Source organism: Jannaschia formosa, from assembly GCF_003340555.1.
GTDB lineage: Bacteria > Pseudomonadota > Alphaproteobacteria > Rhodobacterales > Rhodobacteraceae > Jannaschia > Jannaschia formosa.
This window is the reverse complement of the sequence record NZ_QPLJ01000018.1, coordinates 1-57,671: the sequence shown is the minus strand read 5'-3', so window position 1 is coordinate 57,671 and position 57,671 is coordinate 1. Positions and strand designations below refer to the sequence as shown.

The window sequence follows — 57,671 nt, the reverse complement described above, 5'->3', positions numbered from 1 at the left end:
AATAGCCCTCGGCATCGGCGAATTTCGCGTGGCTCAGCACCATGCCCAGCACGTTGGTATGCTCGCTGATCTCGCGCTCGCAGGCATCGATCTGGGCCATCGAGCTCTGCTCGGCGCGCACCACCATCAGCGCGCAGTCGACCTTGCCGAGGAAGGCCCGGGCGTCGTCGCTGACCAGGAGCGGCGGCAGGTCGAAGACCACGAGGTCGGGCTGGTAGGCGGCCTCCAGCGCGTCCAGCGTCTGCGCCGTCTCGGCGCTGAGCATGTAGCGGGCCGGGTCCCGGTGGGGCCGGGCCGACATCGAGATGGCGAGGTTGTCGCGCACCCGCAGCGCCTGCTCGGCGAAGGGCAGGGCGCCGGTCAGCATGTCGCCGATATCGGCCTCGGGGCGGTGGCCCAGGATCTTCGACATCGCCGGCCGGCGCAGGTCCATCTCGAGCAGCATCGAGCGCAGCTCGCTCTGGCGGGCCAGCGACAGGCTGAGGTTTAGAGAGGTCGTGGTCTTGCCGCAGGCCGGCCCGGGCGAGGTGATCGCCAGCCGGCGCCAGCCGTTGCGCCGCATCTGCAGCAGCGCCTTGGTGCGCAGGATGTCGAAGGGCGTGGCCTCGTGCCCGGGGTCGAGCGTGACGACCCGGTTGCGGATCAGGACGGCGGGGTCGGGCACGATCTCGCGCAGCGCGGCCCAGGCCGCGTCGACGGCCGCGCCGCCGCGCCGCGGGGCGCCGGCGCGGGGCGGGACGCGGTCGGGCGCGCGCCCGGGGGACTGGCCCTCGCGGATGGCCCGCGCCTTCTCGAGGGCCTGGCTGAGCTTCTCCATGGCGGATCGGTTCCTTTGGGCGCGGACGGGCTCAGGCGAGGCCGAGCCGGTCGAGGACGCGTTGCGTCAGAAGGTCGAGCGGCAGGTAGTAGCTGTCCACCGCCCAGAGCCCGGCCGGCACCCCGATCAGCACCGCCAGCATCAGCGCGATCCGCCCGGCCCGGCGCCACAGCCGGCGGCGGCGCGTCTCGAGATAGGGGATCGTCGCCAGCGGCACGATCCCGAGCTTCGCGGTGATGTCGGCAGGCCGGCGCGGGGTCGAGTTGAGCAGCTCCAGCAGCACGAACAGCCCCGCTGCCAGCGCCAGCCCGATCCCCGCCCCGGCGGCGGCCACCAGCGGGCGGTTCGGGCTGGTCGGGCTGGCCGGGATGGAGGCGGCCTCGACGAGGCTGATGCGGCGGCCGCGGGCGCTCAGCTCGATGCGCTCGCCCATCGAGGCGGCGTTGCGGCGGGCGATCGCGGCGTCGAGCTGGCTGCGGTAGTTCTCGTAGTCGCGCTGCATCCCCGACAGGGTGATGCCGTTGAGCGGCGTCTGCTCGATGCGCATCCGCAGCTCCTCCAGCTCCTCCTCGACGGGGGGGATCTGGGCCCGGAGCTGCTCGATCCTCGTGTCGAGCTCGGTCATCTGGAACTCGTAGATCATGGCCTGCGGGTTCTCGGCGGCCGCGGCGGTGCCGGGGGGCGCGGCCTCTCCGGCGAGCGCCTCGCGGGCGAGGTCGAGCCGGGCGCGCAGCTGCACCACCCGGGGGTTGTTCTCGGAATAGACGAGCAGCGCCTCCTGGATCGCGGCCTCGATCTCGGCCACCCGCGCCTCGGCGGGGCTCCGGGGGGTGCCTTCCTCGCGCAGCGGCGCGACCTGGCCGGTGCTCTCGAAGAGGTCGGTCAGGCGGCGCTGCTGCTCCTCGAGGTTGGAGATGTCGCGGGCGATCCCGGCCAGCCGCTCCTGCAGCAGCGACTGCCGCCCCTGGCGATAGGCCTGGCCGTCGGGCAGGGCGCCGACATTCTCGCGCTGGAAGGCGCTGATCGCCTCCTGGCGGGCGCGCAGCTCGCGGTCGAGCCGCTCGACCTCCTGCTCGAAGAAGTTGAGCGTGTCGCCGGCCACGTCGGCGCGGTTCTGGACGTTGGCGGCGGTGATGCGGGTGACGTATTCGTTGACCACGTCGGCGGCGATGGCGCCGCTGCGCGCCTCGAACGAGACGTCGACGATGGTCGGGCCGCCGCGGCCGCCGCCGCGGTCCGAGATCCGGGTCGCGGTGCGCATCTCCTCGACGATGTCGTCGGGCCGCATCATCCCGATCTCGGCGAAGACGCCGCGGTCGCGGGCGATGTCGATCAGGTTGGCCCGGGTCAGCAGCTGCTGGCGGATGATCTCGATCTCCTCGGTGGCCGAGATCTGCACCGTCGACTGCGCCAGCTCCTCGGAGATGCGGGGCGCCTCGACCAGCAGCCGGGCCTGCGCCGAATAGACCGCCGGCAGCCGCACCGCCAGCGCCAGCCCGATCGCGCTGGCCACCAGGAACAGCAGCGCCATCGCCGGCAGACGCCGCAGCAGCAGCCGCCAGTAGAAGGCGATCTCGCCCTTCATTCCATGAACTTCCGGTCGAGCCGGAGCGGCGTCGGCTGGGCCGGGGGCCGGGTGGCGATGAACATGTCCTCGGCGAGCACGTCCTCGACGGTGTCGAGGTCGACGGTCCTGCGGTCGGCGGACATCGCGTAGGCCATCGAGAAGTCGCACAGCTTGTTGACGAGCCGGGGCACCCCGCCCGAGGCCTCGTGGATGGCGGCGACCGCCGCCTCCGAGAACTCGTCGCCGGTGCCGCCGGCATGGGCGAGGCGGTGGCGGACATAGGCCCGCGTCGTCGGAAGGTCCATGGCCGGGATGTGGTAGCTCGCCGTGACGCGCTGCGCGAACTGCCGAAGCTCGGGGCGCGAGATCATGTCGCGCAGCTCGGGCTGGCCGACGAGGACCAGCTGCAGCAGCTCGTCCTTGCCCGAGTTGATGTTGGTCAGCATCCGCAGCTCTTCCAGCCCCTCGACCGAGAGGTTCTGCGCCTCGTCGATGATCAGCAGCACGCGCCGCTCGGCGGCGTACTGGTCGATGATGAAGTCCTGCAGCACCTGGAACTTTGCGACGTAGCCCGCCTCCTGCCCGGCATCGAGGCCGAGCGCGTTGAGCACCCAGTGCAGCAGGTCGCCGCGCCCGCCCTGCGCGTTCGACACGAGCCCGACCACGACCTCCTCGCCCACCTGCAACAGCAGCTTCTGCACCAGCGTCGTCTTGCCCGCCCCGACCTCGCCGGTGACGACGGTGATCGGGGCGCAGGTGAAGATCCCGTATTCGAGCACGGTGAAGGCGCGCTTGTGGGCCGCCGTCCAGTAGATGAAGTCGGGATCCGGCAAAAGCGTGAAGGGCCGCTCGCGAAGGCCGAAATGGCTGGCGAAGAAGGTCGAGCCTGACATGGGGGCCATAAGCCTTTCTGGACGGAGCGAGGCGGTCTCGGGCTTTCTTATAGGACGGGCGGGCGGGAAGGTCAGTCCCCCGCGCCGGCCGGAGCGCCCGGCGCGTCCGCGGCGCCACGGGGGCGGGACCGGGTCCGGAAGCGAAGGATCCATTCCCGAAGCCGGATCAATGTGGGGAGGAAATGGTCAATTCGTGTTCGGCGCGCCGAATTCTCCCTAAGGTAGAAAGGAAGTCATGCAAAACCGTGTCAAAACGCAAGGAAATGCAAGGGGGCCGGGGAAAACGGTTGTATCCTGCCATTCCGGGAGCCAGACCCTTTTTCAAGTCCAATTCTGGTCGCCTTTTAACTTTAGGACGTGTCCACCCGTGTGTTGGCTGACGAGACTGTTTGATGACCGCCTATCCTGACGATGTTCACGACCGGTTCGGTCTCTATGTCGCCTCCTTCCCAAAGCGGTCCCCGGTCTTCTACTCCCGCACGGGCAAGCGGATCCTCGACCTGATTCTGGTGCTCGTCTCGCTGCCGGTCTGGCTGCCGGCGATCCTGCTCGCCGCCCTGGCCGTGGCCTGCGACGGCCATTCCCCGTTCTACTGCCAGCCCCGGGTCGGCCGCGGCGGCCGGGTGTTCCGGATGTGGAAGCTGCGCTCGATGGTGCCCGGCGCCGACGCCCTGCTGGAGCGGCACCTGACCCGGAACCCGGCCGCGCGCGCCGAATGGAACGCCAACCAGAAGCTGCGCGACGACCCCCGCATCACCTGGATCGGGCGCTTCCTGCGCAAGACCTCCCTCGACGAGCTGCCGCAGGTGATCAACGTGCTGACCGGCGAGATGAGCCTCGTCGGCCCGCGCCCGATGCTGCCCGCCCAGCAGGTGCTCTATCCCGGCAGCCGCTATTACGCGCTGCGCCCGGGGCTGACCGGCTTCTGGCAGATCTCGGACCGCAACCAGTGCCGCTTCCGCGAACGGGCGCGCTTCGACGACGCCTACTGGATGGCGCAGTCGCTGCGCACCGACGCCTCGGTGATGATGCGCACCGTCGCCGTGGTGCTGCGCGGCACCGGGTACTGACGGCCCCCGGCGCGGGGGCGCGACCGCGGCTCCCCTTGCGCTCCGGGCCGGCATGGCGATGCTGAAGGCCAATTCCCTCCTGCCGCGCGCGCCCGACAGGACACAGATGTCAGCGGAACGGTTTTCGATCATGGTCCAGTCTCGCCCCTCCTTCCGTCCGCGCCTGCGCCCCGCCCTGCTGGCGGGGCTGACGGTGCTGGCCCTGGCGGCCTGCCAGTCCGCCGAGGAGCGCGCCGAGGAACGCTACCGGAGCGCGCTGGCCCTCCTCGAGGAGGGCGATCCCGAGCGCGCCCTGGTCGAGCTGCGCAACGTCTTCGACCTCGACGGCCAGCACCGCGAGGCGCGCGCGCTCTATGCCGCCACCGTGCTGGAGATGGGCCGCACCCGCGAGGCCTATGGCCAGTACCTGCGCCTGGTCGAGCAGTATCCCGACGACCTGACCGGCAACGTCACCCTGGCCCAGCTCGCGCTGGAGCGCGGCGACTGGGAGGCGGTGCGCCGCTATGGCGGCCGCGCCCGCGACGCCGCCCCCGAAAACCCGGACGTCCAGGCCCTGGCCGTCTCGATCGACTATGCCGATGCGCTGGAAGCCGAGGACCCCGAGGCCCGCGCCGCCGCCGGTGCCCGCGCGCTGGAGCTGCTGGAGACCCAGCCCGGGACGCTGGCGCTGCACCGCATCGCCATCGACGGCGCGCTGCGCGCCGAGGACCTGCCCGGTGCGCTGGAGCGGTTCGGCACCGTGCTCGCCATCGCGCCGGACGACCGCAGCCTGCACGACGCCCGGCTGCGGGTGCTGGTCGGGATGCAGGACATGGAGGGGCTGGAGTCGGCGCTCTATGAACGCCGCGACCGGTTTCCCGACGATGATGCGGTGACCGGCGACCTGGTGCGCTTCCTTGCGGGGAACGGGCGGGTGGAGGACGCGCTCGAGGTGCTGGCCGGCTATGTCGCCGCCACCGACGACCCCGCGGTCCGGGCCGAGCGCGAGGTGCTGCGCGTGGGCTTCCTGCTCGAGCAGCGCGGGACCGAGGCCGCGCTCGCCGCGCTGGACGAGGCCCTGGCCGGGGAGGACGCCCCCGCCGCGCTGCGCGCGCAGCGGGCGCGCATCCGCTTCGCCGCGGGCGAGACCGGCCCCGCCATCGCCGAACTCGAGGCGCTGCTCGCGGGCGCCGGCACCGGCATCGAGGAGAACGAGCTGCGCGTGCTGCTGGCGCAGATGCTGGAGCAGACCGGCAACCGCGTCGGCGCCCAGCGTCTGGTCGCCGAGGTGCTGGAGGCCGACGCCACCCAGGTCGACGCGCTCAAGCTGCAGGCCGCGTGGGACATCGAGGCCGACCGGGTCGACCGCGCCATCGCCGGCCTGCGCACCGCGCTCGACGCCGCGCCCGAGGACACCGCCGCGATGACGCTGATGGCGCAGGCGCATCTGAGGAACGGCGCCCGCGCGCTGGCCGCCGACATGCTGTCGCTGGCCGTCGACGTGTCGGGCCGCGCCCCGGCCGAGACCCTGCGCTATGCCGACTACCTGATCCGCGAGGGCCGCTTCCTGCCCGCCGAGGAGGCGCTGATCGCCGCGCTCCGGCAGGACCGGGGCAATCTGCAGCTGCTGCTCGCCCTGGCCCGGACCTATCGCGGGATGGAGGACTGGCGCCGCGCCGCCGATGTCGAGGCCAGCCTGCGCAACCTCGGGACCGAGCAGGCCGTGCAGGCCGCCGACGGGCTGCAGGCCGTGCGCCTGGCCGCCGAGGGCCGCGCCGAGGAGGCGGTGGCCTTCCTCGACCAGCTGGCCGCGGGCGAGGACGCGGCCCGCGACGTCTCGCTGCGCGTCGCCGCGCTGCGCGCCCGGCTGCAGGCCGGCGACCTCGAGGGCGCGCGCGCCTATGCCGAGGCGCTGCTGGCCGAGGACCCCGGGGACATCGTCCGCCGCCTCGCCCTTGCGGCCACGCTGCAGGCCGTGGGCGACCTGGCGGGGGCCGAGACCGCCTTCCGCGCCCTGGTGGAAGACCGGCCCGACCTCGAGACGGTCTGGATGAGCCTGATCCGCCTGCGCGCCGCGCAGGGCGATCCCGAGGGCGCCGATGCCGTGCTGGAAGAGGCGCTGGCGGCGCTGCCCGAGGGGCCGAACCTGCTCTGGTCGCAGGCGAGCCTGCTGGAGCAGCGCGGCGACCCCGAGGGCGCGCTGGCCGTCTACGAGCGGCTCTACGAGCTGGCGCCGAACAACGCGATCGTCGCCAACAACCTCGCCAGCCTGCTCTCGACCATGACCGAGGATCCCGAGAACCTGGAGCGCGCCTGGGCCGTCGCCCGCCGCCTGCGCGACGCCGAGGTCCCCGCCTTCCAGGACACCTATGGCTGGATCGCCCATCGCCGCGGCGACGCCGAGACCGCGATCGCCTATCTCGAGCCCGCCGCGCAGGGCCTGCCGGGCGACCCGGCGGTGCAGTACCATCTCGGCATGGCCTATCTGGCGCAGGACCGCCGCGAGGAGGCCGCGCAGCAGTTCCGCCGCGCGCTGGCCATCGAGCTGCCGGGACCCCCGCCGCCGCAGGTGGCCCGCGCCCGGGCCGAGCTCGACGTGCTGGAGGCCGCGGGCGTCGTCCCCGACGCCGCCACCGACGCCGTGACCGACGGGCAATAGGGCCGGGCGGCGGGCGCCGCCTCGCCTTCTTGTCACCGCCCCGATGGTCTATAGGGGCGCGGGCATCCCCTTTCCCCTCCTTTCGCCCGAATCCCCGACGCCGCGCCCGAAGGACACGACGCCATGGCCCAGATCGACGACAGCCATTCCTCGGGGTTCGGCCTGCGGACGGGCGGGCCGCTGCTCGCGCTGCTGGTGCTGGTCTCGCTGCCGGTCTTCTGGATCGGCTTCGTCTCGCTGGCCGAGGCCTGGTCGACGCCGGAATACAGCCACGGGCCGCTGATCCCGCTGATCTCGCTCTATCTGTTCCTGCGCGAGCTGCGCGACCGGCCGGAGCGGGCGCAGACCGGTCCCGTCCGGCGCTGGCCGGGCCTTCTGGTGATCGCCGCCGCGCTGGCCATCGCCGGGCTGGGCAATGCGGTGCGCATCCCCGACATCGTCACCTACGCCTTCATCCTCTGGACCGGGGGCGTCGTGCTGACCGTCTTCGGCTGGGAGCGGGGGATCCGCCACCAGCTTCCCGTCCTGCACCTGATCTTCATGCTGCCGCTGCCGCAGTTCCTCTACTGGCAGATGACGACCTTCCTGCAGGGCGTCTCCTCCGAGCTCGGCGTCTGGTTCGTGAAGCTGGCCGGCGTGCCGGTCCATCTCGACGGCAACATCATCGATCTCGGCGTCTACAAGCTGCAGGTGGCCGAGGCCTGCTCGGGCCTGCGCTACCTGTTCCCGATCCTGTCCTTCAGCTATCTCTTCGCGATCCTCTATCGCGGCCCGTTCTGGCACAAGGTCGTCATCTTCGCGCTGGCCGCGCCGCTGACCGTCTTCATGAACTCCTTCCGGATCGGGGTGATCGGGGTGCTGGTGAACGCCTACGGGATAAGCCATGCCGAGGGCTTCCTGCATTTCTTCGAGGGCTGGATCATCTTCATGTCCTGCATCGCGCTGCTGTTCCTGGCGGCGGTGGCCCTGCAGCGCCTGACCCCGAACCCGCTGCCGCTGTCGGAGGCCGTCGATCTCGACACGACCGGTCTTGCGGGCGTGGCGGGGCGGATCGCGGGGCTGCCGGCGACGGCGATGCTGGTCGCGGCCACCGCGGTCACGGCGGCCGTCGCCGCGCTCCACCTGACGGTGCAGGCCCCGACCCCGATGCCGGTGGCGCGGGACGGCTTCGCGCTCTTCCCGCGGACGTTGGGCGACTGGAACGGCTTCACCACCCCGCTGGAGCCCGATATCGAGGGCGTGCTGGGCGCCGACGACTACATCAACGCGACCTATGTCGTCCCGGGCGAGGGGATGCCGGTCAACTTCTTCTCGGCCTTCTACCACAAGCAGACCGAGGGCTCGGGCATCCACTCGCCCGAGGTCTGCCTGCCCGCCGGCGGCTGGGAGATCTTCTCGCTGGAGCGCCACGCGGTGTCCTTCCCCGACACCGCCTTCGGCAGCTTCGAGCTCAACCGCGCGATCATCCAGAAGGGGCTGCAGCAGCAGCTCGTCTACTACTGGTTCGAACAGCGCGGCCAGCGCTTCACCAACGACTTCGCGGCCAAGCTGGCGGTGGTCCGCGACAGCCTGCTGACCGACCGGACCGATGGCGCGCTGGTGCGCTTCGTTACACCGATCGGGCCGGACGGGGACGTCGCGGCGGCCGATGCCCGCCTCCTCGACCTGATGGCCGAGACCCTGCCGCGCCTGCCGCGCTTCATCCCCGGCGGGTCCGAGGAAGAAGACCGCGCGTCCCGATGACCTCCGCGCGACCGCCCGGGCCGGCGACCGCCCCGCCCCGCCCCGACCGCTACGGGCCGGGCGCCCGCACGGTCCTGTGGACGACGCTGCTGGCCTGCACCGCGGTCGAGCTGACGCTGCAACTGGCGGACCGGGGCCTGATCGGCAGCCCGCGCTGGCGCGCGCTGGCCTATGACTACGGCGCCTTCTGGCCGTCGCTCCTCGGGGGCGGGTGGCAGCCGAACTACGCTCTGCAGCCCTGGACGATGTTCCTGAGCTACGCGCTGCTGCATGGCGGGCTCTGGCACCTGGCGATGAACATGGTGACGCTGTGGTCGCTGGGCCGCGCCGTGGGCGAGCGGGCGGGCGCCCGCGGGCTGGTCGCGCTGATGGCGGCGGGGGTGCTGGGCGGGGCGGTGGCGCAGGGGCTGCTGGCCGCCGGCCCGGCGCCGATGGTCGGCGCCTCGGGCGGGCTCTTCGGGCTGGCCGGTGGCCTGCTCCGCTGGAGCTGGGCCGAGGGCCGCGCGCAGGGCCTGAGCCAGCGCCCGGTGCTGATCGCGGCGGCGGTCCTGCTGGGGCTGAACCTCGCCATGTGGTGGGCGCTCGCCGGGCAGCTGGCCTGGCAGGCGCATCTCGGCGGCTTCGTGCTGGGCGCGCTGCTCGCGCCCGACCCCCCGAGCCCGGAGCCATGAGCCGTCCCCGCCGCCGCGTCCTGGCCGTGGCCTCCGCCGGAGGTCACTGGATGCAGCTTCTGATGCTGCGCCCGTCCTTCGCGCATCACGAGACGACCTGGCTGACGACCCTGCGGGGCCTGACGCCCGGCTCCGGCGACGCCCCGGTCCGCATCGTGCCGGATTGCAACCGGGACACGCCGCTGCGGGTGCTGGCCTGCCTGGCCGCCGTGACCTGGCACGTCCTGCGCTGCCGCCCGCATGTGGTGATCACGACCGGCGCGCTGCCGGGCGTGCTGGCCCTGGCCGCGGGCCGGCTGTTGGGCGCGCGCACGATCTGGGTCGACAGCATCGCCAACGCCGAGGAGATGTCCGCCTCGGGCCGCCTCGCCGCGCGCTTCGCCAGCCACCGGCTGTCGCAATGGCCGGACGTGGCGGAGGCGGAGGGGGCGACCTTCGCCGGCTCGATCCTCAACGGGTCGGCGGACCCCCTGCAGGGCCCTGACCACGGGCCGGTCCGGCCGGACGCGGGCGGCCTGCCGGAAGACCTTCGTCCGGTCCCCGGCACGCTCGCCCGGCCGAACCCGCCGCGGGCCGCCGGCGAACCGGATGCGGCCGGGCCCCAGGTCCCCGTCCCGCAGGACGCCCTCCCGGATCCGGGATCGCCGCGATGATCTTCGCCACCACCGGCACCCAGCTTCCCTTCCCGAGGCTCGTCCGCGCCCTCGACGCCTGGGCAGCGCGCATGCCGGAGGAGCGGGTCGTGGCCCAGATCGGCCCCGATCCCGGCCGCTATCCCCATCTGGAGCTGCACGCGACCCTGCCGCCCGACCGCTTCGACGCGCTCTTCTCGGCGGCGCGGGTCGTCGTCGCCCATGCCGGGATCGGCTCGATCCTGGCGGCGCGCCAGTACGACCGGCCGCTGATCCTGGTGCCCCGCCGCGCCGATCTGGGCGAGCATCGCAACGACCACCAGGCCGCCACCGCCCGCCGCCTCGGCGCCCGCGCGGGGCTGCACGTGGTCTGGGACGAGGCCGATCTCGGCGCCGCCCTGGCCTCTCCGCCACCGCCGCCCACCACCGGGGACGGCGCCTCCCTCGCCGCACTGCACGCCCATCTCGCGGGGCTGATCGACGGCGCCTGAGGCGGCGGCGACCGCGCTCCCGGGAGGCGCAGGATACGCTCCTCACAGGGAGGACGCGCCGTTTCCTCCGGCATGTCGTTCCCCCGGACGGGCGGCAGGAAGGCGTCGCGGCACGGGACGCGGAGCGTGCCAGACGCCCCCCGGGCCCCCGCGCCGCGCGCGACGCCCGGGGCAGGGCCCTTGGACAGAACCCCGCGCCAGCATCCCGACGCCCCGAGGGACCGGAGCGGCGGTCGATCCCCGACGGGACAGAAAGCCGGGGCGGGTCCGGCCGCGCCCGGACGCCCACCCGGATCAGGCGGCTGGACGCCCCGATGGACCGGTGCGGACCCTACGCCCGCAAGGCGCCGTCCGAGGCCGCGACGACCTCTTCGACCGGGCCGGCCGGCAAGCCTTCGACGCGGCAGGTCGGGACAGCCCTGCTGCCGGTGCCGGAGCATATCGCCGCCCAGCCGACCGGGCAGGGCAGGGACCCGGCGCGCCACGCGGCGGAGGCAATGGGCCAGCCCTCCGGCGGCGCAGCTCCGGACATTCGAAACCGGAGCCGTCTTCCTGGCCGACTGGAGACGGGGACCTGCTCCGGCATCGCTCCCCTCCTCCGGGGAGGAGACCGAGCCGACCGAGGCCGACCGGAGGCCCCTCGTCCTGGTCCTCATTCCCGGCATCCGGCCGAGCAAGGCCCGGACGCAGGACTTCACGCCTCGTTCCCGCTCCGTCCCCGACCGGCCGATCCACACCCCACCTGTATCCGGCATCGCCGCCCCCGGCTCTCTCGACCTGCCGCTGCCCCCCCGTCCGGGCCGGTTCCGCCGGGATCTTCCGGACCGGACCGCCCATGCGCCCGACAGCCGGCGCGACGCCGGCATCTCCCTCGTCCGCCACAGGGCCTGGGGTCCGACGATGCCGGGCCACGTCGCCGCGCCCCGACCGTCCGGCCCCGACGCGCATCGGCATGACATAATCCTCATTCCGACAAACGAGGGCGCCGTAGGGCGTAGCCCCTCCCGGCCCGCGAAATGCCCCCTCCCTCCGACGGCCCGGAGCAAGGGGTGTGGCCGATGCTGAGATCGGGAAACGCCCTTGAGGCGTCGCCCTTCCGCGGGAAGAGGCCGCGTGGCGGGCCCGTCCCCGTCCGGGCGGGCGCCTTTCGACGTCTCCCGGACATGCCCGCCGGACGGATCCCCCATCCGGGCGGCGTCCGGGGCCCCGGACCGGGCGATGCCGGGGCCGCCGGAGGTCCGGGGGCGTCCCCCTTGGACCCGCCCCGCCCCCGGGCTTTTCCGATTCCATGTCCGTGCCCGGCGCTCTATCACCCCCCCGGGGACGCGGAGGCGGAGGGGACGATGCCGATCATCAGGGCCGGAGGTGCGCTGCTCTACTTCGCCCATATCCCCAAATGCGGGGGCACCGCGCTCGGCGCCTACCTGGCCGAGCGCTTCGGCCCGCCCGCCTTCCTCGAACGCAAGTTCAGCGCCCGCCCCGAGGCGGCGCGCTGGACCCGCTCCTCGCCGCAGCATGTCGCGGGCGAGGACCTCGCCCGGCTGTTCCCGCCGGGCTTCTTCGACGCGGCCTTCGCCGTCGTGCGCCACCCGCTCGACTGGCTGGTCTCGGCCTGTCTCTTCAAGCTGGAGGTCGAGGATGCCGTGCCCCCGGGCACCTCCTTCGGCACCTGGCTCGAAGGCGCCTGGGAGGCGCGGGCACGCGACCCCTTTGCGTTCGACAATCACATCCGCCCGACGGCCGATTTCCTGCCCGCGCCCGTCCCGGCGGACCATCCCGCGCCCGTCCCGGGCGACCCGGAACCCGCGATCTTCCGCATCGAGGACGGGCTCGAGGCGGTGATCCCCTGGCTCGACGCGCAAAGCGGCGACACGACGGGCCCGCGCGAGATCGGGCGCGCGCAATGGCGCGGCCACTGGCGGATCAGGAAGGGCCGCGCCGCCCCCGACTTCCGCGCCGACCCCGCCGAGCGGGCGCTGGTGGCCCGGCTCTACGCCGTCGATTTCGCGCGCTTCGGCTACGACCCCGATGGGGCGACCCGCTATTGACCGATCCCGTCGCCCCCGTCCCGCGCCCCGACCGCCTGCCCGCCGAGGGCAACGCGATCCGGCTGTCGCCGACAGCCCGGCTCGACTGGTACGCCTCCGAGACAGCCCGGAACCTGCCCGCAACGGTCCGGCGGCTCGACCTGCCCGGCGGGCCGGGGCTGCACCTGGCCCTCGGGTCCGGCAGCGAATCCCACCACCCGCCGCGGCTGGTGTTCGATCTCGAGGCCGGGGCTGAGCCCGAGGCGGCGGGGCTGCGGCTGCTCCTGCGGCTCGACGCGCCCGAGCCGCAGCGGGTCCTGCGCTGCCTCATCCGGCCGTACCACGGCGGGGAGCCGGCCGCGACGCCCCCCCCGGACCGCTGGCTGACCCTGCGCACCGGCCTCTGGCAGGAGGTTGTCACCCCGGCCTTCCCGCTGAGCCCCGGGGACCTGGACCGGCTGCGGATCGTCTTCCTGCTGGGGCGCGATCTGGACGTCGTGCTGGCCGAGGCCACGGCGCTCCGGCGCCCCGCGCCCGACGGGATGCGCCCGCCCGAGGCGCCTGCCCCCATGGTCCGGCCGGTCGCCGACCTGGCGGCGCGGCGCGCGGGTCCTCCCGTGGGCGCGGCCGAGCTGACGGCGACGCAGGCGGGCCCCGAGGGCCATGTCCTGACCGCCGCGCCCGACCTCGCCTGGCGCGCCGAAGGGACGGGCCGGACCGGCCGCGTCGCGGTCGCGGCGGACGGGCGGGTCGCGGGCGGGATCGCCCCGCCCCTGCCGCCGGGCGAGGTGCTGGCGCTGCTCGGCCCCGATGGCGCGCCGCTCTGGACCGGGCGCGTCCCTGCCCCCGGGGACGCGCCCGGTCCCGCCCTGTCGGTCGACCTGACCCGGCGGGCGGAGTTCCGGCTGACGGTCGCGGGCCATGCCGCCGCCGCCCATGCGCCGGTGGCGCTGCTGGTCGGCGACCGGGTCGCGGCCAGCGGGACGGCGGCGGCGAAGGCCGGGAGAACCGACCTCCCCGACCCCGGAGGCGGCTTCCGGCTGGAGGCCGTGCTGCCCCCCGCCGAGGCGCGGGCGCCGGTGGCGCTGCAGGCGGGCGACGGGCCTCCGGTGCCGATCCTGGTGCAGGGGCCGGGCACGCCGCCCCCCGCGCTGCCGCCCGCCCCGCCCCCGCCCGAGGGCGCGACGGCGCGGGGCGAGGTGAGCCGGGCCACGGCCTCCGGGATCGCGGGGCGCGCGATCTGCCCCGAGGCGCCGGACGCGCCGGTGACGCTGCGCCTGACCCGGGACGGCGCCGTCCTGGCCGAGACCCGCACGAAGGGCCGCGCCCGGGGCGGGCTCGACAAGGCGGCGCGCGCCGCCGCCCTCGCCTTCCGCTTCGACCTGCCCCCGGGAATCGCGGCGCAAGGGGCGCGACTGACGCTCGTCACCGACCCGCCCGGCGCGCTGGAGGGGGCGGAGATCGTCCTCCCCCCGCCCCCCGGCCTGACCGGCGCGGCCCCGCCGCCGCTTTCGTCCCTGCCCGAGCCGCAGGGCCCCGGCCCCGCCGACACGATCCTGCTGGAGCCGCCGGGCCGCCACCTCTCCGAGGGGCTGCGCCGCAGGCTCGCCTCCCATCTCGCCGACCCGGGCCTCGGCGCGGTCGGGACCGGGGGGATCTGGCTCGCACCGGATCCGGTGCCGGTCTGGCACGAGGGCGACGCCGCCCTGCCCTGCGCCGCGCTGACCGGCGCGGTCCTCATGCGCCGCGCCGACTGGGAGGCTTTGGGCGGGCTCGACCCTGCCCTGCCCGGGGCGCTGGCGCGCGCCGAGCTCTGCCTGTGGCTACGCGAGGCGGGGCGGGGCCTGGCCTGCCTGCCCGAGGGCCCCGCCCCCGGCGAGGCCGCGATCGGCGCGGAGGAGTTCAGAAGACATCTCGGCGCCCGCGCCCGCCGCCTGCTGCGCGCCGACGCGGAGGGCGCACTGACCGGGACGCGGCCCCGGGTCGCGCTGCTCGCGTCGCCGGAGGCGGCCGGGATGCTCGCCCCCGCCCTGGCCGAAGCGCTGCCCTGCCACCTGCGCCTGCCCCCCGATGCCGACCTCGCCGCCACCGACATCGCGCTGGTCGCCGACCCCGCGCTCGACCCGCGGCGGATCGCCGGGGCGGAGCCGGGGCTGACCCTGCTCGGCTGGGGCGCCGATGCGCCCGACACGCCGCTCGCCCTTGCCTGCGACCGGCTGGTCGACAGCGTCCCGGCCGTCGCCCGCCGCCCGCCGCCGCCGCTGCGCATCGCGATCGCGAACTCGGCCCGCCGGGCCAACCGCGCCGAATGGGGGGACGCGCATTTCGCCGACAGCCTCGCCGCGGCGGTCCGGCGGCTGGGCCATGTCGCGCGGGTCGACGACCGCGACGACTGGCAAGGCGCGGCGCACGGGCTGGCGCAGGCCGACGACGCCGTCATCGCGCTGCGCGGCCTGCACCCCTACACCCCCCGGCGCGGGCAGGTGAGCGTGATGTGGCTGATCTCGCACCCGGACGCGGTCAGCCCGGCCGAGATCGCCGCCTTCGACCATGCCTGCATCGCCTCCGCCCCCCATGCCGCGATCCTGGAGCAGCTGCTGCCCGGCAGGCTGTCGGTGCTGCCGCAATGCACCGACACGACCCGCTTCGCCTTCGACCCGGGGCGCGCCGCCGATGGCCCGCCGCTCTATGTCGCGAACTCGCGCAAGGTGTTCCGCGACCCGGTCCGCTGGGCGCTGGCCCATGACCTGCCGCTGGAGATCCACGGCCGCGGCTGGGAGGCGCTGGCCGAGGACCCGCGCCTGCAGGACCGGCTGATCCCGAACGAGGTGCTGGGCCAGCTCTACGGCGCGGCGCGGTGGGTGGTCTGCGACCACTGGGCCGACATGGCGCGGCTGGGCTATGTCTCGAACCGGGTCTTCGACGTGCTGGCTGCGGGCGGGCGGCTGCTGGTCGACGAGGTGGCGGGGCTGGAGGATCTCGTTCCCGCCCGCTTCTTCACCCGCTACACCTCCGAGGCGGAATTCGTCGCCGCGCTCTCGGCGCCGCCGCCCCCCGCGCACGGCTTGCGCGGAAACCCTGGCGCGCATGGCTCGCGCGAAAACCCTGCCGCGCCCGACCTGCGCGCCGAGGCCGCCGCCTGGGCCGCCACCCATCACTCCTTCGACGCCCGCGCCGCCACGCTCGTCGCGCGGATCGAGGCGCTGCTGCGCCCCGGCAGAGGCGATTTGCCATCCCCGCCGGATTCCCGGAAAGGGGACACGATCCTTCCGGCCGACCAGACCCCATGACCCGCCTTCCCGCCAGCTTCCTCGCCCGCACCGCCGGCTATCCGGCGCGGATCCGGGCCGCGCTCGGCCGCGGGCTGGCGCCCGAGGACGTGAACCGCCACCTGACCGCGCTGCACGGTGCGCCCGACATCTCCGAGCCGCGGCTGCGCGCCCTGCTCGACGACCCGCCGCTGGTCGACGCCTTCCTCGGGCGGCTGCTGCAGTCGCAGCTCTTCGCCCATCGCGCCGCCTGGCTGGAGGCGGAGCTGGACCGCACCGCCCCCCGCAGCGGCGCCGAAGCCGCGCTGGCCTTGGCCGAGGCGGAGGCCGTGCTGGCCCCGCTGGGCGACCCGGAGCGGCCCTATCTGTGGAAGCTGCGCGAGGTTGCAGCCCAAGACAGCCCGAAGCAGGGCCGCCTGACCGCCGCCCGCGCCGCCGAGCTTCTGGCCCTTGCCGAGACCGCGCGCCTGGCCGAGGGCGCCGTGACCGCCGCCGAGGTGCTGGCGAACGCGCTCCTCGAGGCGCACCAGGCGCCCGCCCCCCTCGCCGCCTGGAGCGCCGCGCTCCTGGGCGAGACCGCCGCCGTCTCGGGCGACCCGGAGGAGCCCGCGCCCCGCGCCGTCTCCCTCGCCCGGCTGATCGCCGCCGGGCGCGGGCTGCTGGCGCTGCGCCCCGCCGACCGGGCCGCCTGGATGCAGCTGCCCCGCGACGCCCAGGGCGCGCTGGAGCTTTCGCGCCCCGCCGGGATCGCGCTCGACATGCGCCCGGGCATCGCCCTCTCGCCGATCCTGACCGCCGCGCTGCGCTGCACCGCGCTCGGCGCCGGCCCCCGCGCGCTGACGGGCCCCGACCCGGAGGAGGGCCCCTCCTGGGCCGCCGAGCTGGAAGGCCATCCCGACCCCCGCGCGCGGGGGGAGGTGGCCCGGCTCGACGCCCCCGGCCCGGCGCTGCCGCCGCTGCCCGTCGCCACCCGCCGCGCCCGCCCCGTGCCCCCCGGCGCCGCCGATCCCGCCAGTGCCTATGCCCTCGTCCTGCGGCTGGAGCCCGAGACGCCCGAGGGCGCCTGGCTCAATCTCGACCTCTCCCACGTGATCCCCGGCCACGGGGAGGCCGCGCTGGCCGTCGCCCGCGCGCTCGACGCGCCCGCGACGCGGCCCGTCGTGCTGGTCACCCGCGACAGCCCCGCCGATCCCGACCACCTGACCCGCGCCGTGGCCCGCCACTGGGCCCATGCCGGGCGCTACCCCGCCTCCGGCGCCATGCTGGACTACGACCCCGCCACCGGGCGCTTCGAGATCGACGCGCGGCGCGGGGCGCAGCCGACCCGGCTGCTGCCCGCCGCGCTCACCGTCCTGCCGCTGGGCCTGCTGGACAGGGTCGGCCTGCACGGGCCGCTGGTGACGGTGCCGGACGGCATCGGCCTGGCCGATCCGGGCGCGCCCCTGCCCGCCGCGACCCGCGCCGGGCTCGCCCGCGCGCTCGCGCCCGAACGGCTCGACGCCGCGGCCCGTGCCGCGATCCTCGCCGCGGGGCCGATCACCCGCGCGCTGGTCACGGCGCTCGACGGCGCCCGACACTGGCCGGTGGAGCATCTGCTCGCCCGCCGCGCCGCCCATCATTCCGCGCTGGAGGCCCGGCTCGACGCCTTCGCCGCCCGCCCCGAGGCCGGCGAGGTCCTCGCGATCCTCGCCGATCTCGCCGCGCCCGAGACCGACCCCGCGGGGCTGGAAGACGCGACGGGCCGCTTCCTCGCCGCGCTCGCCGCCACCCCCGCGATCCTGGCCGACCTGCCGCCCGAGGCGCTGGAGGCCGCGCTGGAACACGCCCGCCACCATCCTGCCGCCGACGCGGTGGCCCGCGCCCTGGCCGTCACCGGGCCCGAGATGGTGGGCGACCGCCCGCAGCTCATCGCGCCCCTGACCGACCTCTGGGCCATCGGCCTGCCCGAGCCCGCGCTGCAGGCCGCCTGGGCCGCGCTGGCCGAGGCGCAGCTCGCCCGCGACCCCGCCACGCCGGGGCGGCTTCCGCTGCTCGCCGCCTCCGCCCGGCGCCATGCCGGGGCGGGGGCGCTGGCGCGGCTGGCCGCGCGCATTGCGCGCGTTGCGCCCGAAGCGCTGGACGACCCCCGCCTCGCCCGCCATTTCCGCGCCCTGCCGGGCCATCCGGACTGGCCGCTCCTGTCCCGCGCCCTGGGTCCCGCGGCCCAAGCCATCGAAGCCGCCCGCGACCCCCGCGACCGCTTCGAGGCGGCGCTGGCCGCGGGCGACCGGGAAGCCGCGCAGACCGCGCTCGCGGGCCTCGGGGAGCTGAACGAAGGCGACCTCGCCGCCTGGCTCGACGGGCTCCGCGGCCTCTCGAACGAGCTGGCGGCGATGGCGCTCTCGGTCGCGGGCCATGTCCCGCCCGGCGGCGGCGTGCAGCGGCGCAAGCTGATGGCGGCGCTGCTGCGCGACCGGAAGGACCTGGCCGCGCTGGAGGCCGACGGCCTGCTCGCCGACGGCACCGAGCTCTCGGCGCTCTGCCTTCAGCTCCTGGGCCGGCCGGAGGCGCTGGAGGCGCGGCTGGCCCGGACCGGCTTCCCCCTGCCGCTGCGCGGCGCCTCGGCCGCGGAGGTCTTCGCCCAAGCCGCTGCCACGAGCCGCGCCACCCTGCCCGGCCATCCCGGCACCCGCGTCTCGGTCGTCGTCGGCGCCTGGGAGCCGGACCCCCAAATGCTGGCCCTGTCGCTGGCGAGCTTGCGCGCGCAGGGCCACGCCGACATGGAGATCTTCCTCGTCGACGACGCCTCCGGCCCGGAAGGCCGCGCCGCCATCGACGCCGCCTGCGATGCCGATCCCGGCCTGATCCTGATCCGCATGGCCCGCAACGCAGGCCCCTATGCGGGCCGCAACGCCGCGCTGGAACGCGCGACCGGCGCCTTCCTCGCCATCCAGGACGCGGACGACTGGTCCCACCCCGACCGTTTCGCGGCCCAGCTCGACGCCTTCGCCGCCGATCCCGGCCTCGACCTCGTCACCACGCCGCATCTTCGGATCGACGCCCGGGGCGAGGTGCAGATGGAGGCGCGCTTCGCCACGCTGGGCGACGGGCCGATGAGCTCGATGTTCCGCCGCGCGGTCTTCGACCGGATCGGCCCCTTCGCGCCCACCCGGTCGCGCGGGGACGTCGAGATGCGCGAGCGCCTGCGCGGCGCCCGCGGCGCCCAGGCCCTCCGCGAACTCCCCGGCCCCCCGATGCTCTGCTTTGCGGCCGCCACCACCCTGTCGCAGCGGGTGCGGGCCGAGCGGCGCGAGGCGCTGCAGCTCTGGCGCGGCCATATCGACCGCCGCCCCCCCGCCTGGGGCGCGGTGCGCGACGGCGACGCCCGCCCCCGCGCCGTCGTCCCCCAGGCCCTGCGGTCGGAGACGCCATGACCCCCCGCGTCGACATCTCGCTCACCTCGATCTCCCCCCGGCTCGACGGGCTGCCGCGCACGCTGGAATCGCTGCTCGCCCAGGACCACGCGCCCGATAGCGTGAACCTCTATCTCAGCCACGAGCCGCACCTCCTCGACCGCGGCGTCCCCGAGACGCCCGGCCCCATCGCCGCGCTTCAGGCCGCGGACCCGCGCCTCAAGGTCCATTTCGTCCCGAACTGGGGGCCCTACCGCAAGCTGCTGCCCTATCTGCGCGCCCATTGGGGGCAGTCGCGGCTGGTCGCGACGGCCGACGACGACACGCTCTACCCGCGCGACTGGCTGGGCGGGCTGGTCGCGGCCCATGGCGTATACGGCTGCGCCATCGCCTACCGGGGCCACCAGATCCGCCTCAAGGGCGGCGCCCCCGCCCCCTACCGCACCTGGATGCGCGGGCGGCTGGAACAGAACCCGGGCCGGCTGATCCTGCCCACGGGCAAGGACGGGGTGCTCTACGACACCGCCTTCTTCCCGGCCGCTGTCCTGGACATCGAGACGGCGCTGCGGGTCGCGCCCACCGTCGACGACCTGTGGTTCCGCTGGCATCTGGGCCTCGCGCGCGTGCCCTGCTACGTGCTCAACCCGGATTATTCCTCGGGCACTCTGGAGGCAGACGAGGCCGGCGACAGCCTCTACCGGATCTACAATCAGGCGGGCGGCAACGATGCCGCCGTCGCCCGGCTCGACGCCCATATGGACGCGCGCCACGGCTTCCGCCTGGCCGATCTCGACCCCGGCGCGCCGCCCCGCCCGCTCCGCCCCGCCGACCCGCCGCCCGAGGCCGGGGCCGCCTTCGCCCCCGAGGACGCGGAGCTGCCGCACGAGCTGACCGGCGACATGGACCCGCCGCCCCGGCCCGCGCCCTGATCCACCCGCAACGACCTGTTAAGGTTAACGCCCCGGACGATGATATCGACCCGGAAAGACCCTGCCGGGCTGCGCCCTCCCGAAACCTTTCCGGGACTTCCCGACTCGCTGAAATCCTCCGACGCTTCAACGCGCCCCCGCCTCCTTCCTGTGGCCGGAAATACTCCGGGGGGAGCGCCGCAGGCGCGGGGGCAGAGCCCCCCTCCCCGCCCGCGGTCAGGCGCCGTCTCCCGCCTTTCGCGCCCCGGGCCTGCGGTCCGCGCGAGACCAGAGCGACACCGTCGAGCGGGACCGGAATCGAGGATTTCGTTCGATCCCGGACATAGCTATCCTCGACGCGAAAAATGTCACGGCCGAAGCGCGTCGGACAGAGACGGATGACAGCTTCTTGCGACTCATCCCGAAGAAAGTGACAGGACATGCACGAAGAGACCGGCGCCCGGGACGGACCAAACGCCTTCTGCCGCCGCGGACCTTATTTTCAACAGCAGCGTTTTCTGACCAGAACACGCCCCTGCTTCGAGCATGGCTCGACCGGAAAGACATGAAGACACTCAATCTCCACGTTGGTCACGGCAAGACTGGCAGCAGCTACATACAGTCGGTTCTGGCCCTGTCGCAGGATGTGCTCGCTCGCAACGGAATATCGTATCCCGACCTCCTCGAAAGCTTCACTGCCGCACGGCAAGGCCGGATCACATCGGGCAACGTGAATGTCGATCACGGGTCCCTGGTGGAACACGTCACAGAGGCAGCGCCGTTGATGGACGGTGCGGATACGCTGCTGCTTTCGAATGAAGGCATGTTCCGCTATTTCCGGAAAAGGGAAGGACTGGCAGATCTCGCCGCTCTTCGGAAGCAGGGCTTCGAGGTACGCATCCTGTGCTTCATACGAGATCCGCTCGACCACGTGGTCTCGGTATATCAGCAGAAGATCAAGAGATCGGGCTATACAGGCGATCTGAAGGACTATCTTCCGAAATATTCCAGCCCCACCTCGGTGATGCGCCTCATCAAGATCTGCGACCGGCTGGACCTGCAGTTGACCCTGTCCAATTACAGCCGTCATCGCGAGCAGCTCCTGCCCATCTTCGAGGCCTGGCTCGGGCTGCCCACAGGAACCCTGGAGACCGCGCCCTATTCCGTGGTGAACCGGTCCATGACCACCGGCGAGATGATCCTGCAGCGCGCGTTCAACAAACATCTAGGAAAGCGTTCTGCGGCACTGATCAGCAACCCGCTGTGCAACCAGCTCCCGGAGATCCAGTCGGAGAACCCGGCGATCCGCCGCGCGGAACTGGATCCGTTCCTCGACCGGATGCGCAAGATCGTGTCCCCTGTGAACAAAAGACTGGACGCTGGCGAAGCCTACGAAATTCCCGAGCTCGACGAGGCGATCGCCCGGTTTCGCGACCCCGACGATCCGTCGCTCGTAAGCTTCAGCGAAGAACAGATCGAGATCCTGGCGCGAAAGCTCAGCCGCGCGATCGACGGCAAGACGCCCTGAAGCGCTGGGTCCGGCGGGAAGAAGCGCCGCCGGGCAAGGGGGGACGTGCGACGCGACGGGACTGGCTCCGGGATGCTGTGCCAGGGTCGCGCGACGCGCCCTGACGCTTCTTCGGGCCGAGCCCCCGTCGACTGGTCCGGATCGAGAGCTGGCTCGACCTGAAAGGCGCTCGCAATCAGCCGCGACAGCGGTCACGACCGCGCCTGGCCCCCACAGGATGCCGACCTCGCCTTCGCCTCGGATCCCGGGCACCGGATGATATCGTCGACTCATGTCGCCCCGCGAAGGTCCCGCGAGGGCGAGGCCCGGCAGGGCCTTCCCCCGGTGTACGGTTTCTTGGGGCACTGATTTGGCCCTGTGCGGCTCCCGGGAGGAGGGGCCATGACGGACGAACGGAGCACGGGGGCGGGCCCGTCGGCGCGCAGCGCCCAAGCGCCGATCCCCGCGGCACCGGGACGGGCGCCGGGATGGACCCGCAGGGGGGGCCGCGGGGTTGACCCTCCGAAATGGGACCCGGCGGGAGAACCGACATGAATGGCTGGCTGCTCTGGATGGCGCTCGGGGTGCTCTCGCTGATCGCGGGGGGGCTGGCGCTGATGAACCCGTTCGTGGCCTCGATCACCGCCGAGCTGATCGCCGCCTGGGCCTTCGTGGCGATCGGCGCGATCTCCTGCGTGGCGGCGTTCCGCAACAGGGGCGACCGCACCGCCCTCTTCGTGGGGCTGGCGCTCGGGCTGGTCTTCGTCGTCATGGGCGTGGTGCTGCTGCTCGATCCGCTGCGGGGGCTGCTGTCGCTGACGCTGCTCTTCAGCCTGCTGCTGATCCTCGGCGGCGGCTTCCGGCTGGTCTATGCCTTCGGCGCGGAACGCGGGCGGACGCGGGTCGCGATGATCGCCTCGGGCGTGGTCTCGATCCTGCTCGCGGCGGTGATCCTCGCGGGCTTCCCGGCCTCGGCGGTGATCGTGCCGGGCGTGGTCCTCGCGGTGGAGCTGATCTCGAACGGGGTCTCGCTGATCCTGCTGGCGCTCGACGACCGGCGCATCGCGGACAGGGCTGCCTGACCGGGGCCGCTCGATCGGAGCTGCCCAGCCGGGGCGGGATGGCGCGGTTGGACAGCACGGCCCCTTCACATAAGAGGAGTCCCGCGAGGCGCGAGGCGCGCCCGCCCCGCCGCGGGGCCCGCGATCACGTTCCGCCGGCACATCCGGCCACGCCCGACCACGAAGATCCCGCATGAGAACCATTGTCCATTTCGGCATGTCCAAATCCGGCTCCACCGCCCTGCAGAAGGGTCTGAGCCGGGCGCGTGAATCCCTGCTGGAGCAGGGCATCCTCTATCCGCGCGCGCCGATCATCCCGCACAGCCACAATCTGCTGATGGCGGGGCTGGTCCCGCCGGGCGACCTGCCCCGCTTCGTGCGCCACAGCCTGAAGCGGGCGGGCGAGACGCCCGACCTCTGCGACAGCTGGCTCGGCACCGTGGGCGAGGCCTGCGCGCGGGACGGGGTGCGGACACTGGTGTTCTCGGCCGAGAACCTCTGGGGGCTGAGCGGCCCTGCTCCCGCCGCTCTCCTGCGCAAGAAGCTGCAGGGCATCGGCGCGACCCGGATCGAGGCGGTGGCCTATCTGCGCCGCCCCTCGGACTGGTACCTGTCGATGGCGGGCCAGGTGCTGGTCGCCTCGCATGCGATCAAGCCCGCCGCCACGATCCCCTACCGCCCGGCGATCGAGGCCGTGGTCGGGCACTTGGCCGATCCGGGAGCTGTGCGGCTGCATGTCTACGACCGCGCCCGCTTTCCCGAGGGCGATATCCTCGCACATTTCGCAACCGACATGCTGGAGGGCGCGACCCTGCCGGACGCGGCCCCACGCGACGCCAACGTGACGCTCAGCGCCGAGGGGATGGACCTGCTGCGCAACTACCGCCTCCATGCCCACCCCCGCGAGAACGCCAAATTCACTCGCGACACCAGGCATTTCCTCGATGCGCTGAAGCAGGCCGAGCAGGCGACCCCGGGCCATGCCCGCCCCCGCCTGTACGACGATATCGCCCGCAAGATCGACCACGGCGCGCCGGACCTTCTGTGGCTGCGCGAGGTTCACGGGCTGGCCTTCGAGGGGATCGACTACGAGGCCATCGAGACCGGGCCCTGGCGCAAGAACTTCAACCGGATCGACCGGCTCTGCCCGGTGGATCCGGCGCGGCTCGACCGCCTGCGGGACCGCGTCATCGAGGAACTGGCCACCGCGCTGGAGAGCGCGACGCGCCGGCGCAAGAAGGGCTGAGCGGGCGCCCCCCGCGCGCTCCGGCAGCTTCGCCGTCGCCGCGCCGGCAACCGCACAGGCGGCCCGGCGAGGCCGGGCGCATGGCTCGAAGGCCGCTCTGATCCGGCTGCGACGGGCCGCATCGCTCGCAGTTCTTTACGTTCGGACGCCGGACGGCACGCCCCCCTCCGGACGGCCCGCGCAGGTGCCCGGAGGGCACGGCGCGGCAGGCCCTTTTCGGGTTCCGCTTCCCGGTCCGGCGCGATAAGCCGCGCCGACGGCCCGTGGCGGCCGCGCCAGACCTTCCGGACCCGCCGCCCATGCGCCGCCCTTCCCCGTCCTCCGCCCCGACCCTCGTCCTGCATGTCGGCACGCACAAGACGGCGACGACCTCGGTGCAGACCTTCCTGCGCCGCAACGCCCCGGCGCTGTCGAAGCGGGGCCTCTGGTATCCCGACTACCGGCTGATCGACCGGCCCTCGCATTACGCCCATATCGGCGCGGTCAACGGGCTGGCGGGGCGCGACCGCAACATCGACCCGGCTACCGCCCGCCGCTTCTTCGAGGCCGTCCGTGACCGCGCCGCCAAGCGCCCCCTGACGGTCATCAGCGCCGAATCCTTCTGGCGCCATCTCGACATCCCCGCCGAGGCGCAGCCCCCCACGGACCCCGAAGCCTACTGGGCCGCGCGCCGGTCCTGGATCGCGGGGCTGCGCGACCTGGTGGGCCCCGCCCGCATCCTCGTCACCCTGCGCCGGCAGGACGGCTATGCCGCCTCGCTCTACCAGGAACATGTGAAGGCCACCCGCTACCGGGGCGATTTCGCCGCCTTCCGGGCCGAGCACTGGTGGCATTTCGACTATCTGGGCCAGCTGCGCGCCTGGGCCGAGGTCTTTCCCGACCCGCTGGTGCTGGGCTTCGACGCGCTCAGGGCCTCCGGCGACGTGGCCGGGGCCTTCTGCGCCGCGCTCGGGGTCGAGGCGGGGGACCTGCCCCGCCCGCCGCGGCGCAACGAGGGGCTGCTGCCCGATCTCGTCGTGCTGAAGCGCGCGCTCAACGGCACGGAGCACGGGCGCGGCGCCCTGCGCGAGCGCGTCGAGGCGCTGGAGGCCGCAGTCCCGCCCGAGACGCGCGCGACCCTCGCCCGCCGCAGCCTCTGGACCTCGGCGGCGGAGGCCGAGGCGTTCCGGCAAGGCTTCGCCGCCGACAACGCCGCGCTGGAGGCCGCCTTCACCGGCGGCGTCGCGCTCTTCTCCGACGCGCCCGCCGACGATCCGGCCGCGCCCGCGCTGGCCTATGGCGACGCGCTCTCTCCCACGGCGCTGGACTGGCTCAGCCGCGCCGCGCTGGAGAGCGGGGCGGCACAGGAACCGGGCCAGGGACCGGATCAGGGATCGGGCCCCGCCGCATGCTGACCTGGCTGCGCCGCCTCGAAGGGCTGTTCCAGCGCTTCGACCGCGCCCGCCCGGGCGTCGCCGCGCTGAACGCCCGCGCCACCCTGCGCGACGGGCAGGGCAAGCCGGCCGGCCGGCTGGAGCGGGTCCTGCGGGAGCGCCGCCGCCTCGCCGTCGCAGGGCGGACGCGCGCGCCCTGGGTCGAGCTGCGCATCGGCGAGCGCGTCGCCCGGGTCGACCGGCCCGAGGGCGGCGAGGGCGCCTTCTCGCTGGCCCTGCCGCTGAAGGACGGAGAGGCGCCCGCCGCCACGCTGACCGCCGGGGACGGGCCGCCGCTGGCCCTGCGCTTCCCGCCGCCGGCGCTGGTCCGGGCGGGGCGGATGGCGGATTTCGGCTGGCGGATGGTGCGGCTGGTCCCGGCCGTGGCGGGCTGGGCCGTGACGCGCGACCCGCGCCACCGCGGCACGGTCAAGCGGATGCTCGACCTCGAGGGCGGCGACCGTTTCGGCCCGCTGCCCCCCGGCCTGCCCTCGCTCGCCGGGCCTCCGCCACCCGAGGCCCCGCCCGCCACCATCGTCCTGCCCGTCCATGACGGCCACGACCTGCTGATCGACTGCCTCGACCGGCTGGAGAAGCACACCACCGGCCGCTGGCGCCTGATCGCCGTCGAGGACTGCTCGAAGGACCCGCGCATCCGCCCGCTGCTGCGCGCGCGCCTCGCCGCGCTGCCGCAGGAGAGCCGCCTGCTGGAGCCCGAACGGAACCTCGGCTTCGTCGGCGGCGTCAACGCGGCGCTCGCCGCGCGCGAGGAGGCGGGCTGGGAGGACGGGCCGGTCGTCCTGCTCAACTCGGACGCGCTGGTGCCCGAGGGCTGGCTGCCGCGGCTGCTGGCGCCGCTGGCCGACCCCTCGGTGGCCTCGGTCACGCCGCTCTCGAACGATGCGGAGATCACCACCGTCCCAACCATCTGCGTGCGCGCCGACCTGCCGCCCGGCGCCGCCGACCGGATCGACGCGGCCCTGCGCAGCGCGGCCGTCACCACCGCGCCGATGCCCACCGGCGTCGGCTTCTGCATGGCCCTGTCGGGGGAGTTCCTGGCCCGCGTCCCCCGGCTCGACGAGGCCTTCGGCCCCGGCTACGGCGAAGAGGTCGACTGGTGCCAGAAGACCCGCGCCCTGGGCGGCGTGCATCTGGGCCTCGGCACCCTCTTCGTGGAGCATCGCGGCGGGTCGAGCTTCGGCTCCGAGACGAAGCTGCGGCTGATCGCGCGGAACCACCGCACCATCATGGCGCGCTACCCGGCCTACGATGCCGAGGTGCAGGAGTTTCTCTCCGACGACCCGCTGCGCGGCGCGCGCCTCATGGCCGGGCTGGCCTGGGCGGGGGCGGTGGCGCAGGTGGTGCCGGTCTACCTCGCCCACTGGCTGGGCGGCGGGGCGGAGATGTGGCTGAAGCGCCGCATCGGCCGCGACCTCGCCCGCGGGCGCCCGGCGGTCGTGCTGCGCGTCGGCGGCACCGCCCGCTGGCAGCTGGAGCTGCACGCTCCCACCGGCATCACCGGCGGCACCACCGAGGACGCGGACCAGGTCGCGGCCCTGCTGGCGCTGCTGCCGCGGCGCCACCTCGTCTATTCCTGCGGCGTGGGCGACCCGGACCCGATGGCGCTGCCGGGCCTTCTGCTGCGGCTGCGCCGGCACGGCGACGGGCTGGAGGTGCTGCTGCACGACTGGTTCCCCGTCTCTCCGTCCTATACGCTGCTCGGGGCCGACGGGGCCTATCGCGGCCCCGTCGGCCCCGAGGCGGAGGATCCCGCCCACCGGGCGGGCCGCGCCTCGGTGGCCGAGTGGCAGGCGGAATGGGGGCGGCTGATGGCGGCGGCGGACAAGGTGGTGCTGTTCTCGGAGGCGGGGCGCCCGATCCTCGCCCATGCCTTCCCCGGGCTCGATCCCGCCCGCATCACCGTCCGGCCCCACGCGCTGCCCGATCCCGAACGGCTTGCCGTGGCCGACCCGCCCCGCGCCACAGGGCCTGAGGACGCGGTGCTGGGCGTGCTGGGCAACATCAACCACCACAAGGGCGCCGACGTGATCGACGCGCTGGCCCGGGCGGGGACGCGGGTCGTCGTGCTGGGCCAGGCCGACCCGGCGCGCCCGCTGGTCCGCGCGGTGCAGGTGCATGGCGGCTACGCCGCGCCCGAGATCCCCGAGCTGGTCCGCCGCTACGGCATCACCCACTGGCTGGTGCCCTCGATCTGGCCCGAGACGTTCTCCTTCGTGACCCATGAGGCGCTGGCCACCGGCCTGCCGGTGCTGGGCTTCGACATCGGCGCGCAGGGCGCCGCGCTCCGCGCCGCGCCGAACGGCCACCCGATCCCCTTCGACGCGGAGGCGGACCAGGCCGCCCCGATCCGCGCCGCCCTCATGCCCCAGCCAGGAGCCGTGCCATGCGCCGACTGATCCCCGACCGCCTCGCCCGCCGCCTGCGCCCCGCCGCCCCGGCGCCCGCCGCACCGGGGACGGGCGGCTTCCCCGCCGCGCCCGCGCCCGACACCGAGGCGCTGGCCGAGGACCTCGCCCGCGCGCCGGCGCCGCTGGGCTGGGTGCTGCATTTCACGCCGCGCTCGGGGGCGAGCTGGCTTTGCGACATCGCGACGGGCTCGGGCCAGCTCGGCCGCCCGGTCCAGAGCTTCGAGCCCCGGCTGATGCGCCGCACGGCCGAGGCCTACAACGCCCGCAGCCTCGACGAATATTGCGAGCTGCTGCCGCGCAAGCGCGCCCGCGGCGGGGTCTGGGGCCTGGCCGTGAGCTATCCGCAGATCCGCGCGGCCTTCCCCTCCGAGGAGGACTTCCTCGACCGCTTCGGCGCGCTGCCGGCGGTCTGGCTGATCCGGCGGGACATCGTCGCCCAGGCCGTGTCGCTGGCCAAGATGCGCGCGACCGGCCTCGCCCACGCGCCCCAGGCCGATGCGGTGCGGATCGCGGCGGCCGATGACGACTTCCGCTACGATCCCGGGCTGATCGGCCAGGCGATGGACCGGATCCGCGCCGCCGAGACCGCGACGGAGGTGATCTTCGAGGCCGCCGGAATCCAGCCCCTGCGGATGAGCTACGAGGAGAACTGCGCCCATCCCCCGGCCCACCTGCTCAAGCTGATCGGCCATCATGCCGGACGCGCGGAGATGACGGTCCGCGCCCGGTCCGTGTCGAGCAAGCACGTCAGGATCGCCACCGCGCAGAACGCCAACTACGCAGAGCGCTTCCGCGAGGAGGAGGCCGCGCGCGTGGCCGAGCTGGAGGAGGCGCGCGCCCCGCTGCTCCGGGCGATCGCGCCCTACGGGCCGAAGCGGGCGCCGAAGGTGGTGTAGGGCGGGCGGCGGAGGCGGCCGCGACCACTGCGCCGAGGCTGGTATAGGGCGCGCGCATCGACGGGCCGCGGCACGGCGATCCGACGCTGGAGCAATGCGATTTATGGCTGCCAGGTCCGAAAGACCTTCGGTCTAGGCACCCAGCCTTGCCAGATCGCCGGGCCGGGGGGCGGCCCGGCGTCGAACCGAAGGTTCGCCTCCGGCGAAACGCGCGGCATCGGCTTCGCCGATGCTGTTCCGCGCAAGGCGCATGGCCGAACCGAAGAAACGCCGCCCCCGCTTGCCGCCCCGCATCCCCGCCCCTATCCCTGCCCGCGACCCACGCCGCCGGAGACCCGCATGACCCCGCTCACCTGCTTCAAGGCCTACGACATCCGCGGCCGCCTGGGCGACAACCTGGATGCGGGGATCGCCGCCCGCATCGGCGCCGCCACCGCCCGGGCGATGGGCGCGCGGACGGTCGTGCTGGGCCGCGACATCCGCGCCTCCTCGGAGGAGCTGGCCGAGGCCGTCGCGCGGGGCCTGATGGCCGAGGGGGCGGAGGTGCTGGACCTCGGGCTCTGCGGCACCGAGGAGGTCTATTTCGCCACCGCCCATCTGGGCGCCGACGCGGGAATCTGCGTCACCGCCTCGCACAACCCGATGGACTACAACGGGATGAAGCTGGTGAAGACGGGCTCCGCGCCGCTGACGCCCGACGAGCTGGCCGCGATCAGGGCGGAGGCCGAGGCGATGGCCGATGTTTCGCATGCGAAACGGGGCACGATGCGCGACGTCTCGGACACGCGCGCGGCCTATGTCGCGCGCGTGCTCTCCTTCATCGACATCGGCGCGCTGCGGCCCCTGAAGCTTCTGGTCAACGCCGGGAACGGGGCCGCGGGCCCGACCTTCGACGCCATCGCCGAGGCACTTCTGGCCAAGGGCGCCCCGCTCGAGATCGTGCGGATCCACCACCAGCCCGACGGCAGCTTCCCGAACGGCATCCCGAACCCCCTGCTGGTCGAGAACCGCCCGGCCACGGCCGAGGCGGTGCGCGCGCACGGCGCCGACCTGGGCGTGGCCTGGGACGGCGATTTCGACCGCTGCTTCCTCTTCGACCGGGAGGGCGGTTTCGTCGACGGCGAATATGTCGTGGGCCTGCTGGCCGAGGCCTTCCTCACGCGCGAGCCCGGAGCCGGCATCGTCCACGACCCGCGCGTCGTCTGGAACACGCAGGACATCGTCGCCAGCCAGGGCGGCCGCGCGATCCAGTCGAGGACCGGCCATGCCTTCGTCAAGGCGGTGATGCGCGAGACCGGCGCCGTCTATGGCGGCGAGATGTCGGCGCATCACTACTTCCGCGACTTCATGGCCTGCGACAGCGGCATGATCCCGATTGTTCTGGTGCTCGACCTGATGAGCCGGCGCGGCCTGCCCCTGTCGGAGCTGGTCGGCGCCCGCCGCGCGGCCTTCCCCTCCTCGGGGGAGATCAACAACCGCGTGGCCGACGTCCCCGCCGCGATCGCCGCCGTCGAGGCCGCGCTGGCCGGGGAGGCCGTGTCGCGCGACGACACCGACGGGCTGAGCCTCGCCTTCGAGGACTGGCGGCTGAACCTGCGGGCCTCCAACACCGAGCCGCTGCTGCGGCTCAACGTGGAATCGCGGGGCCGCCCGGACCTCGTGGCGCAGGGGGTCGAGAGGGTCGAGCGGCTGATCGGGCTGCGCTGAGAGCCATCCGCGCGGCCTGGCCGCACGGTCCGGAGGGGGGCTCTGCCCCCCGTCGCGCTGCGCGCGACTCCCCCCGAGGTATTTCCGGCGAGATGAGGGGAGAACCGGGCGCGCTCCCCTTTGGGTGTCCCGGGCCCGGGGTCCCGTTCGCCCCGCCGGAGGCGCAGGCCTGTCCGGGGCGATCCCGCTTCAGGCCCGCAGCCGCCCCGTCGCCGCCATCGCCCAGAGCACCGCGTCGCCCGCGCGGGTCTGCCGCCGCACCCCCGCGCGGTAGAGATCGGCGAAGCGTCCCTCGCCCGCCCGCCAGGCGCGGAAGCGGTCGGCCAGCGCCCGGGCCTCGGGGGTGAGCCGGCCGGCCACCGCCTCCAGCGCCTCGAGATTGCCGCCGATCCAGTCCGACCAGCGCCCGTCGGTCAGCATCCCGAGCCGCGCCCCCGCCCGGCGCAGCCCGTCCGAGGCGCCCATCTCGTTCGCCCCGTGCTGGCGGTAGTCGAGCCCCGGCCGGTCGTCATGGATCAGCCGCGCGCCGATGCCGGAGGCGAGCAGGTAGATCCACCAGTCGTGATGCGCCACGCCCGCCCCGTTCCGCGCCGCCAGCGCCGCCCCCGCCGTGCGGCCCAGCACGCGGGCCATCACCGGCTCGATCACCATCGTGTTGCCCGCCATCACGTTCTGCACCAGCGCGTTGCCGAAGCCGAGCCCCCGCGGATGCCGGCGGCTCTCGCGCAGGGGCCGGCCGGCCTCGTCGACCAGGACGGTGCGGCTGCAATAGACCCCGGCCCCCGCCCCGCGCCCCAGCATCGACAGCGCGCGGGTCAGCCGGTCCGGGTGCCAGACGTCGTCCTGGTCGCTGAGGGCGAGCCAGGCGCCCCCGTCCCCGGCCTCGCGGATCAGCGACAGGAAGTTGGCGGCGGCGCCGCGCCCGGGCCCCTCCGAGACCCGGACCTCGCGCCCCGGATGGGCGGCGGCCCAGTCCGCCAGCCTCTGGCGCGTGCCGTCCTGCGAGCCGTCGTCCGAAACCCGGAGCGACCAGTCCCCGTGATCCTGCGCCAGGATCGAGGCCAGCTGCGCGTCCAGATGACGCACGCCGTTGCGGGTGGCCATGAGGATACGAACATGCGCCATGGACACCCCCGCTGGTCTTCGCGGCGTCCCCTATGATATCTGCGCCCGAAGAACGCAATCGCGCGCCCCCTGCACGGATCCCCATGACAGATGTGACACCGGACAAGGCCCCGACCCTTTCGCCCTCGATCGAGGCGGGGATGCGCGGACGGCATGTCGGCGTCCTGCTCAGCTTCGTGATGATGGTGGTCCTGCCCACGGCGCTGGCCGGCTGGTACATGTACGAGCGCGCCGCCGACCGCTACGTCTCGACGGTGGGCTTCTCGGTCCATACCGAGCAGACGGCGACCGCCATCGACATCAGCACCCTGCTGGGCGGCGGCGGCACCTCGTCGTCGTCGGACACCGACATCCTCTACAGCTTCATCCAGAGCCAGGAGCTGGTCCGCCAGGTCGAGCGGGACCTGAACCTGCGCGAGATCTGGACCCGCGTCCCGCCCGAGCAGGACCCGATCTTCGCCTATCACCCGCCCGGCACGATCGAGGACCTGACCGAGTACTGGAACCGCATGGTCAAGGTCTACAACGACGGCACCACGGGCCTTCTGGAACTGCGGGTCCAGGCCTTCACCCCCGAGGACGCGCAGATCATCGCCCGGGCGGTCTACGACCGCTCCTCGGAGATGATCAACGCGCTCTCGGCCATCGCCGAGGCCGACGGGACCCGCAACGCCCGGGCCGATCTGGACGAGGCGGTCGAGGCGCTGAAATCGGCCCGCGAGGCGATCACCCGCTTCCGCAACGAGACCCAGATCGTCGACCCCGCCGCCTCGATCCAGAGCCAGATGGGCATCCTCGGCGCGCTCCAGACCCAGCAGGCCGAGGCGCTGATCGAGCTGGACCTGCTGGCCCAGTCGGCGGGCGACAATGACCCCCGCGTCGTCCAGGCGCGCCAGCGCCTCGCCGTGATCGAGCAGCGCATCGAGGAGGAGCTGGAGAAGTTCGGCGGCGGCACGACCCCCACCACCAATGGCAACGGGGAACGCTTCGCCGACCTGGTGGGCCAGTACGAGAGCCTGATCGTCGACCTCGAATTCGCGCAGGAGACCTATACCAACGCGCTGGCCGCCTTCAACGGCGCCGTCGCCGAGGCCCGCCGCCAGAGCCGCTACCTCGCCGCCCATGTCAGCCCGACCCTGGCCGAGCGGTCGACCCAGCCCAAGCGGTTCCAGATCGTCGCGCTGACGGCGCTGTTCAGCTTCCTGGCCTGGGGCATCCTGGTGCTGGCCGCCTATGCCGTGCGCGACCGGCGCTGAGGCCCGGGGCCGATGATCGTCCTCGACGGCCTCACCAAGATCTTCTCGATGCACGGGCATCGCAAGGTCGTGGCCGACAACCTGAACGTCACCTTCCCGACCGGCGTCTCGGTCGGGCTGGTCGGGGCGAACGGGGCGGGGAAGTCGACCCTGCTGAAGCTGATCGCCGGGACCTCGTCGCCGACCTCGGGACGGGTGCTGTCGACCGGGTCGGTCAGCTTCCCCGTGGGCCTCGCCTCGTCGCTGCACAACGACCTGACCGGGGCGCAGAACACCCGCTTCGTGGCCCGCATCTACGGCGCCGACACCGGGGCGCTGATGGCCTGGGTCGAGGAATTCGCCGAGCTGGGGGAGCATTTCCACCTGCCGGTGCGATCCTATTCCTCGGGGATGAAGGGACGGCTCAGCTTCGGGATCAACATGGGGCTGGCCTTCGACACCTACCTCATCGACGAGATCACCGCCGTCGGCGACGCCGCCTTCAAGCGCAAGTCGTCGCAGGTCTTCCACGCCCGGATGGAGAGCGCGGGCGCGATCTATGTCAGCCACTCCATGGGCGCCATCCGCGAGCTCTGCCAGGCGGGCGCGATGCTCGAGAACGGCAAGCTGCACTATTACGACGACGTCGAGGAGGCGATCGAGCGCTACATCGTCAGCCTCGACCCCGACCGCGCCCATCCCGTGCGCGCCGTGGCCGGGGACCGGCCGGTGACGCGGTTTCCCGACGACGCGCGAATGCTCTACGTCATGGGGCTGCCCTCGACGCTGTCGAACTATGTCGTCGCCTGTCTGCGCCATTTCAGGCCCTGCCAATTCGCTCCAACGCAGATGACGCATTATTTCGACGTGCGCGCCGGGCGCTCGGATCTGGTCTTCAGGCACCGCACCCGCAGCTTGGAAGAATTGGGTGAGCGCTTTGCCAAGGAAACGCCCGCCGTTCGCAGCAAGACGCTGCGCCTGATGAACAAGCTCAGCGATCTCCTGCAGATCCATGCCGCGCCGCGCAGCGGCCCCGACCGCCACGACGCCTACCTGGACTACCTGCTGACCCGGTTTTCCGGGCAGTCGATCATCTGCGATCCCACCCCCGATTATGCCCTTCTGGGCGAAGCGGATTTCACCGAAATGGCGCAGATCGGTGATGCCAGCTTCTGCGTGACGCTGCGCGATCCCGTCGATCGCCTGTGGGAATCGATCTGCACGAATATACCCCTCAACGAGCGTACCTCGGAGGCCTGTCTGACAGCAGCCTCGGAGCTGCTGGAGGCCGGTCCCCAAAAAACCTTGGCGCGCCAGCCTTATGCCAACTACACGCGGTTGATGAAGGTTCTCGACGCCTCGGTCGCCAAGGCCCGGAAGATCGTCCTGTTCCACGAACGGCTGGCCGACCCGGCAACGCGGGAGGCCGAACTGGCGCGCATTACCGACGCCTTCGAACTGCCCGAGATCCCGGCCGGGCGCCGCGCAGAGATCGGCCCACCTCCAAAAATTCCCGACTTGCCGGAGGACATGGCCCGCGCCCTCGTCGATCTGCTGGCCCCGCAATACGCGGCGATGCGCGCCCGCTTCGGCGACACCCTGCCCCGCGAGTGGCGCAGTCCCGGCCCAGCCGAGCGCGCTCTGGCCCCGCCCGAGACGGCGCCAGAGCTGCAAAAGACGGGGTGAGCGCCGTCTTCCGAGACGCTCAGACCTCGACCAGGATCCCGGACGCGTCGCAATAGGCCTGGAACGACAGCGAGGACAGCATCAGCCCCCGAAGATCGTGGCCATATCGTCGGGTTCCGTCAGGGGCTGAGAGCGGCCATCACGTAACCGGGCCGGTCGCCGGATACACGAAGTTCCTGACCCTCGCTGGCCGGCTCGTGTTCGGCTTTCTGTAGATCGGCATGAGGCCCATCAGGCGCCGGATCCGCCTAGGGTTCACCGCATGATCCTCGTTCCTCAGATGCCAGGTCATCTGCCAGCCCCCCGAAGAACGGCGTCTCCATGAACTGCCGATCGATGATCTGCATCAGCGCAAGGTTCCCGGCGCTCTCGCCCGCCGGTCGGCGGTAGAACGCGGACCGCGGGATCGACAGCAGTCGGCACTGTACGGCGACCGACAGGCGCGGATGATCCTTGTCGAGGACCGCCCGCCTGGAAGGCTGAGATGTCAGGCCAGAAGGACAGATAAACCTTTTGAATGGAAAAAAAACCCTTCTTTCAGGCGAGACCCTGAGGCGCAGAGCCGTGCCATCGCGCGACCTTGGGCGCGCACGATCAGATCAGGAAGATATCCGAGGCGTCGAGATTCGGGTTGCCCGACAGGATCGCGATCAGGAGCGGGTTGCCGGAGCCATTGCCATCGACATCGATGGACAGGTGGCCATTGCCCGGGTCGTAGAGCACCCGGTCGCCCCGATCCTGCGCCTCCCCCGTCCCTGAGAATGCCCCCGCAGGCATGGCGCCCGAGGGGAAGAGCCCGTTCGGGATGTCGAGCACGATCCGGTCCTGGCCCACCGTGAAGTCGGTGATTTGGTCCACGCCCTGGAAGGCATCGCCCGGCACGTTGAAGACGAACTGGTCGCGCCCCGCACCGCCGGTCAGCCGGTCCAAGCCCGCCCCGCCCGACAGCACGTCGCCGCCGCCGCCGCCGCGGAGTACATCGTTCGCGGCCCCGCCCGTGATCTCGTCGGCGCGTGCCCCGCCGGTGACGTTGCCGCCCGTCCGATCGGTGAGCGTGACCGCGTTCTCGGCGCCGTCCGACAGCCGGATCGCCCGCCCCCCGTCGAGGAACAGGGTCTGGGTCTCGCCCAGCCCCTCGGCCCGCAGGGTCACGGTCTCGCCAGCATCGCCCACCATCAGCGTCAGCTCGTTTGCGTCGGACTGCGCCACCAGCGAGGAAATGACGGTCAGATCGGCCCGGTCCAGGCCCGAGACGTCGAAGGCGTCGACGCCGGTGTAGCGGCCCGTGGTGTGGAACGGGTCAAGCAGGCTGGAGACACGCAGCGTCACCTCGTCGAAGCCCGTCCCGGCGGCCAGCGAGAAATCCGCCGCCTCCAGATGGTGGCGTGAGATGCCGATCCGGTCGTCCGCGCTGCTGCCCATCAGGGCCTTGTCCGCGGCCTTGGCATCCTCGTCCAGGCCACGCACCTCCGCCGCCTCGAGGACCACGTTCGCCCGGGTCAGGTCCGACGGCTCCAGACCGTTCAGGCGGATCTCGCCCTGGCCGCCGAGGAACAGGGCCGTCCCGGCCTCGCCCCGGCCGACGCGCAGCTGGTCGAAATCGGTGAAGCCCGTGCCGCGCAGCACCAAGACGTCGCCTCCCCGCCCGGCCTCGAAGTCGAGGATCGTGTCGGTGCCGTCATACAGTGTCCAGACGAAGCGGTCCGAGCCCCCGCGCCCCTCCAGGGTGTCGCCTTCGGTGCCCCCGACGAGGGTGTCGTTACCGGCTCCGCCGGTCAGCTTGTCGTTCCCGACGCCGGTGGACAGATAGCCGCCCGCGTCGTTGGCCGTGATCTCGTCCTGACGCTCCCCCGTCTCGGCATGGAGGAAGGTGACGTCGTTCTCCTCGATGGTGGGATAGGGATGCTTGGGGAAGATGCCCGAGCTGACAGCCATCCACTGCGGCAGGACTCCGGCGGGATAGTCCATGACCATGCGGTTCACGAGGATGGTGTTGTCGGCGTCGGGACTGCCGTGGAAGTTGATGTCGCGGTCGATGAAATCCGCCTGGATGTAGTTGTAGTGCTCGGCATTGGAGGCCGAGAACTCGATCGCGTGGCGCGCGCCGTAGGATTCGAGCCCCGTCAGCCGGTTTGAGAACGACTCGTTGAACTCGAAGTGGATCCCGTTCGACCCCCCCTTGTTGAACGAACCGTCGACGGTCAGGTTCTCGCCCACCACCTCGTGGCTGCGCTGCAGCCGGAAGCCGCTGGAGGGCATGTCGAGGATGGTGATGTCGCGCAGGCTGGACCGGGTGACGCTGTCGAACGCCAGGGCGCTGGCATTGGCCCAGGCATCCCTGGTGTTAGTGAAGTCGTAGGTGTCGGCCCGGCCCCACCGTCCCTGGATGGTGAAGTCCGAAAGATGCACCTCGGACAGCATCAGCGATTTCCGCGTCTCCGCGATCCCGGCGGCGAAATCGTAGGTCACCGGATCGGCCAGGGTGACGGTGTTGCCGTCGACCGCTTCGATGCGGGACCGGAACTCCCGCAGCCAGGTGCGATCCTCCTGGCCGCCGAGCTGGGGATCCCAGCCGGTATTGCCGGTCTCGGCCAGCCATGCGTCGTCATTGGGCTGGGTGACGAAGAGGATGTCGCCCACCTTCAGGCCGTGGCCGGCCTGCAGTGCGACGCTGCGATCGCCCTCGGCCGCGTCTCGGGCCAGCACGCCCAGCTTCTCGTCGACATTCTCGGGCGTGACCAGAAAAGCATTGTTCTGGCCGTTGCTGGCATCGCTGTCGGAGATGCGGTTGACGAAGACGGTCTCGCCCTCTCCGGCGCCCTGCACGGTGATGTTCGAGCGGTTGATGACGAACGGGGCGGTGAAGTCGAAGGTCCCCGCCGCGAAGGTGATGACGGTGCCGTCCGGGGCCTCGTCCAGCAGCGGCTGCACCGCCGAGAGCGGCGCGTCGGCCTCGATCCGGAAGCGGTCGTCGCGCTGGCCCGCGACGAGGAAGTCGTCGATGCCGAAGGTCCGGCCCGCCGCGCCCTTCAGCACCAGCTCGAAATCGTCGGCGATGAGGGTGACGTCCCCGTTCGAGAAGGAGAGGTCGACATCCTTGCGGCCGCGCACCGAGGTCGCCGAGAGGTCGATCCGCTCCAGGTAGTTCGTGGTATCGAAATCGGTGATCGTGATCCGGCCCGCGCCGGGCGAGACGACATAGGTGTCGAAGCCGCCGCCGCCGGTGACGGTCACGTCGCCGTCGCCGCCCAGCAGGAAGGTGTCGCGGTCCTCGCCGCCGATCAGCGTGTCCTCGCCGCCCCCGCCCGAGATCGTGTCGTGGCCCAGGCCGCCCTCGATCCGGTCGGCGCGGGCGCCGCCGGCGATGATGTCGGCATAGTCGCTGCCGACCACATGGCCGCCGATCGCGTCCGAGATGGTGACAGCCTGCCCCTCCTCGGAGCCGAGATCGACCCGGCCCGTCCCCTCGACGAAGACGGTGTCCGGGGGGGCGACGGCGTCCAGCGACAGCGGGGCCGTGCCGTGGCGGAGGGTCAGGGTGCCGTCGCTCGACCGCTCCAGCATGACGGGGTCGACGATGAAGCGGTGGTTGCCCGTGGCGCCCGACAGGTCGACGATCTCGATGCCGGACATTCCCTCCAGCCGGCCGATCGACATCGAGCGGTCCTCGCCGTCGAAGCGCAGCGTGTCGATGCCGGGGCCGCCATCGAACCGATCCTCGGCCGTGAGCTTGCCGAGCCTGCCCGACAGCTCGAAAATCTGGGAGCCCTCGCCGCCCTGGAAGGTGTCGGCCGCGTCCGTGAACGAGAAGTCCGCCTCGGCGATCAGGGCCTCGGCCAGCGAGACCGTGGGCTGGCCCGCGAAGGCGAAGGACCGGCCTGTCAACTCGTCCGGGTCGACCCCTTCGAGCAGCAGGGTCGTGTCGTCGATGGTGAGGCGGGCGCCGCTGGCGAACGGGGAAATTGTCATGTCACCGAACCTCAACCCGTCGAAGGCGGCGAGGTCAATCTGCTCGTAGGGATCTGCAACGTCGAAATCCGTGATCGTGATGCTGGAGCCGATCCCGACGATGAAGACATCGGCATCCGCGCCGCCGCTGAGAATGTCGGCGCCACCGCCCCCCTCGATCAGGTCGAAGCCCGCCCCGCCCGAGATCGTGTCGTCGCCGGCTCCGCCATGGAGATCGTCGTGGCCGTCGCCGCCCTCGATCAGGTCGTCGCCTTCATTTCCGCGCAGCAGGTCGTTGCCCAAGAATCCCCGCAGCCGATCGCCGCCGCTGCCGCCCAGGATCGTGTCGGTCCGCTCCCCGCCCAGGATGTCGCCCGCCACTCCGTCGGCCACGGCGACGATCTGGTGAGTGTCTTCCAGTTCGACCGGGCCGGTGCCGTCGAGCACATAGCCCGCGCGCGGCGCGCTCATCCCGCGCAGGTCCAGCACCATCGGCGCGTCGCCGAAGACCAGACGGAGGGTCCCGTCGTCGGACTGCGCGAGCAGGGCGTCACCGCCCGTCACGCGCACCTCGTCGGCGGCGGTCATGTCGATCACGTCGAGCCCGGTCGTGCCTGCGAAACGCGGGGCAGCGAGGCTGAGGAAGCCGGTCCGCTCCATGATCAGGGTGTCGATGCCCGCGCCGAGGTCGAGCACGTCGTCGCCCTGGAAGTTGGCGTTGTTCGGGGGCGCCGAGACGACATCCGCGTCCTCCGTTCCCCGGACCGTGTCGGCTTCGGAGGTCAGGCGGGCGGTCAGGTCTGTCGGGTCCATGCAATGCTCCGGGCTACGGGGGGTGGGGGCCAGTCCGGCCCCATTCCAGGAAACCGAATAGTCGCCGCAGGTTAACGGATTCTCTGCAACGTGGTGAAAACTGCGCTCCGGATGGCAGGAAAACGTGGCGAAGTTGTGCCGGATTCTTCCTGTAACAGGCTGCTGAAGAAAGAAGATACGAGGGATGGGTTCCCGCGTTTGCTGCCGTGGAGGTGGTGCGCCCAGCCTCCTTTTCCTGGTGGCGGGCGCTTGGGATTCTTTCTTCCGCCGTCACCCGGGAAGCAGGCGGGGCAACCGGGCGAGGTTGTTGGCGGCCATGGTCAGGATGAAGCGGGAGCGGACCCGTTCGAGGCCGCGGTAGACGGTCTGGGCCATGCCGCCTGTGGTCTTGGCCCATCCGAAGGGCTCCTCGATGCGCTTTCGGTGCTTCTGGGACAGGGCGTAGGCTGCCCGCGTCGCCGCGGACAGGGGGGCGGGTGGCGGCGCGGAAAGCCTCCGGGTCGGCGGCGACCAGGTCGCCCAACCCGGAGGCGACCAGGTCGGCCAGGATGCTTGCGGGCACGGTGCCGCCCTCCGCCATCCTCCGCCGAAGTTTCCGCTTGCGCGCCCGGGCCGGGATCGGTTTGACCCGGGACCGGAAGACGGATTTCCAGGAAAGGGATTGTCATGAAGATCGCTGTCGCCGGGATCGGCTATGTCGGACTGTCGAACGCCGTCCTGCTGGCGCAGAACCATGCCGTCACGGCGCTCGATCTCGACGAGGCCCGCGTGGCCGGGCTCAACGACGGGCAGAGCCCGATCGTCGACCCCGACATCGAGCGCTTCCTCGCCAACGGGACGCTCGACCTGCGCGCCACGACCTCGCCCGAGGAGGCCTATACCGACGCCGACTTCGTGATCGTCGCGACGCCCACCAACTACGACACCGCGACCAACCATTTCGACACCTCCTCGGTCGAGACGGTGATCCGCCAGGCCGCCGCCGTGGCGCCGGGCTCCACGATCGTGGTGAAGTCGACGATCCCGGTGGGCTTCATCCGGGACGTGCGCGCGCGGCTGGGCGTGACGAACGTGATCTTCAGCCCCGAATTCCTGCGCGAGGGCCGGGCGCTGCACGACAACCTCCACCCGTCGCGCATCGTCGTGGGCGAGCGTTCGGACCGCGGCCGCGCCTTCGCCGACCTGCTGCTCGAGGGGGCGGTGACGAAGGACGTCCCCGTCCTGCTGACCGACCCCTCCGAGGCCGAGGCGATCAAGCTCTTCGCCAATACCTACCTCGCCATGCGGGTGGCCTATTTCAACGAGCTCGACAGCTACGCCATGTCCCACAACATGGACGCGCGGCAGATCATCGACGGGGTCGGCCTCGATCCGCGGATCGGCAAGCACTACAACAACCCCTCCTTCGGCTATGGCGGCTACTGCCTGCCCAAGGACACCAAGCAGCTTCTGGCCAACTACGCCGCCGTGCCGCAGAACCTGATGGCCGCCATCGTCGAGGCCAACCGCACCCGCAAGGACTTCATCGCCGACCGCATCATCGCGCGGGCGCCGAAGACGGTGGGCGTGTTCCGGCTGGTGATGAAGGCGGGGTCGGACAATTTCCGGCAATCGTCGATCCAGGGGATCATGAAGCGGCTCAAGGCCAAGGGGATCGAGGTCATCGTCTTCGAGCCGGCGCTGGAGGAGGACGACTTCTTCAACTCGGAGGTCCTGCGCGACCTCGAGGCGTTCAAGGCCCGCGCCGACGTGATCGTCGCCAACCGGATGTCGGCGGAGCTCTCGGATGTCGAGGACAAGGTCTTCACCCGGGACCTGTTCGGGTCGGACTGAACCGGTGGTGGCGGCCCCCGAGACCCCCCGGAAGGCGGACGCGCCGGGCAGGCTGCGCGCCACCTCGCGGCAGCTGCCCTTCTCGGGGCCGCGCACGGTGCTGGCGCTGATCCTGCGCGAGATGTCGTCGAGCTACGGGCGCTCGCCCGGGGGCTATGCCTGGATCGTGCTGGAGCCGATCCTGGGCATCCTGTTCCTGTCGGCCTTCTTCGCGATGGTCGGCTTCCGGACGCCGCGGCTGGGCACGAACTTCGCGATGTTCTTCGCCACCGGCATCCTGCCCTTCACGATGTATCTCGACATCAGCGGCAAGACCGCCCAGGCGATCAACTATTCCAGGTCGCTGCTGGCCTATCCCAGGGTCACCTATATCGACGCGATCGTGGCGCGGGTGCTGCTGGCGCTGCTGACGCAGCTTCTGGTCGGCGCGGTGCTGCTGACGGCGATCCGGATGATGTTCGAGACCCGGACGATCGTGGTCATCGACCGGATCCTGCTGTCCTACGCGATGGCGGCGTCGCTGGCGGTGGGGGTGGGGCTTCTGAACTGCTTTCTGATGACCCAGTTCCAAATCTGGCAGCGGGTCTGGGGCATCCTCAACCGGCCGCTCTTCTTCGTGTCGGGGATCATCCTCATCCCCGAGCAGATCCCCCCGCCCTGGAACGAGCGCTTCCTGTGGAACCCGCTGGTCCATGTCACCTCCGAGATGCGGGCGGGCTTCTACGTGGGCTACGACGCGGCCTATGTCGATCCGGGCTACGTCTTCGGGCTCTCGCTGGTGCTGGGGCTGACGGGGCTCGTGTTCCTCAAGCGCTACCACCGCGACATGCTGGAGCTGTAGGGGACTGACCGGCCGGAAAGGGCTCGACCCATCTTCGCGGCATGGCTTTCGCTACGGCAGATGTCGTGCGCTCCGTAAGCCTCCGGCCTGACTGCCCTGCCTGAGCCGCTAGCGTGGCCATAGCGTCCATCAGGTATTTGGTCCCGGCATGTGGTGGCGTGGATCGATTTTGAACCGGGTCGGTTCCTCGATCCAGCATTTGACGATGTGTTCATATGGCGTGAGGTGCTGTGACCTCCGACGTTCATTCAGCTGAAACCGGAGCCGGTGGTTGGCCATCGCGCGTATGCGCGGACGGAGCAATGGGCGATCGGCGCAGCGTTTCAGCTGCGCGGAGCCGATCGGCCATTGAGGTGAGTTGGGCGGCAAACGCCATCGGGGTCAGGGAGCCGAGGGCCGAGTGGGGCCGCTCGGTGTTGTAGGTCCGGACCCAGTCGCCGATAGCCTGGCGGGCGTGATCGATGCCGAGGAACAGGGGCTCGTTGAGGAGTTCGTCGCGCCTCATCGAGGGCTTCTACGACACGTCGCGCCGCCACTCGTCCATCGGCTAGGTGCGCAGGAACGTTTCACCCTGAAGTGCAACGCCGGTTTCTCTCTGGTGTTGCTATGTCTTGTGCATAGCCAGTTGAAAACACGGTCTTTCGAAACAGCCGTCTCCGTCCGTCCTGCCCCCCACCGTCTTCGGAACGACAGACCGGACGCTCCCCGAGCAAAGTTTGGCGTCACCGCAATCCGCTACTCCCGCGCGAGCGCGGCCAGATACTCCCCGTAGGCGTTCTTGCCGAACTTTCCCGCCCGCGCGACGAGCGCCTCGCGGTCGATCCAGCCCTGGCGGTAGGCGATCTCGTCCGGCGATCCGGTCTGCAGCCCCTGCCGCGCCTCGAGCGTGCGCACGAAGTTGCCCGCGTCCAGAAGCGAGCCGTGGGTGCCGGTGTCGAGCCAGGCATAGCCCCGGCCCATCCGCTCCACCGAGAGCAGCCCCTCGCCGAGATACATCTCGAGCAGCGTCGTGATCTCCAGCTCGCCGCGGGCCGATTTCTCGACCCGCGCCGCGCGTCTCGGCGCCTCCCCGTCGAGGAAGTAGAGCCCGGTGACGGCGAAGTTCGACGGCGGCACCTCAGGCTTCTCGACGATCGCCTTCGCGCGGCCCTCGGCGTCGAAATCGACCACGCCATAGCGCTCGGGATCGGCGACGCGGTAGCCGAAGACGGTGCCGCCCTCGGTCTTGGCGTCGGCGCGGGCCAGCATCTCGGGCAACCCGTGGCCGAAGAAGATGTTGTCGCCCAGAACCAGCGCGGAAGGATGCCCGGCGAGGAAGTCCTCGGCCAGCAGATAGGCCTGCGCCAGCCCCTCGGGCGCGGGCTGTTCGACATAGGTGAAGGCCATCCCCCATTGGCTGCCGTCGCCCAGGGTGCGCTTGAACTGCTCGGCATCCTGCGGCGTGGTGATGATGCAGACCTCGCGGATGCCGCCCAGCATCAGCACCGAAATGGGGTAGTAGATCATCGGCTTGTCGTAGACCGGCAGAAGCTGCTTCGACACGCCCAGCGTGATCGGGTAGAGCCGCGTGCCCGAGCCCCCGGCCAGAATGATGCCCTTGCGGTTGGTCATGAAGGAAGATCCTCGAAACGGTGTGTTGAAAGCTCTGTCAGGCGGCGCCCAGTTCGGCCAGAACCGCGTCGAGCCCCGCGCGCCAGTCGGGCGGGGCGATGCCGTGGTCGCGCATCAGCTTCGCGCCGTCCATCCGGGAATTGAGCGGGCGCGCGGCGGGCGTCGGGTAGTCGGCCGAGGGGATGCCGGTGACCTCGACGCGGCGCCCGGCCCTCCGAAACGTTTCGCATGCGAAACGCTGCCAGGAGACATGGGGCTGCCCGCCGTAGTGATAGGTCCCGCCCGGCGCGCCCTGCCTCAGCCTTTCGGCGAGGGCGAGCAGCGTCGCGGCGATGTCGGCGGCGGGGGTCGGCCCGCCGATCTGGTCGTCGACGACCGTCAGCGCGTCGCGCGTCTCCGACAGCCGCAGCATCGTCTTCACGAAGTTCGTCCCGTGGGCCGAGAACACCCAGGAGGTGCGCAGGATGAGGTGCTGGCCGCCGACGGCGCGTACGGCCTCCTCGCCGGCGAGCTTGGTTCGACCATAGGCGCCGAGCGGCGCGACTGGGTCATCCTCCGTCCAGGGCCGCTCGCCCGAGCCGTCGAAGACGTAGTCGGTCGAGACGTGCAGGAAGGGGATGGCGGCCTCGGCGCAGGCCCGCGCCATCGCGCCGGGGGCCTCGGCGTTGACGAGACGGGCGGTCGCCTCGTCCTCTTCCGCCTTGTCGACGGCCGTCCAGGCGGCGGCGTTGATCACGACCTCCGGGGCGCGCTCGCGGATCGCGGCGGCACACGCCCCGGGGTCCGTCAGGTCGGCCTGCTCGCGCCCGAGGAAGGTGGCGCCCGGCGCCTGCCGCCCGAGTTCGGTCGCGACCTGCCCGGTCCTGCCGAAGACGAGGATCATGCCGTCACGCCCAACCTGTGACCCACGCCCTGCCGGTCCTGAAGCGCACGCCACCAAGGCTCGTTGGCGAGATACCAGTCGACGGTGCGGGCGAGCCCCTCCTCGACCGTCACCGAGGGCGTCCAGCCCAGCTCCTCGCGGATGCGGGTGGCGTCGATGGCGTAGCGCGCGTCGTGGCCGGGGCGGTCGGTGACGAACTCGATCTGGTCGGCATAGCTGCCCTGCCCCTTCGGCCGCGTCCGGTCGAGGATCGCGCAGAGCGCCCGCACCAGCTCCAGGTTGGTCCGCTCGTTGTCGCCGCCGATATTGTAGGTCCGGCCCACGCGGCCCCGCGCCAGCACCAGAAGCAGCGCCGTGGCGTGGTCTTCCACGAACAGCCAGTCGCGCACGTTCGACCCGTCGCCGTAGATCGGCAGCGGCCTGCCCGCCAGCGCGTTCAGGATCACCACCGGGATCAGCTTCTCGGGGAAGTGGAACGGGCCGTAATTGTTCGAGCAGTTGGTCACCAGCACCGGCAGCCCATAGGTCTCGTGCCAGGCGCGGACCAGATGGTCGGAGGCCGCCTTGGAGGCTGAATAGGGGCTGCGCGGGTCGTAGGGCGTCGCCTCGGTGAACTTCACGGACCTGTCGGGCGGCAGCGAGCCATAGACCTCGTCGGTCGAGATGTGGTGGAAGCGGAAGCCCTGCGGCTTGCCCTGCCCGGCCCAATATGCGCGCGCGGCCTCCAGCAGGGTATAGGTGCCGTGGACATTGGTCTCGACGAAGGTGCCCGGCCCGTCGATCGAGCGGTCGACATGGCTCTCGGCCGCGAGATGCATCACCGCGTCCGGCGCATGGGCGGCGAAGATCCGGTCGAGCGCGGCGCGGTCGCGGATATCGGCCTTCTCGAAAGCGTAGAGCGGGCTGTCCGCCACCAAGGCCACATTGTCGAGACAGGCCGCATAGGTCAGCGCGTCGAGGTTCACGACATCGTGGCCCGCCGCCACCGCCTGCCGCACCACCGCCGAGCCGATGAAGCCCGCGCCGCCCGTGACGAGGATCCTCATGACGATTCCTTCAGAGAGTTCGGGCCTTCCCAGGGGAACGGCCCCTCGTAGACGAAGGGCGAGTCGAAATCGTCGAGGGCCTGCGCCTTCGCGTCCTTCTCCGACAGGACCGGGTCGCCCCCGATCCCCCAGTCGATGCCGCAGCCGTCCCAATGCACCGCCCCGTCGCATTCGGGCGAATAGATGTCCGAGCACTTGTAGACGATCTCGGTGTCGGGCTCGCGGGTGACGAAGCCGTGCAGGAAGCCCACCGGGATCAGCAGCTGGCGGCCGTTCTCGAAGCTCAGCTCCTCTCCGACCCACTGCCCGTAGCTGGGCGAGCCGCGGCGCACATCCACCGCCACGTCGAAGAGCCGCCCGCGCCCGCAGCGCACCAGCTTGGCCTGCGCCCGGGGGGGCGACTGGAAATGCAGCCCGCGCAAAGTGCCCGGCATCCGCGACAGCGAATGGTTGTCCTGCACGAAGTCGATCTCGATCCCGTGCTCGGCCAGGCGCGGGCGCGACCAGCTCTCAGAAAAGAAGCCGCGCGCATCGCCGTGGCGGGCGGGCTCGATCAACAGGACGCCCGGCAGGGCGGTTTCGGTGACCTTCATGTCGGCTCCCGGATGGCTTCGTCGCGCCCCGGGGCCTAGCGCGCCACGGCGCGCCTGTCAGGTGCTAAAACGCCGGCACGCGGCCTCAGGCAAGGTAGCTTGCGCGCAGGTGGAAGCGGTCGGTCTGCCGCGCCTCGCCCGCGCCGGTGTGGAAGACGAAGCCGTAGAGCCTTCCGTCCGAGCCGACCCCGCCCGAGACCAGCGAGACCTGCGCATTGCCGATATGGCGGTAGACGAAGCCGGTCACCCCGCCCTGGTCGATCGCCGAGGCCGAGCTGTCGCGCGGCGCAAAGGGCAGCCCGTCGAGCGAGAAGGTCGATTTCTGCGTGAACTCCACCGCCGGCACACCGGCGAAGTCGATCCCCATCTGCAGGGTCACGAGCGGGCCGACCTTCCACCACCAGGCATAGACGGCGGTCAGGCCCGTGGCCGCGGCGAGATCCCCGCCGGCGGTGGTGCCCAGCACCGGCGTCCAGCTTCCATGCGAGGCCGGGACGTCGACCCGCCCCGTGGCCGGGTCGATCGCGAGCCCCGTCTCCCAAGCCGCGCCGTCGGCGCTGACCTTGACCGAGAAGGCGTCCGAGCCGGAAAGCCCCATCTCGGCGCGGCCCGACCAGCCGGTCTGGAACAGCAGGCTGGCGGTGTCCGGGGCGGCGGCCTTGTTGACCTTGACCTGGTGGCCCGCGCCCTCATGGGTCAGCAGCGTGGCGGGGGCCGAGACGGCGAGGCGGTTGGTCGCGTCGGCCTCGGCGTTCACGCCGAGGCGGCCGGGCCGGGCCCAGGCCGCGCCGTCGAAGACGAGATCGGCGCCGAGCGCCAGCACATGCACCCGCCAGCCCGCGCGCGGGCTGCGGAAATCCCAGCCGCCGTTCGAGAAGAGGGCCAGCGCCCCCTCCCGCCCGGCCCAGGCGCCGGTGGCGGGGCCGGCCACCAGATGGCGGTCGCCCTCGGCCGGCGCGGCGGGCGGCGCGGCCCGGTCCGCGTCGAGCGCCACCGGCTGGACCAGCGCGTCGAGCGCCACCACCGCCTCGTTATGGGTGACATGCTTCTGGGCCTGCGCCTCCTGGATGAGCGGCAGGTCGAGCAGGGGAGTGGACTGGGACATGGGACGCGCTCCGGGGCTGGGATCGGTGGTGTGGGACCGACGGTTCGGGATCGATCGGGGACCCTGCGGCGGAGCGGTTAACGGAAGATTAAGCCCCCGCGTTGCGCCGCCTGCCGGCGTCGCGCCAAGGGGGGCTCTGCCCCCCGTCGCGCAAGCGCGACTCCCCCCGGGCATATTTATGGAGCATCGAAGGGGAGGGGCATCGGCCTCGATGCGGGGGATGGGGAAGGGCGCTAGCTTCCGCCGCCCTTCCGGAGCCAGCCGAGGAAGGCGCGGTCGGGGGAGCGGAGCTTCTTGCGACCCGTCCGGTCCCAGACGCCGCGCCACTCGGCCTCCAGCGCGTGGACGTCCATGCCGGGGCGCAGGCTGCGGGCCTCGTCGCGCGCCGCCTCCGAGACCACGGGCGCGGTGGCGGGGGGCGCGGTCAGATGGGGGCGGGGGCGGACGCGCAGCACGTCGCCCTCCTCCATTTCCAGGTGGTAGTCGGGCAGCGCATCGGCCTCGGCCATGTCGCGCAGCATCTTGCGGAAGACCCGGCGCGGCGAGGCGGAGCCCGACTTGAGGTGCAGGGTCTCGACCGAGCAGCGCCAGGCCGGCTGGCGGCCGCAATGCTTGCGCGCGATCTCGTAGAGCCGGCGCTCCAGCGGCTTGCGCAGCCGGAAGTAGTCGCGGCTCAGCGTCAGCACCGACTTGGCGCAGACCGCGCGGTAGAGCCAGTCCGAGAGCGTGACCGCGACCGACACCATCCGCCCGCCGCGGGTCTTGCGCACGATCTCCCAGCTCTCGATCAGGCCGAAGCCGGTCGTGGTCTCGACGTCGCCGGTGACGATGTTCGTCGTGATGCGGGTGCCGGCCAGCCGCTCGAAGGCCTCGCGCAGCCGCCGGTAGCCGTCGCCGGAGCTTTCACGCCCCGTCGCGGCCAGCAGGTCGGCGGCCCGCAGGTGCAAGGTTCGGGCCACCGCCTTGCCTGCGTTCAGCGCGGCCATCAGCTGGCTCACGCAGAAGATCAGGATGTCCTTGTCGTGGATCGTGGCCAGCCCCTTGACCGAGGGCGTCACCGTGATCTCGGCCCCTGCATGGGCGTAGCGCAGGATGCGCAGGTCGGGCCGGGTCGCGAGCGAGAAGACCGGATGCTCCATCGTCGCCATCTCGCCCTTCGGGATGGCGTCCAGCACGTCGCAGAGGAAGAATCCCCCGGGCGGCCCCGTCACGGGGAGATCGGTCATGTGCCTGTCCTGCTCGCTGCCCCACGTCCGGTTGATCCGGCTTCGTGGTTTCGATGACGGGCAGGCTGGAGATATCCACAGGCTCCGTCAACGGAATTCGTGGCGGGGCGCGTGGTTTCGGAGTCGGAGGAACGTGGCTTCGGAATCGTCCGATCGTGGCTTCGGAATCGCCCCCTCTTCCGGGACAGGTCCGAATGTGCTTTGAAATCAGGGCGACGCGGGGCGGATCGGCAGGGGCCCGGGGCGCGTAACACATCTCTAACACATCAATAACACCACTACGTCGCGGGCCCTCCGAAGGGCATGGGACGAAAATGCTGGCATGTGCCGCGTTTTGGGGTACGCTGCCTGAAAAACGGTACATCGGCCGCAAGGCCGGGAAGAGGCAGAGAAAATGGCGAAACCGACGAAGGGCGGCCCCCTGCCCGCCTATCACGACATCGACGTCGACGCGGCCCTGGCCGAACTGGGCGCGCCCAGCGAGACCGGCGGCTTCGCCCGGATCGCCCGCGCCTGCGCCGAGGGCCGCGACGACCTCGCGGGCCGGGGCCTCGGCGAGGAGGGGCGCAAGCGGCTGCGGCTGTTCTCCACCTGGGAGATCACGCGCTACCTGATCCCGGTCGCGCAGGCCCATTTCCGCCGCGTGCTGCGCGCCAACCCGGACCTGCCGCAGGGCCGGTCCGAGACCGAGGGCGGGGCGAAGTGGTTCACCCTCGACGAGGTCCTCGCCTTGCGCGCCTTCTTCGGGGCGCAGGGCTCGAAGGCCAAGCGCTACCTGCCCTACCGCCCCGCGGGCCTGCCGGCCAAGACGGTCGCCGTCGCCAACTTCAAGGGCGGGGTCGGCAAGACCTCGACCGCCGCGCATCTCGCCATGAGCGCGGCGCTCGACGGCTACCGGGTGCTGGTGATCGACCTCGACAGCCAGGGCTCGATGACCTCGATCTTCGGCGGCCGGGTCGAGGACGAATGGGGCACCGTCTTCCCGCTGCTGGCCAGCCATTACGGCCGCCACCTGCGCGCCGCCAACCAGGGGCGGATGGACCGGGGCGAGGCGCCGATCCCGCTCGACGACACGGTGGCGGCGGCGATGGATGTCGATCCCGCGAGCCTCGTGCGCAAGACCCACTGGCCCAATATCGACCTGATCGGCGCGCAGCTGAACCTCTACTGGGCCGAGTTCCAGATCCCCGTCTGGCGGATGCAGTCGCGCGGCTGGAAACTCTGGGACGCGCTGCCCGACGCGCTGGAGGGGGCGGGGCTTCTGGACGGCTACGACATCGTCCTGCTCGATACGCCGCCGGCGCTCGGCTACCTGACGATCAACGGGCTGGCGGCCGCCGACATCCTGCTCGTGCCGATGGGCGCGTCCTTCCTCGAATTCGACTCGACGGGCCGCTTCTTCGACATGCTCCACGCCACCTTCGCGAGCATCGAGGAGGGCGAGAACCTCGCCGCCCGGGCGCTCGGCCGCGAGGGGCTGGCCTTCCAGTGGGACGCGGTGCGGGCCGTGCTGACCCGCTACGACGGCGCGCAGCAGGGCGAGATGGCGGCGCTGATGCAGAGCTATCTCGGCTCCACGCTCAGCCCCCACCGGCAGGACTTCACCGCGCTGATCGGCCAGGCCGGAGAGCAGGTGAACGGCATCTACGAGGCCGATTACCGCGACTTCAACCGCGAGACCTATGCCCGCGGGCGCGAGACCTTCGACGAGACCTATGCCGCCTTCAAGCGGCTGCTGGTGGGGTCCTGGCGTCGCGATGAGCTGGCGCGCGAGGAAGAGGCGCGCGCTGCCTCCGAAGGGACGCAACGCATGGCCGCGCAGGCGTAAGGACGGGCGGCAGCAAGGAGACACGACATGGCCAAGCGCAAGCGCCTGCTTCCCACCCCCAGCACCCCCGACCGGATTCCCGCCGGGATCGAGACCAAGTCGACGGGGTTCCCCGCGGCGGGCGCCTCTCCCCTGCCCGCCCCCGCGGCACCGATCGCGCAGGTCGCCGGCGCCGCCTCCGAGGCGGCGGCGATGCGCGAGATGTCGGACTATCTCGCCGATGCCCGCGCCAGGGGTCTGCTGCTGACGACCCTGCCGCTCGGCAAGATCGAGCTCGCCCATCTGGAGCGCGACCGCCTGCCCGGCGGCGACGAGGAGATGGAGGCCCTGGTCGAGAGCATCCGCGCCCGCGGCCAGCAGACCCCCGTCGACGTGGCCCGCCTGCCGGGCGACCCGCGCGAACGCTACGGCCTGATCTCGGGCATGCGCCGGATCACCGCGCTGCGCCGCCTGCACCAGGAGACCGGCGAGGATCGCTTCGCCCGCGTCACCGCCCGGGTGCTGCCGCCGACGCAGGCGCCGGACGCCTATCTCGCCATGGTCGAGGAGAACGAGATCCGCGCCGACCTCTCGTTCTGGGAACGCGCGCGCATCGTGCTGAAAGCGACCGAGGCGGGCGCCTTCCCCGACGCCGCCACGGCTCTGAAACGTCTCTACGGAAGCGTTTCGCGTGCGAAACGCTCGAAGATCGGAAGCTTCGTTCCGGTGGTCGCCGCGCTCGACGGGCTGCTGCGCTTCCCGACCGCCCTGTCCGAGAAGCGCGGCCTCGCGCTGGCCCGCGCGCTGGAGGATCCGGCCACCCTGCCCCGCCTGCGGTCGGCCCTGCGGCAGGCCGTGCCCGAAAGCGCGGAGCAGGAACAGACCCTTCTCATGCGCGCGCTCGCACCCGCCGCGCCGAAGCCCCCCGCCCCGCCGGCCCCGGTGGAGATGCGGCAGGAGGGCGAGTGCCTGATCCTCAGCGGCCCCGGCGTCGATGCGGCGCTCCGGCGCGGCCTCGAGGCCTGGCTGAAGGCACGGCGATAGTCTCTAACGCCGGGGTTAGAGACTGTCGGACCACCCCCCGCGCCCGTCATGGCCGGACGCGATCCAGCCATGACGACGCCCAGGCAAACCGGCTCCATCCGGCGCGACAGACCCTTGGATCGTCCCGCCCCTTCCCTTCTTCCCTCCCGAAATATCCCCGCCGGAGGCGCACGGCCCCGCCGGGCGATCCCGCCGGGGGTGGGGCAAAACCCCCGTGTCAGAGACGCTATCAGGGACGTGCCCACCGTTTCGCATGCGAAACATTCCTCCCCCGCGGTCCCTCCGATCCGGGCTCTGCCTGCTCGCAGGCGAATAGGTCCCTCCGGACCTTTCCCGGGAATCCCGCTCACTGTTTCGCACGCGAAACATCGGGCCCCGCCGCCGCCGCGCCTTGCCTCCGCCGCGGCCCTGACGGACCTTGCGCGCGACCGACCCCGCCGGAGCCTCCATGCCCTTCGACATCCGCTTCGACACGCGCTTCGATCCGACCGGGTTCTTCGAGGCCCCGGGCGCGCGCGCCGCGCTGGAGGAGGCGGGCCGCATCTGGGAAGAGATCCTGCGCGACGACTTCGCCCCCGTCCCCGCGGGCATCGCCTTCGACATCGAGGACCCCTCGGCCTTGGGCACCACCCGCCGCATCGTCCTCGACGCACCCATCGACGATCTGCTGATCTTCGTGGGCGCCGAGGCGCTCGGCGGCGGCATGCTGGCGCTCGGCGGGCCGGACGGGTTCGGGCGGGACGGCCAGAGCCTCGGCACCGCCTATGAGGCGCGGGTCTCGGGCGATTTCCGCGGACAGGGCCCCGTGACCGATTTCGAGCCCTGGGCCGGCGGCATCACCTTCGACACCGGGACCGCCTGGTCCTTCGCCCCCGGCCCCCCCGCCCCCGGCAGCTTCGACTTCCTGTCGATCGCGCTCCACGAGATCGGGCATGTGCTGGGCTTCGGCACCGCGCCGATCTTCACCCGGCTGGCCCGGGAGGGCGGCTTCGACGGTCCGAACGCCCGGGCGGCGAACGGCGGCGTTCCGGTCCCGCTGGAGCCGGACCTGGGCCATGTCGCCGAGGGCTTCGCCGGGGACTCGGTGCTGATGGATCCGATCCTCGGCACGGGCGCGCGGTTGATGCCCACGGCGCTCGACCGCGCCATCCTGGCCGATATCGGCTGGGAGATCGCGGGCTTCGAGACGCAGGGCGCGACCCCGCCGCTGGCCACCGCCGGGGACGACGCGACCTGGGGCAGCGCCGTGGCCGATACCCTGTCGGGCGGGGCGGGGGACGACAGGCTCGACGGCGGCGCGGGCGCGGACCTGCTGATCGGCGGGCCGGGGGACGACGCCTATCTCATCGACGATCCGGGCGACTGCCTGCGCGAGCGGGCGGGCGAGGGCCGCGACACCGTCATCGCCTCCGCCGACGTCACGCTGGGCGGGGCCGAGGTCGAGGCGGTCTTCCTGACCGGGGCGGCCCCCCTGCGGGTGACCGGCAACGGCGTCGCCACGGCGATCTCGGGCAACCGGGGCGACAACCTGCTGATCGGGGGCGGGGGCGGCGACCTGCTCACCGGCAACCGCGGCGCCGACACCTTCGTCTTCCTGCGCGGCGAGTCCGGCCCGCCCGCGCGGATCGCCGATTTCGGTCCGGGCGACCGGATCGCGCTGGACGACCGGCTGTTCGGCCTGGGCGACGGCGCCATCGACGCGCGGCCCGTGACCGCGGCGCAGGTCGCGGCGGTGCTGCGGGCGGGGCAGGCGGCCTATGACGGCCGAAGCGGCACGCTTTCGGTCGCGGAGGGGGAGGGGCTGCGCGCCCTCGTCGTGATCGAGGGCGGCGGACGGATCGAGGCGGAGGACCTGCTGCTCTTCTGAGACCGTTTCGCATGCGAAACATTTCGGACCGGCGAGCGGGCTTCCCGGAAAAGGTCCGGTGGACCTTTTCGCCCGCGCGCGGGCGGAGCCCCCGATCCGCGCTTGCCTTCCGGCGCGCGGGCCGGAAACCGTGGGCAGAGCACCGAGACCCGTCCGGAGACCGCGCGCGCCATGTCCTTCGACATCCAGATCGACACCCGCTTCGATTCCAGCGGCTTCTTCGACGACCCCGCCGCCCGCGCCGCCCTCGATCGCGCCGTCGCGATCTGGGAGGACATCCTGCTCGACGAGTTCGAGGACGTCCCCGTCGGCATCGCCTTCGAGATCGACGACCCCTCGAACGCGGGCACCTCCCGGCGCGTCGTGCTGGACCGGCCCATCGACGACCTGCTGATCTTCGTCGGCGCCGAGCAGCTTGCGGGCCCGCTGGCCTTCGGCGGCTTCGACGGCACCGGCGATGGCGGCCTGAGCCTGGGCGACGCCTTCTCGGCGCGGGTCTCGGGGGATTTCCGCAGCCAGGGGCCGGTCACCGATTTCGAGCCCTGGGTCGGCACCGTCTCCTACGACACGGGCACCGACTGGTCCTTCGCGCTCGACGCGCCCGCGCCGGGCAAGGCCGATTTCGTCTCGGTCTCGCTGCACGAGATCGGGCATGTGCTGGGCTTCGGCACCGCCGCAATCTTCGACGCGATCGGGGCGGGCCGTGCCTTCGACGGGCCGAACGCCCTGGCCGTCAACGGCGGTGAGCCGATCCCGCTGCAGGCCGGGCTCGGCCATGTCGAGAACGGCTTCGCCATGGACAGCGTGCTGATGGACCCCTCGCTGACCAACGGGCGGCGGAGCCTGCCCACCGGGATCGACAAGGCGATGCTGGCCGATATCGGCTGGGAGATCGCGGGCTTCACCGCCCAAGGCGCGACCTCGCCTCTGGCCACCGAAGAGGGCGAGACGATCTTCGGCACCGTCGTGGCCGACGCCATCGACGGGCTGGGCGGCGACGACACGATCCAGGGCGAGGCCGGGGACGACGAGGTGTCGGGCGGTGCGGGGAACGACCGGCTGCTGGGCGGGGCGGGGGGCGATACGCTCGATGGGGGCGCGGGCGACGACAACCTCTCGGGCGGGACCGAGGCGGACGCGCTGCGGGGCGGCGAGGGGGCCGACGCGCTGTTCGGAGGCGATGGCGGCGACACGCTCGACGGCGGCGCGGGCGACGACACGGTCCAGGCCGGGGCGGGCGACGACCTGGTCGTGGCAGGTCTCGGCACCGATGCGCTCTTCGGGCAGGAGGGGGCGGACCTGTTCCGCTTGACCGCGGGCGGCGGGCTGGCGCGGATCCAGGATTTCGACCTCGGCTCCGAGCGGATCGAGCTTTCGGGATCGGGCTTCGCCTCGGCCGAGGCGGCGGCGGCGGCGATCGCCAAGCCCTTCGGCAACGTCTCGCGCCTGACCTTCGCCGACGGCACCGGGCTCGACGTCTTCCACGCGAGCCAGGCAGGCACGCCGCTCGACGCGACCCATTTCGTGCTGCTCGACACCCCCGGGAACCCCGGCCCGATCGAGGGCCACGAGGGCCCCGACGTGCTGATCGGCACCGCCGGCGCCGACCTGATGCTGGGCTTCGGCGGCGCCGACCGGCTGGAGGGGCGCGGGGGCGACGACACGCTCGACGGCGGGGCAGGGGCCGACACGCTCGACGGCGGCCCGGGCGACGACCGCCTTCTGGCCGGTGCGGGGGACCGCCTCGTCGAGCGCGCGGGCGAGGGCCGCGACACCGTGGTCTCGGACGCGGCGGTGGTGCTGCGCGGCGCCGAGATCGAGGCCGTCACGCTCACCGGCACCGCCGATGCCCGCGTCACCGGCAATGCGGGCGCGACCGCCATCACGGGCAATGCCGGCAACAACGTCCTGATCGGCGGCGGCGGGGCCGACAGGCTGGAGGGCGGCGCGGGCGCCGACGTCTTCGCCTTCCTGCGCGGCGACCTCGCGGGCGACCCCGCGCGCATCGTCGACTTCGGGGCGGGCGACCGGATCGCGCTGGAGGATCGGCTGTTTGGCCTCGGCGGCGAGGACATCGACATCCGCGACGTGACCCAGGCCCAGATCCGCGCCGCGCTCCAGAACGAGCGGGCCTTCTACGACACCCGCACCGGCGCCCTGTCGGTCGATCTCGACGGCCGTCGCGACGGCGAGGCCCCGACCCTGCTGGCCGTGATCGAGGGCGGCGGCCGGATCGAGGCGGAGGACCTTCTGCTGTTCTGACGGGGCTCCGCCCGTTCCCCGGCATTTCGGCACGAAATCTCCGGAGGGCGAAAAGGACCACCGGACCTTTTCCGGGAAGCTCGCTTTGGGGGCTCCGCCCGTTCGCGAGCGAAAAGGTCCACCGGACCTTTTCCGGGAAGCTCGCTCACCGTTTCGCATGCGAAACACCTGTCCGCGCCCAGTGGAAGGCGGGCGCCCGCTGCCCTATACCGCCGCCGACACGAATGACGGGAGACCCCCATGGACCGGACCGACCAGAGCGATGCCCTCGCCGAGCCGCGCCGCCATCTCGACGCGGAGGACGGCGAGAGCGCGACCATCCTTCTCGACGCGCTGCCCGCCGAGGACCGCGACAGTCCCGAGGGGCTGTTGCTGCGCGCCCGCGCCGAGGCGCTGATGGGAGCCTCCGGGCGGGCGCTCGACGCGCTGCGCCGGGCGGGCGAGGCCGGGGCCGATCCGCAGGCGGTGGACGCGGTCTACGAGGGGCTCGACCCGAAGGACCTGCCCCCGGGGCCGGAGCTTGCGCTGCTCGAATGGCTCGCCCCGCAGGTCGAGCGCTTCGCCCCCGTGCTGCGCCATGCGCGCCTGCTGGTCCGCGCGCGCCGCTTCGGCGAGGCCGAGGAGGTCGCCCGCCGGGCCACCGCGCTCAATCCCTCGAGCCCGCTCGCGCACCGGCTGGTCTATGTCTCGGTGCTGCGCTCGGACAGGCCGGAACGCGCGGTGGACGCGGTCCGCGCGGCGCTCGACAGCCCCACCAAGGATCCGGGCTACCCGGCGCTGAAGATGACGCTGGCGGGGATGGAGGTCGAGGACCGGGTGGCCCTGACCGAGGCCGTGGGCAAGCGCTGGCCCAATGCGCTCGGCAGCGCGGGGCGCGGCGGCGACCTGACCATGGCCGGAGAGGGCGCCAAGGGATCCAAGGAGCAGCGGGCCTATGGCCTCGCGCTGGACGGGCACACCGAGGAGGCGATGGCCCTCGCCCAGGAGGTCGAGGCCGAGAACGTCGGCCGCCACGCCTCGGTCCGCAAGGAGCTGGCCAGCTCGGTCATCGCCCGCGTCCCCGGCCCCGACGCCCGCCAGCGCCCGCTGGTCGAGGATGACGGGTCCGAGGTCATCCGCTCGGCCCCCTCGCAGACCGGGGTGACGCTCCTGGGCTTCACCGATCTCGCCCACCAGCTGGGCTATCCGGTCCGCTTCGTCGATGCCTTCTGCGCGGCGACGGGGGCGGCCTCCCTGTTCCTGCGCGACCATTCCTACCGGCTGTTCATCGGCGGCGTGGGGTCGCTCGCCCCCGACCGCGCCGGCACGATCGAGGCGCTGCGCCACGAGCTGGTGGCGCTGAACACCGAGCGGCTGATCGTGGTCGGCCAGTCCTCCGGGTTCAGCGCGCTCAACTACGGGCGCGAACTGGGGGCGGCAGCGATCTACGGCCTCTCGATCCCCAGCAGCATCGACCGCTTCCTGACGGGCCCGGATTCCCGCGCCCGCGCCCTGATCGGCAAGCTGCGCCGCAGCTTCCCGCCCGAGGACCTGGACCTGCGCATCATGCTGTCCGCGCTGCCGTCGCGCGCGCCGATCGAGTTGCATTACGGCGCCGACCGCGACACCGACCGCGGCCATGCCGAGGACCTGGAGGGGCTGGAGGGCGTGACGCTGCACCCGATGGAGGGCCACAACGCCCACCAGGTCATGCCGCAGCTGATCGCCGACGGGCGCTTCCAGAGGTGGCTGGAGCCCTGATGTTCTCCGCCTGACGGATGATTCCGTTTTGCTGAAGGGCGCGTCACTGTCGGGTCATGAGACGCGATGACATCTGCCTGTATCTGAGCCCCGACGACCGAGCTTACCTCGTGGCTCTGGTCGCCGACCGCAACACGCGGCGTAAGCTGGTCTGGCGTGCCGATATCGTTCTGGCGACGGCGAACGGTCACGGCACGGCGGAGATCAGGTAGCGTCCGAGCAAGTGGTGTAGTTTCAGCGCCGTCAATCGGCGTGCAAGTCTGGGTCTGGCTCGCATTTGGTGCTGCTGATCCTCGGCAGCTCTACCTTTCGGCAATCTTCACAGGAGGTTGCCGATGGTATCTGGGGTGGATCGACGGGCGCTCCTGCCCGGAGGGTTGAAGGCGGAGCGGATCGAGCTGGTCGGGGATACGGTGCTGATCCACACGCAGGCGGCAGGCGAAGCTGCGGCCTGCCCGAGATGCGGTGAGATTTCTCGTCGTGTACACAGCCGCTATCGGCGTCGTCTTGCGGATCTGCCGGCACATGGGCGCCAGGTCAGGCTCATCCTGAGTGCTCGGCGCTTTCGGTGCCCGACCTCGCTGTGCCGGACGCGGATCTTTGCGGAACGGTTCTCGCCGGCGATCGCCA

General features: G+C 72.2%; 40 protein-coding genes and 1 pseudogene (1 of these 41 running past the window's edge). 28 read left to right on the top strand and 13 right to left on the bottom strand.

Going from position 1 to position 57,671, the window contains the following annotated elements:
• The 3 genes in view from DR046_RS16435 to DR046_RS16425 are tightly spaced (at most 31 nt apart) and all read right to left on the bottom strand, a layout consistent with a single transcriptional unit that may run on beyond the window.
• On the bottom strand, positions 1–817 hold the 5' portion of the coding sequence (locus DR046_RS16435; RefSeq protein ID WP_115383480.1) for a tyrosine-protein kinase family protein. It extends 20 nt beyond the left edge of the window; the window shows 817 of its 837 coding nt (coding positions 1–817); it begins with the start codon at positions 815–817; its stop codon lies beyond the left edge, outside the window.
• A 31-nt stretch (positions 818–848) separates the two neighbouring features.
• Complete coding sequence (locus tag DR046_RS16430; protein ID WP_115383479.1) at positions 849–2,402, bottom strand: GumC family protein; 1,554 nt, start codon at positions 2,400–2,402, stop codon at positions 849–851.
• Positions 2,399–3,277, bottom strand: a complete 879-nt coding sequence (locus DR046_RS16425; protein ID WP_115383504.1) for an ExeA family protein — start codon at positions 3,275–3,277, stop codon at positions 2,399–2,401. Before DR046_RS16425 ends, DR046_RS16430 begins: the two co-directional genes overlap by 4 nt.
• 392 nt (positions 3,278–3,669) lie before the next feature.
• Between DR046_RS16425 and DR046_RS16420 the strand changes: the two genes are divergently transcribed.
• From DR046_RS16420 to DR046_RS16335, 17 genes are all read left to right on the top strand, one after another.
• Entirely contained in the window at positions 3,670–4,347 is a 678-nt protein-coding gene (locus DR046_RS16420; RefSeq protein WP_115383478.1) for a sugar transferase, read from the top strand.
• Positions 4,348–4,399: 52 nt separating this feature from the next.
• The gene (locus tag DR046_RS16415; RefSeq protein WP_115383477.1) at positions 4,400–6,985 is read left to right on the top strand and encodes a tetratricopeptide repeat protein; all 2,586 of its coding nucleotides are present in this window, start codon (positions 4,400–4,402) and stop codon (positions 6,983–6,985) included.
• Positions 6,986–7,108: 123 nt separating this feature from the next.
• Positions 7,109–8,728 (top strand): VPLPA-CTERM-specific exosortase XrtD, encoded by a 1,620-nt coding sequence (gene xrtD, locus DR046_RS16410; RefSeq protein WP_115383476.1) that lies wholly within the window; start codon positions 7,109–7,111, stop codon positions 8,726–8,728.
• Positions 8,725–9,399 (top strand): rhomboid family intramembrane serine protease, encoded by a 675-nt coding sequence (locus tag DR046_RS16405; protein ID WP_115383475.1) that lies wholly within the window; start codon positions 8,725–8,727, stop codon positions 9,397–9,399. Before xrtD ends, DR046_RS16405 begins: the two co-directional genes overlap by 4 nt.
• Entirely contained in the window at positions 9,396–10,052 is a 657-nt protein-coding gene (locus DR046_RS16400) for a hypothetical protein (protein WP_209313607.1), read from the top strand. The genes DR046_RS16405 and DR046_RS16400 overlap by 4 nt, the downstream gene beginning before the upstream one ends.
• On the top strand, positions 10,049–10,522 hold the full coding sequence (locus tag DR046_RS16395; protein WP_115383474.1) for a glycosyltransferase: 474 nt from the start codon (positions 10,049–10,051) through the stop codon (positions 10,520–10,522). Before DR046_RS16400 ends, DR046_RS16395 begins: the two co-directional genes overlap by 4 nt.
• Before the next feature lie 1,343 nt (positions 10,523–11,865).
• Entirely contained in the window at positions 11,866–12,570 is a 705-nt protein-coding gene (locus tag DR046_RS16385) for a sulfotransferase family 2 domain-containing protein (protein ID WP_167767148.1), read from the top strand.
• A complete protein-coding gene (locus DR046_RS16380; protein WP_115383471.1) occupies positions 12,567–15,839 on the top strand; it encodes a glycosyltransferase family protein in 3,273 nt (1,090 codons plus the stop codon). Before DR046_RS16385 ends, DR046_RS16380 begins: the two co-directional genes overlap by 4 nt.
• Positions 15,836–19,231, top strand: coding sequence for a glycosyltransferase family A protein (locus DR046_RS16375; protein WP_115383470.1), 3,396 nt, complete (start codon positions 15,836–15,838; stop codon positions 19,229–19,231). Before DR046_RS16380 ends, DR046_RS16375 begins: the two co-directional genes overlap by 4 nt.
• On the top strand, positions 19,228–20,139 hold the full coding sequence (locus tag DR046_RS16370; protein WP_115383469.1) for a glycosyltransferase: 912 nt from the start codon (positions 19,228–19,230) through the stop codon (positions 20,137–20,139). The genes DR046_RS16375 and DR046_RS16370 overlap by 4 nt, the downstream gene beginning before the upstream one ends.
• 544 nt (positions 20,140–20,683) lie before the next feature.
• A complete protein-coding gene (locus DR046_RS16365; protein WP_135227317.1) occupies positions 20,684–21,646 on the top strand; it encodes a hypothetical protein in 963 nt (320 codons plus the stop codon).
• A 530-nt stretch (positions 21,647–22,176) separates the two neighbouring features.
• Positions 22,177–22,707, top strand: a complete 531-nt coding sequence (locus DR046_RS16360) for a DUF308 domain-containing protein (protein WP_167767147.1) — start codon at positions 22,177–22,179, stop codon at positions 22,705–22,707.
• A 172-nt stretch (positions 22,708–22,879) separates the two neighbouring features.
• Complete coding sequence (locus DR046_RS16355; RefSeq protein WP_115383466.1) at positions 22,880–23,932, top strand: hypothetical protein; 1,053 nt, start codon at positions 22,880–22,882, stop codon at positions 23,930–23,932.
• A gap of 299 nt (positions 23,933–24,231) precedes the next feature.
• Complete coding sequence (locus tag DR046_RS16350) at positions 24,232–25,326, top strand: hypothetical protein (RefSeq protein WP_115383465.1); 1,095 nt, start codon at positions 24,232–24,234, stop codon at positions 25,324–25,326.
• A complete protein-coding gene (locus DR046_RS16345; protein ID WP_115383464.1) occupies positions 25,320–27,761 on the top strand; it encodes a glycosyltransferase in 2,442 nt (813 codons plus the stop codon). Before DR046_RS16350 ends, DR046_RS16345 begins: the two co-directional genes overlap by 7 nt.
• A complete protein-coding gene (locus tag DR046_RS16340; RefSeq protein WP_115383463.1) occupies positions 27,749–28,669 on the top strand; it encodes a Stf0 family sulfotransferase in 921 nt (306 codons plus the stop codon). Before DR046_RS16345 ends, DR046_RS16340 begins: the two co-directional genes overlap by 13 nt.
• A 339-nt stretch (positions 28,670–29,008) precedes the next feature.
• A complete protein-coding gene (locus tag DR046_RS16335) occupies positions 29,009–30,376 on the top strand; it encodes a phosphohexomutase domain-containing protein (RefSeq protein ID WP_115383462.1) in 1,368 nt (455 codons plus the stop codon).
• 189 nt (positions 30,377–30,565) lie between these two features.
• Here the strand turns inward: DR046_RS16335 and DR046_RS16330 are convergent, their stop codons facing one another.
• On the bottom strand, positions 30,566–31,501 hold the full coding sequence (locus tag DR046_RS16330; protein WP_115383461.1) for a glycosyltransferase: 936 nt from the start codon (positions 31,499–31,501) through the stop codon (positions 30,566–30,568).
• An 83-nt stretch (positions 31,502–31,584) separates the two neighbouring features.
• Between DR046_RS16330 and DR046_RS16325 the strand changes: the two genes are divergently transcribed.
• Together DR046_RS16325 and DR046_RS24755 are read left to right on the top strand one after the other, a co-directional pair.
• Positions 31,585–32,757, top strand: coding sequence for a KpsE/RkpR family capsule polysaccharide export protein (locus tag DR046_RS16325; RefSeq protein WP_115383460.1), 1,173 nt, complete (start codon positions 31,585–31,587; stop codon positions 32,755–32,757).
• A gap of 12 nt (positions 32,758–32,769) precedes the next feature.
• Entirely contained in the window at positions 32,770–34,422 is a 1,653-nt protein-coding gene (locus DR046_RS24755) for an ABC transporter ATP-binding protein (protein ID WP_115383459.1), read from the top strand.
• A gap of 594 nt (positions 34,423–35,016) precedes the next feature.
• Here the strand turns inward: DR046_RS24755 and DR046_RS16315 are convergent.
• Together DR046_RS16315 and DR046_RS16310 are read right to left on the bottom strand one after the other, a co-directional pair.
• Positions 35,017–39,183: a calcium-binding protein gene (locus DR046_RS16315; RefSeq protein ID WP_115383458.1), complete on the bottom strand. Its 4,167-nt coding sequence runs from the start codon at positions 39,181–39,183 to the stop codon at positions 35,017–35,019.
• 270 nt (positions 39,184–39,453) lie between these two features.
• A pseudogene (locus DR046_RS16310) lies at positions 39,454–39,627 on the bottom strand (transposase); the annotation flags it as partial.
• 222 nt (positions 39,628–39,849) lie between these two features.
• Here DR046_RS16310 and DR046_RS16305 point away from each other — a divergent pair.
• Together DR046_RS16305 and DR046_RS16300 are read left to right on the top strand one after the other, a co-directional pair.
• On the top strand, positions 39,850–41,016 hold the full coding sequence (locus DR046_RS16305) for a nucleotide sugar dehydrogenase (protein ID WP_115383457.1): 1,167 nt from the start codon (positions 39,850–39,852) through the stop codon (positions 41,014–41,016).
• Between the two features lie 7 nt (positions 41,017–41,023).
• On the top strand, positions 41,024–41,857 hold the full coding sequence (locus tag DR046_RS16300; protein WP_245190977.1) for an ABC transporter permease: 834 nt from the start codon (positions 41,024–41,026) through the stop codon (positions 41,855–41,857).
• A gap of 244 nt (positions 41,858–42,101) precedes the next feature.
• On the opposite strand, the gene DR046_RS24910 is transcribed toward DR046_RS16300, so the two are convergent.
• From DR046_RS24910 to DR046_RS16265, 7 genes are all read right to left on the bottom strand, one after another.
• A complete protein-coding gene (locus DR046_RS24910) occupies positions 42,102–42,362 on the bottom strand; it encodes an integrase core domain-containing protein (RefSeq protein WP_115383455.1) in 261 nt (86 codons plus the stop codon).
• Positions 42,363–42,592: 230 nt separating this feature from the next.
• The gene (rfbA, locus tag DR046_RS16290) at positions 42,593–43,468 is read right to left on the bottom strand and encodes a glucose-1-phosphate thymidylyltransferase RfbA (RefSeq protein WP_115383454.1); all 876 of its coding nucleotides are present in this window, start codon (positions 43,466–43,468) and stop codon (positions 42,593–42,595) included.
• 37 nt (positions 43,469–43,505) lie between these two features.
• Entirely contained in the window at positions 43,506–44,351 is an 846-nt protein-coding gene (gene rfbD / locus DR046_RS16285) for a dTDP-4-dehydrorhamnose reductase (protein WP_115383453.1), read from the bottom strand.
• Positions 44,348–45,397, bottom strand: a complete 1,050-nt coding sequence (rfbB, locus tag DR046_RS16280; RefSeq protein ID WP_115383452.1) for a dTDP-glucose 4,6-dehydratase — start codon at positions 45,395–45,397, stop codon at positions 44,348–44,350. The genes rfbD and rfbB overlap by 4 nt, the downstream gene beginning before the upstream one ends.
• Positions 45,394–45,990 (bottom strand): dTDP-4-dehydrorhamnose 3,5-epimerase, encoded by a 597-nt coding sequence (rfbC, locus tag DR046_RS16275; RefSeq protein WP_115383451.1) that lies wholly within the window; start codon positions 45,988–45,990, stop codon positions 45,394–45,396. The genes rfbB and rfbC overlap by 4 nt, the downstream gene beginning before the upstream one ends.
• Before the next feature lie 85 nt (positions 45,991–46,075).
• Positions 46,076–47,095 carry a DUF2793 domain-containing protein gene (locus tag DR046_RS16270; protein WP_115383450.1) on the bottom strand — a complete coding sequence of 340 codons (1,020 nt, stop codon included), beginning with the start codon at positions 47,093–47,095 and terminating at the stop codon, positions 46,076–46,078.
• Between the two features lie 233 nt (positions 47,096–47,328).
• Positions 47,329–48,321, bottom strand: a complete 993-nt coding sequence (locus DR046_RS16265; protein WP_115383449.1) for a replication initiator protein A — start codon at positions 48,319–48,321, stop codon at positions 47,329–47,331.
• A 394-nt stretch (positions 48,322–48,715) separates the two neighbouring features.
• On the opposite strand from DR046_RS16265, the gene DR046_RS16260 reads away from it, so the two are divergent.
• From DR046_RS16260 to DR046_RS16230, 7 genes are all read left to right on the top strand, one after another.
• A complete protein-coding gene (locus tag DR046_RS16260) occupies positions 48,716–50,149 on the top strand; it encodes an AAA family ATPase (RefSeq protein WP_115383448.1) in 1,434 nt (477 codons plus the stop codon).
• Positions 50,150–50,176: 27 nt separating this feature from the next.
• The gene (locus DR046_RS16255; RefSeq protein WP_115383447.1) at positions 50,177–51,172 is read left to right on the top strand and encodes a ParB/RepB/Spo0J family partition protein; all 996 of its coding nucleotides are present in this window, start codon (positions 50,177–50,179) and stop codon (positions 51,170–51,172) included.
• A gap of 448 nt (positions 51,173–51,620) precedes the next feature.
• Positions 51,621–53,039, top strand: a complete 1,419-nt coding sequence (locus tag DR046_RS16250) for a hypothetical protein (RefSeq protein ID WP_115383446.1) — start codon at positions 51,621–51,623, stop codon at positions 53,037–53,039.
• 171 nt (positions 53,040–53,210) lie between these two features.
• Positions 53,211–55,301: a calcium-binding protein gene (locus DR046_RS24685; RefSeq protein WP_115383445.1), complete on the top strand. Its 2,091-nt coding sequence runs from the start codon at positions 53,211–53,213 to the stop codon at positions 55,299–55,301.
• Between the two features lie 240 nt (positions 55,302–55,541).
• The gene (locus DR046_RS16240) at positions 55,542–57,041 is read left to right on the top strand and encodes a tetratricopeptide repeat protein (protein ID WP_115383444.1); all 1,500 of its coding nucleotides are present in this window, start codon (positions 55,542–55,544) and stop codon (positions 57,039–57,041) included.
• Between the two features lie 56 nt (positions 57,042–57,097).
• The gene (locus DR046_RS16235; RefSeq protein ID WP_370816299.1) at positions 57,098–57,253 is read left to right on the top strand and encodes a hypothetical protein; all 156 of its coding nucleotides are present in this window, start codon (positions 57,098–57,100) and stop codon (positions 57,251–57,253) included.
• A gap of 123 nt (positions 57,254–57,376) precedes the next feature.
• Positions 57,377–57,671: transposase family protein (locus DR046_RS16230; protein ID WP_135227316.1), on the top strand; the 295-nt coding region annotated here is incomplete at its 3' end.

Bases quoted from the DNA above. Each gene is read 5' to 3' on its own strand.
- DR046_RS16430 (WP_115383479.1), bottom strand. From the start codon at position 2,402: ATGAAGGGCGAGATCGCCTTCTACTGGCGGCTGCTGCTGCGGCGTCTG.
- DR046_RS16425 (WP_115383504.1), bottom strand. From the start codon at position 3,277: ATGTCAGGCTCGACCTTCTTCGCCAGCCATTTCGGCCTTCGCGAGCGG.
- DR046_RS16420 (WP_115383478.1), top strand. From the start codon at position 3,670: ATGACCGCCTATCCTGACGATGTTCACGACCGGTTCGGTCTCTATGTC.
- DR046_RS16415 (WP_115383477.1), top strand. From the start codon at position 4,400: ATGGCGATGCTGAAGGCCAATTCCCTCCTGCCGCGCGCGCCCGACAGG.
- xrtD (WP_115383476.1), top strand. From the start codon at position 7,109: ATGGCCCAGATCGACGACAGCCATTCCTCGGGGTTCGGCCTGCGGACG.
- DR046_RS16405 (WP_115383475.1), top strand. From the start codon at position 8,725: ATGACCTCCGCGCGACCGCCCGGGCCGGCGACCGCCCCGCCCCGCCCC.
- DR046_RS16400 (WP_209313607.1), top strand. From the start codon at position 9,396: ATGAGCCGTCCCCGCCGCCGCGTCCTGGCCGTGGCCTCCGCCGGAGGT.
- DR046_RS16395 (WP_115383474.1), top strand. From the start codon at position 10,049: ATGATCTTCGCCACCACCGGCACCCAGCTTCCCTTCCCGAGGCTCGTC.
- DR046_RS16385 (WP_167767148.1), top strand. From the start codon at position 11,866: ATGCCGATCATCAGGGCCGGAGGTGCGCTGCTCTACTTCGCCCATATC.
- DR046_RS16375 (WP_115383470.1), top strand. From the start codon at position 15,836: ATGACCCGCCTTCCCGCCAGCTTCCTCGCCCGCACCGCCGGCTATCCG.
- DR046_RS16370 (WP_115383469.1), top strand. From the start codon at position 19,228: ATGACCCCCCGCGTCGACATCTCGCTCACCTCGATCTCCCCCCGGCTC.
- DR046_RS16365 (WP_135227317.1), top strand. From the start codon at position 20,684: ATGAAGACACTCAATCTCCACGTTGGTCACGGCAAGACTGGCAGCAGC.
- DR046_RS16360 (WP_167767147.1), top strand. From the start codon at position 22,177: ATGAATGGCTGGCTGCTCTGGATGGCGCTCGGGGTGCTCTCGCTGATC.
- DR046_RS16355 (WP_115383466.1), top strand. From the start codon at position 22,880: ATGAGAACCATTGTCCATTTCGGCATGTCCAAATCCGGCTCCACCGCC.
- DR046_RS16350 (WP_115383465.1), top strand. From the start codon at position 24,232: ATGCGCCGCCCTTCCCCGTCCTCCGCCCCGACCCTCGTCCTGCATGTC.
- DR046_RS16345 (WP_115383464.1), top strand. From the start codon at position 25,320: ATGCTGACCTGGCTGCGCCGCCTCGAAGGGCTGTTCCAGCGCTTCGAC.
- DR046_RS16340 (WP_115383463.1), top strand. From the start codon at position 27,749: ATGCGCCGACTGATCCCCGACCGCCTCGCCCGCCGCCTGCGCCCCGCC.
- DR046_RS16335 (WP_115383462.1), top strand. From the start codon at position 29,009: ATGACCCCGCTCACCTGCTTCAAGGCCTACGACATCCGCGGCCGCCTG.
- DR046_RS16330 (WP_115383461.1), bottom strand. From the start codon at position 31,501: ATGGCGCATGTTCGTATCCTCATGGCCACCCGCAACGGCGTGCGTCAT.
- DR046_RS16325 (WP_115383460.1), top strand. From the start codon at position 31,585: ATGACAGATGTGACACCGGACAAGGCCCCGACCCTTTCGCCCTCGATC.
- DR046_RS24755 (WP_115383459.1), top strand. From the start codon at position 32,770: ATGATCGTCCTCGACGGCCTCACCAAGATCTTCTCGATGCACGGGCAT.
- DR046_RS16315 (WP_115383458.1), bottom strand. From the start codon at position 39,183: ATGGACCCGACAGACCTGACCGCCCGCCTGACCTCCGAAGCCGACACG.
- DR046_RS16305 (WP_115383457.1), top strand. From the start codon at position 39,850: ATGAAGATCGCTGTCGCCGGGATCGGCTATGTCGGACTGTCGAACGCC.
- DR046_RS24910 (WP_115383455.1), bottom strand. From the start codon at position 42,362: ATGAGGCGCGACGAACTCCTCAACGAGCCCCTGTTCCTCGGCATCGAT.
- rfbA (WP_115383454.1), bottom strand. From the start codon at position 43,468: ATGACCAACCGCAAGGGCATCATTCTGGCCGGGGGCTCGGGCACGCGG.
- rfbD (WP_115383453.1), bottom strand. From the start codon at position 44,351: ATGATCCTCGTCTTCGGCAGGACCGGGCAGGTCGCGACCGAACTCGGG.
- rfbB (WP_115383452.1), bottom strand. From the start codon at position 45,397: ATGAGGATCCTCGTCACGGGCGGCGCGGGCTTCATCGGCTCGGCGGTG.
- rfbC (WP_115383451.1), bottom strand. From the start codon at position 45,990: ATGAAGGTCACCGAAACCGCCCTGCCGGGCGTCCTGTTGATCGAGCCC.
- DR046_RS16270 (WP_115383450.1), bottom strand. From the start codon at position 47,095: ATGTCCCAGTCCACTCCCCTGCTCGACCTGCCGCTCATCCAGGAGGCG.
- DR046_RS16265 (WP_115383449.1), bottom strand. From the start codon at position 48,321: ATGACCGATCTCCCCGTGACGGGGCCGCCCGGGGGATTCTTCCTCTGC.
- DR046_RS16260 (WP_115383448.1), top strand. From the start codon at position 48,716: ATGGCGAAACCGACGAAGGGCGGCCCCCTGCCCGCCTATCACGACATC.
- DR046_RS16255 (WP_115383447.1), top strand. From the start codon at position 50,177: ATGGCCAAGCGCAAGCGCCTGCTTCCCACCCCCAGCACCCCCGACCGG.
- DR046_RS16250 (WP_115383446.1), top strand. From the start codon at position 51,621: ATGCCCTTCGACATCCGCTTCGACACGCGCTTCGATCCGACCGGGTTC.
- DR046_RS24685 (WP_115383445.1), top strand. From the start codon at position 53,211: ATGTCCTTCGACATCCAGATCGACACCCGCTTCGATTCCAGCGGCTTC.
- DR046_RS16240 (WP_115383444.1), top strand. From the start codon at position 55,542: ATGGACCGGACCGACCAGAGCGATGCCCTCGCCGAGCCGCGCCGCCAT.
- DR046_RS16235 (WP_370816299.1), top strand. From the start codon at position 57,098: ATGAGACGCGATGACATCTGCCTGTATCTGAGCCCCGACGACCGAGCT.